At 38.2% G+C, this 44,358-nt stretch carries 39 protein-coding genes and 5 tRNA genes (1 of these 44 cut by a window edge); 22 read left to right on the top strand and 22 right to left on the bottom strand.

What is annotated here, in order from left to right; all coding sequences use genetic code 11:
* The 7 genes from J3U37_RS11545 to tcdA all read right to left on the bottom strand — a co-directional run.
* Nucleotides 1-85 (bottom strand): GTP-binding protein (locus tag J3U37_RS11545; RefSeq protein WP_010312103.1); only part of this gene is annotated, 85 nt, incomplete at its 3' end.
* A 183-nt stretch (nucleotides 86-268) separates the two neighbouring features.
* A tRNA-Thr gene (locus J3U37_RS11540) sits at nucleotides 269-344 on the bottom strand.
* A gap of 3 nt (nucleotides 345-347) precedes the next feature.
* Nucleotides 348-422, bottom strand: a tRNA-Gly gene (locus J3U37_RS11535).
* A gap of 55 nt (nucleotides 423-477) precedes the next feature.
* Nucleotides 478-562 (bottom strand) — tRNA-Tyr (locus tag J3U37_RS11530).
* A 34-nt stretch (nucleotides 563-596) separates the two neighbouring features.
* A tRNA-Thr gene (locus tag J3U37_RS11525) sits at nucleotides 597-672 on the bottom strand.
* A gap of 153 nt (nucleotides 673-825) precedes the next feature.
* Nucleotides 826-3,522 (bottom strand): bifunctional acetaldehyde-CoA/alcohol dehydrogenase, encoded by a 2,697-nt coding sequence (adhE, locus tag J3U37_RS11520; protein WP_267375009.1) that lies wholly within the window; start codon nucleotides 3,520-3,522, stop codon nucleotides 826-828.
* A gap of 315 nt (nucleotides 3,523-3,837) precedes the next feature.
* Nucleotides 3,838-4,641 (bottom strand): tRNA cyclic N6-threonylcarbamoyladenosine(37) synthase TcdA, encoded by an 804-nt coding sequence (tcdA, locus tag J3U37_RS11515; protein ID WP_267375007.1) that lies wholly within the window; start codon nucleotides 4,639-4,641, stop codon nucleotides 3,838-3,840.
* A gap of 285 nt (nucleotides 4,642-4,926) precedes the next feature.
* On the opposite strand from tcdA, the gene J3U37_RS11510 reads away from it, so the two are divergent.
* Both J3U37_RS11510 and dhaL read left to right on the top strand, forming a co-directional pair.
* The gene (locus J3U37_RS11510; RefSeq protein WP_267375005.1) at nucleotides 4,927-5,931 is read left to right on the top strand and encodes a dihydroxyacetone kinase subunit DhaK; all 1,005 of its coding nucleotides are present in this window, start codon (nucleotides 4,927-4,929) and stop codon (nucleotides 5,929-5,931) included.
* Nucleotide 5,932: 1 nt separating this feature from the next.
* Nucleotides 5,933-6,562 (top strand): dihydroxyacetone kinase subunit DhaL, encoded by a 630-nt coding sequence (gene dhaL, locus J3U37_RS11505; protein ID WP_267375003.1) that lies wholly within the window; start codon nucleotides 5,933-5,935, stop codon nucleotides 6,560-6,562.
* A 95-nt stretch (nucleotides 6,563-6,657) separates the two neighbouring features.
* Here the strand turns inward: dhaL and J3U37_RS11500 are convergent, their stop codons facing one another.
* The 7 genes from J3U37_RS11500 to J3U37_RS11470 all read right to left on the bottom strand — a co-directional run bounded on the left by J3U37_RS11500 (nucleotide 6,658) and on the right by J3U37_RS11470 (nucleotide 13,692).
* The gene (locus J3U37_RS11500; protein ID WP_267375001.1) at nucleotides 6,658-7,320 is read right to left on the bottom strand and encodes a class II aldolase/adducin family protein; all 663 of its coding nucleotides are present in this window, start codon (nucleotides 7,318-7,320) and stop codon (nucleotides 6,658-6,660) included.
* A 27-nt stretch (nucleotides 7,321-7,347) separates the two neighbouring features.
* Nucleotides 7,348-9,411, bottom strand: a complete 2,064-nt coding sequence (locus J3U37_RS11495; RefSeq protein WP_267374999.1) for a BglG family transcription antiterminator — start codon at nucleotides 9,409-9,411, stop codon at nucleotides 7,348-7,350.
* An 87-nt stretch (nucleotides 9,412-9,498) separates the two neighbouring features.
* The gene (locus tag J3U37_RS11490) at nucleotides 9,499-10,887 is read right to left on the bottom strand and encodes a PTS galactitol transporter subunit IIC (protein WP_220218835.1); all 1,389 of its coding nucleotides are present in this window, start codon (nucleotides 10,885-10,887) and stop codon (nucleotides 9,499-9,501) included.
* Nucleotides 10,888-10,897: 10 nt separating this feature from the next.
* Nucleotides 10,898-11,176: a PTS sugar transporter subunit IIB gene (locus tag J3U37_RS11485; protein ID WP_220218834.1), complete on the bottom strand. Its 279-nt coding sequence runs from the start codon at nucleotides 11,174-11,176 to the stop codon at nucleotides 10,898-10,900.
* A 9-nt stretch (nucleotides 11,177-11,185) separates the two neighbouring features.
* Nucleotides 11,186-11,662, bottom strand: a complete 477-nt coding sequence (locus J3U37_RS11480; protein ID WP_065562052.1) for a PTS sugar transporter subunit IIA — start codon at nucleotides 11,660-11,662, stop codon at nucleotides 11,186-11,188.
* Between the two features lie 362 nt (nucleotides 11,663-12,024).
* Nucleotides 12,025-13,380: a PFL family protein gene (locus J3U37_RS11475; RefSeq protein WP_065735065.1), complete on the bottom strand. Its 1,356-nt coding sequence runs from the start codon at nucleotides 13,378-13,380 to the stop codon at nucleotides 12,025-12,027.
* A 42-nt stretch (nucleotides 13,381-13,422) separates the two neighbouring features.
* Nucleotides 13,423-13,692 carry an ACT domain-containing protein gene (locus J3U37_RS11470; protein ID WP_065562050.1) on the bottom strand — a complete coding sequence of 90 codons (270 nt, stop codon included), beginning with the start codon at nucleotides 13,690-13,692 and terminating at the stop codon, nucleotides 13,423-13,425.
* A 146-nt stretch (nucleotides 13,693-13,838) separates the two neighbouring features.
* Between J3U37_RS11470 and J3U37_RS11465 the strand changes: the two genes are divergently transcribed.
* Entirely contained in the window at nucleotides 13,839-15,053 is a 1,215-nt protein-coding gene (locus J3U37_RS11465; RefSeq protein ID WP_220218832.1) for a pyridoxal phosphate-dependent aminotransferase, read from the top strand.
* A 135-nt stretch (nucleotides 15,054-15,188) separates the two neighbouring features.
* On the opposite strand, the gene J3U37_RS11460 is transcribed toward J3U37_RS11465, so the two are convergent.
* Nucleotides 15,189-15,947, bottom strand: a complete 759-nt coding sequence (locus J3U37_RS11460) for a M48 family metallopeptidase (protein WP_267328984.1) — start codon at nucleotides 15,945-15,947, stop codon at nucleotides 15,189-15,191.
* A 154-nt stretch (nucleotides 15,948-16,101) separates the two neighbouring features.
* Between J3U37_RS11460 and queA the strand changes: the two genes are divergently transcribed.
* A complete protein-coding gene (queA, locus tag J3U37_RS11455; protein WP_220218830.1) occupies nucleotides 16,102-17,142 on the top strand; it encodes a tRNA preQ1(34) S-adenosylmethionine ribosyltransferase-isomerase QueA in 1,041 nt (346 codons plus the stop codon).
* Between the two features lie 78 nt (nucleotides 17,143-17,220).
* On the opposite strand, the gene J3U37_RS11450 is transcribed toward queA, so the two are convergent.
* A complete protein-coding gene (locus J3U37_RS11450; protein WP_267374996.1) occupies nucleotides 17,221-17,901 on the bottom strand; it encodes a M48 family metalloprotease in 681 nt (226 codons plus the stop codon).
* A 138-nt stretch (nucleotides 17,902-18,039) separates the two neighbouring features.
* Between J3U37_RS11450 and tgt the strand changes: the two genes are divergently transcribed.
* Both tgt and J3U37_RS11440 read left to right on the top strand, forming a co-directional pair.
* Entirely contained in the window at nucleotides 18,040-19,176 is a 1,137-nt protein-coding gene (tgt, locus tag J3U37_RS11445; RefSeq protein ID WP_267335663.1) for a tRNA guanosine(34) transglycosylase Tgt, read from the top strand.
* Between the two features lie 72 nt (nucleotides 19,177-19,248).
* A tRNA-Pro gene (locus J3U37_RS11440) sits at nucleotides 19,249-19,325 on the top strand.
* A gap of 739 nt (nucleotides 19,326-20,064) precedes the next feature.
* Here the strand turns inward: J3U37_RS11440 and J3U37_RS11435 are convergent.
* A complete protein-coding gene (locus J3U37_RS11435; protein WP_267329295.1) occupies nucleotides 20,065-21,093 on the bottom strand; it encodes a LacI family DNA-binding transcriptional regulator in 1,029 nt (342 codons plus the stop codon).
* Between the two features lie 334 nt (nucleotides 21,094-21,427).
* Between J3U37_RS11435 and J3U37_RS11430 the strand changes: the two genes are divergently transcribed.
* From J3U37_RS11430 to rimL, 4 genes are all read left to right on the top strand, one after another.
* Nucleotides 21,428-21,871 (top strand): PTS sugar transporter subunit IIA, encoded by a 444-nt coding sequence (locus J3U37_RS11430; RefSeq protein WP_267329296.1) that lies wholly within the window; start codon nucleotides 21,428-21,430, stop codon nucleotides 21,869-21,871.
* A 31-nt stretch (nucleotides 21,872-21,902) separates the two neighbouring features.
* Nucleotides 21,903-22,175, top strand: coding sequence for a PTS sugar transporter subunit IIB (locus J3U37_RS11425; protein WP_220218824.1), 273 nt, complete (start codon nucleotides 21,903-21,905; stop codon nucleotides 22,173-22,175).
* Between the two features lie 20 nt (nucleotides 22,176-22,195).
* On the top strand, nucleotides 22,196-23,563 hold the full coding sequence (locus tag J3U37_RS11420) for a PTS ascorbate transporter subunit IIC (RefSeq protein ID WP_267374994.1): 1,368 nt from the start codon (nucleotides 22,196-22,198) through the stop codon (nucleotides 23,561-23,563).
* A 218-nt stretch (nucleotides 23,564-23,781) separates the two neighbouring features.
* Complete coding sequence (gene rimL / locus J3U37_RS11415; protein WP_267374992.1) at nucleotides 23,782-24,333, top strand: 50S ribosomal protein L7/L12-serine acetyltransferase; 552 nt, start codon at nucleotides 23,782-23,784, stop codon at nucleotides 24,331-24,333.
* A gap of 139 nt (nucleotides 24,334-24,472) precedes the next feature.
* Here the strand turns inward: rimL and J3U37_RS11410 are convergent, their stop codons facing one another.
* A complete protein-coding gene (locus J3U37_RS11410) occupies nucleotides 24,473-25,921 on the bottom strand; it encodes an APC family permease (protein ID WP_220218821.1) in 1,449 nt (482 codons plus the stop codon).
* A 200-nt stretch (nucleotides 25,922-26,121) separates the two neighbouring features.
* The gene (adhP, locus tag J3U37_RS11405; protein ID WP_220218820.1) at nucleotides 26,122-27,156 is read right to left on the bottom strand and encodes an alcohol dehydrogenase AdhP; all 1,035 of its coding nucleotides are present in this window, start codon (nucleotides 27,154-27,156) and stop codon (nucleotides 26,122-26,124) included.
* 335 nt (nucleotides 27,157-27,491) lie between these two features.
* Between adhP and J3U37_RS11400 the strand changes: the two genes are divergently transcribed.
* From J3U37_RS11400 to J3U37_RS11375, 6 genes are read left to right on the top strand one after another with little or no spacing between them, the layout of a single operon-like run.
* Nucleotides 27,492-29,087 (top strand): ABC transporter substrate-binding protein, encoded by a 1,596-nt coding sequence (locus J3U37_RS11400; protein ID WP_267374989.1) that lies wholly within the window; start codon nucleotides 27,492-27,494, stop codon nucleotides 29,085-29,087.
* Between the two features lie 14 nt (nucleotides 29,088-29,101).
* Nucleotides 29,102-30,079 carry an ABC transporter permease gene (locus J3U37_RS11395; protein ID WP_267374986.1) on the top strand — a complete coding sequence of 326 codons (978 nt, stop codon included), beginning with the start codon at nucleotides 29,102-29,104 and terminating at the stop codon, nucleotides 30,077-30,079.
* Between the two features lie 2 nt (nucleotides 30,080-30,081).
* Nucleotides 30,082-30,912, top strand: coding sequence for an ABC transporter permease (locus J3U37_RS11390; RefSeq protein WP_267374984.1), 831 nt, complete (start codon nucleotides 30,082-30,084; stop codon nucleotides 30,910-30,912).
* Nucleotides 30,909-32,549, top strand: a complete 1,641-nt coding sequence (locus J3U37_RS11385) for an ABC transporter ATP-binding protein (RefSeq protein WP_267374981.1) — start codon at nucleotides 30,909-30,911, stop codon at nucleotides 32,547-32,549. The genes J3U37_RS11390 and J3U37_RS11385 overlap by 4 nt, the downstream gene beginning before the upstream one ends.
* A 12-nt stretch (nucleotides 32,550-32,561) precedes the next feature.
* A complete protein-coding gene (locus tag J3U37_RS11380; RefSeq protein ID WP_267374979.1) occupies nucleotides 32,562-33,413 on the top strand; it encodes a VOC family protein in 852 nt (283 codons plus the stop codon).
* 15 nt (nucleotides 33,414-33,428) lie between these two features.
* On the top strand, nucleotides 33,429-34,232 hold the full coding sequence (locus J3U37_RS11375; protein ID WP_267374977.1) for a pyrroline-5-carboxylate reductase family protein: 804 nt from the start codon (nucleotides 33,429-33,431) through the stop codon (nucleotides 34,230-34,232).
* 62 nt (nucleotides 34,233-34,294) lie between these two features.
* Here the strand turns inward: J3U37_RS11375 and J3U37_RS11370 are convergent, their stop codons facing one another.
* Nucleotides 34,295-35,614, bottom strand: coding sequence for an MFS transporter (locus J3U37_RS11370; protein ID WP_267335686.1), 1,320 nt, complete (start codon nucleotides 35,612-35,614; stop codon nucleotides 34,295-34,297).
* Between the two features lie 255 nt (nucleotides 35,615-35,869).
* Here J3U37_RS11370 and J3U37_RS11365 point away from each other — a divergent pair, with 255 nt between their 5' ends.
* Nucleotides 35,870-36,904, top strand: a complete 1,035-nt coding sequence (locus J3U37_RS11365; RefSeq protein ID WP_416380012.1) for a tagatose 1,6-diphosphate aldolase — start codon at nucleotides 35,870-35,872, stop codon at nucleotides 36,902-36,904.
* Nucleotides 36,905-37,017: 113 nt separating this feature from the next.
* Here J3U37_RS11365 and grxB read toward each other — a convergent pair whose 3' ends face one another.
* Entirely contained in the window at nucleotides 37,018-37,665 is a 648-nt protein-coding gene (grxB, locus tag J3U37_RS11360; protein WP_267374973.1) for a glutaredoxin 2, read from the bottom strand.
* Complete coding sequence (locus J3U37_RS11355; protein WP_220218810.1) at nucleotides 37,662-38,294, bottom strand: Pr6Pr family membrane protein; 633 nt, start codon at nucleotides 38,292-38,294, stop codon at nucleotides 37,662-37,664. Before J3U37_RS11355 ends, grxB begins: the two co-directional genes overlap by 4 nt.
* A 275-nt stretch (nucleotides 38,295-38,569) precedes the next feature.
* Between J3U37_RS11355 and xerD the strand changes: the two genes are divergently transcribed.
* The 5 genes from xerD to J3U37_RS11330 all read left to right on the top strand — a co-directional run.
* Nucleotides 38,570-39,469 carry a site-specific tyrosine recombinase XerD gene (gene xerD, locus J3U37_RS11350; RefSeq protein ID WP_416380011.1) on the top strand — a complete coding sequence of 300 codons (900 nt, stop codon included), beginning with the start codon at nucleotides 38,570-38,572 and terminating at the stop codon, nucleotides 39,467-39,469.
* Nucleotides 39,470-39,494: 25 nt separating this feature from the next.
* Nucleotides 39,495-40,190: a bifunctional protein-disulfide isomerase/oxidoreductase DsbC gene (gene dsbC / locus J3U37_RS11345; RefSeq protein WP_267329308.1), complete on the top strand. Its 696-nt coding sequence runs from the start codon at nucleotides 39,495-39,497 to the stop codon at nucleotides 40,188-40,190.
* Between the two features lie 73 nt (nucleotides 40,191-40,263).
* The gene (gene recJ, locus J3U37_RS11340; protein ID WP_267374969.1) at nucleotides 40,264-42,000 is read left to right on the top strand and encodes a single-stranded-DNA-specific exonuclease RecJ; all 1,737 of its coding nucleotides are present in this window, start codon (nucleotides 40,264-40,266) and stop codon (nucleotides 41,998-42,000) included.
* 111 nt (nucleotides 42,001-42,111) lie between these two features.
* The gene (mpl, locus tag J3U37_RS11335) at nucleotides 42,112-43,509 is read left to right on the top strand and encodes a UDP-N-acetylmuramate:L-alanyl-gamma-D-glutamyl-meso-diaminopimelate ligase (RefSeq protein ID WP_220218806.1); all 1,398 of its coding nucleotides are present in this window, start codon (nucleotides 42,112-42,114) and stop codon (nucleotides 43,507-43,509) included.
* 64 nt (nucleotides 43,510-43,573) lie between these two features.
* Nucleotides 43,574-44,358 carry the 5' portion of an NAD(P)H-hydrate dehydratase gene (locus J3U37_RS11330; RefSeq protein WP_267374967.1) on the top strand. Its footprint extends 700 nt past the window's final position, so only the first 785 of its 1,485 coding nucleotides appear in the window; its start codon is at nucleotides 43,574-43,576; the stop codon falls past the right edge of the window.

The following is a 44,358-nucleotide window of genomic DNA, read 5'->3' as shown; positions in this document are numbered from 1 at the left end:
TTAAAGTTGTTTTACCGTGGTCAACGTGGCCGATTGTACCAACGTTAACGTGGGGTTTTGTACGTTCAAATTTTTCTTTAGACATTGATAGTCCCTCAAATGTAATACAAATCGGTGGCAATTCACCACATTAACCAAGTATTATATTTAATATCAATATAATACTAACTTAAAATTAGCTCTGAATGATAACAGATAAAGCTATCGAGTGACAAGCTTTAAAGCAGCCAAATTCGATATTTTTAGAAGTTTAGGAGATTAACAAGAATGGTGCTGATAGGCAGATTTGAACTGCCGACCTCACCCTTACCAAGGGTGCGCTCTACCAACTGAGCTATATCAGCAATTGGAGCGGGCAGCGGGAATCGAACCCGCATCATCAGCTTGGAAGGCTGAGGTAATAGCCATTATACGATGCCCGCATGTTCAAACTCGGCTACCTAAATGCTTCAATTAGCAATTGCTAATGTTAGATGATGGTGGTGGGGGAAGGATTCGAACCTTCGAAGTGTGACACGGCAGATTTACAGTCTGCTCCCTTTGGCCGCTCGGGAACCCCACCCCGAATCTTTTTTAAATTTGTCTACTTAGGAAAATGGTGCCGGCTGCCGGAATCGAACTGGCGACCTACTGATTACAAGTCAGTTGCTCTACCTACTGAGCTAAGCCGGCCTAAGTGCTGCGCATTATGTACTAGAACATTTAAGCTTGCAAGCAAAAAAAACAAATTTTATTTTGTTTGATTAAAAAAAAATCAAAAATATAAAAAAAACCTGAAATATAGACTATTTCAGGTTTTTATTTAATCACATTAATAATTTTAGATTATTTGTTCTTAGTGGCTTTTTTCTTCGGTGCCGCTACACCTTTAGCCGCAGTGTGAATAGCAACATCTTCACTGATATCACCATGGTCTTTATAAGCACGGCCATAATAAGTATCGAGAAGAATTTGTTTTAACTCTGCAATTAATGGATAACGAGGATTTGCCCCAGTACATTGGTCATCGAAAGCATCAACTGCAAGTTGGTCTACTTGTGCTAAGAAAGCTTTCTCATCAATACCAAACTCTTTAATAGAGAATGGAATTTCAAGATCTTTTCTAAGTTGATCTAACCAACCAATTAATTTTTCAACTTTCTTCTCGTCGTTATCCGTTGCGGCAGTTAAACATAGATGATCAGCAATTTCGGCATAACGTCTAACCGCTTGTGGGTAACCATATTGGCTGAAGGTACCCTGTTTAGTCGGTTTATCTGTTGCATTAAAGCGAACAACGTTACTAATTAACATTGCATTAGCCACACCATGCGGAATATGGAAAGCCGCACCAATTTTATGCGCCATTGAGTGACATACACCTAAGAATGATTGAGCAAATGCTACACCCGCTAATGTTGCTGCACTATGGACTTTTTCACGAGCGAGAGGGTTTTTAGCGCCATCTCGATAGCTCGCCGGTAAATAGGCTTTTAATAAGCTTAATGCTTGTAACGCTTGACCGTCAGAAAACTCGCTTGCCATGATTGATACATAAGCTTCTAATGCATGGGTAACAGCGTCATAACCACCTGCTGCACAAAGCGATTTTGGCATATTCATCACTAAATTAGCATCTACAATTGCCATATTAGGCGTAATAGCATAATCAGCTAATGGATATTTTTGACCAGTTGCATCGTCGGTTACCACCGCAAATGGTGTTACTTCAGAGCCGGTACCGGATGTCGTTGTCACACAGATTAATTTAGCTTTTTTACCCATGTTAGGGAAGTGACAAGTACGTTTACGAATATCCATAAAACGCAATGCTAATTCATCAAATTTAGTTTCCGGATGCTCATAAAGTACCCACATAATTTTAGCTGCATCCATTGGCGAACCACCACCTAAAGCGATAACCGTATCCGGTTGGAAAGCAGTCATTGATTCGGTACCTTTACGCACAACACTTAACGTTGGGTCTGCTTCAACATCAAAGAATGTTTCACAAATTACACCATGTTCTTCAAGTTGGTCGGTAATTTGTTTAGAGTAACCATTGTTAAATAAGAATTTATCAGTGACTAAAAAGACGCGTTTAGCACCTTGCTCAATCACTTCATTTAAAGCAACTGGAAGTGATCCACGTTTAAAATAGATAGAACTTGGTAATTTATGCCATAACATGTTTTCTGCTCTCTTAGCGATTGTTTTCTTGTTGATTAAGTGTTTCGGACCGACATTCTCAGATACCGAGTTACCTCCCCAAGAACCACATCCTAGCGTTAAAGATGGCGCTAAATCAAAGTTATATAAATCACCAATACCACCATGAGCCGCAGGTTGATTGATCAAAATACGACATGTTTTCATTTTGCTGCCGAAGTAAGCAACACGATCACGATTGCTGTCTTGGTCAGTATAAAGCACAGAGGTGTGACCCATACCACCCATTTCAACTAATTTTTCGGCCTTTTCAACCGCTTCAGTAAAGTCTTTTGCTCTAAACATTGCTAACGTTGGCGATAGTTTTTCATGCGCAAATGGTTCAGATAGATCAACTTTACTCACTTCACCAACCAGTACTTTGGAGCCAGCAGGAACTTTGATTCCAGCCATTTCAGCAATTTTTGTTGCTGGCTGACCAACGATATTGGCATTTAATGCACCTTTATCATTTAAGATAATACCTTGTACCGCTTTTGTTTCTTTAGCATTTAAAACATAAGCACCATACTGAGTTAATAAATCACGGACTTGATCATATACTGAATCAACAACAACGATTGCTTGTTCAGAAGCACAAATCATACCGTTATCAAATGTTTTAGACATTAATACAGACGCTACCGCACGTTTTAAATCAGCAGTTTCATCAATAATTACTGGTGTATTACCGGCACCCACACCTAAAGCAGGTTTTCCTGAACTGTAAGCAGCTTTAACCATACCCGGGCCACCTGTGGCCAAAATAGCTGCAACATCGTCATGATGCATAAGCGCATTAGATAATTCGATAGAAGGCTCATCAATCCAACCGATAATATCTTTTGGCGCACCAGCTTTAATTGCTGCATTTAATACAATTCGAGCTGCTTCAATGGTTGATTTTTTTGCGCGAGGGTGAGGGGAAAAGACAATTGCATTACGGGTTTTTAAACTAATTAATGATTTAAAAATTGCCGTTGAAGTTGGGTTAGTCGTTGGTACAATACCACAAATTATCCCTAAAGGTTCGGCTAAAGTGATTGTTCCATACGGTTCATTTTCAGCCACAACACCACAAGTCTTGTCATGTCGATATTTATTTAGAATGTACTCAGCAGCAAATAAGTTTTTGATGACTTTATCTTCTACAATCCCCATGCCTGATTCTTCAACTGCTTGTTGGGCTAAAGGGATTCGAGCTGCGGCTGCGGCTGTCGCTGCGGCGACGAAGATTTTGTCCACTTGCTCTTGAGTATAAGTTGAATAAGTTTCTTGTGCTTTTTTCACACGTACCATTAACTCATTTAACTCATTCATGTTGGTTACTGCCATAGATTTCTCCTTGAAATTAAAAAAATAAATCTGGATCGTTTGGCGTCTTCCTTGAATTTAATGCCTAAGCATAACAACAAAACGAAATTGACGTTATCGTAAATCAGTTTATTACTTTATACAATAAGATAATGCACAAAAAACGAATGTTTTTAGCCGAAAAATCATAGCTATTATTAAGTAACCATATCGAGAAAATAAACCGACACTTTATACCGACGATATTCAAATACTAATTATATTAATCATGGACTTATCGTTTTCACGCAACACCGGCTAACCACTATCAAAAAAACGCCACTCACATTATGCAAACTAAGATGACTTAGGCTTGCTTAACTTATCTAATACATAACTTACTGCCACAAAACCAAAAGTCGCTGTCACGGTAGTAATAGCGCCAAATCCGGACTGACAATCCATTTTTTTGCTACCTTCAGCTTGGCTTTTAGTGGAACAAACCTGACCATTTTGAGCTGGATAAGTTAACTGCTCAGTCGAAAAGACGCACGCAATGGCATACTTACCTTTGCTATCTTTATTGAGTTTATAATCATTTTTTAAGCGCTCACGCAATTTAGCCGCTAACGGGTCTTGAACAGTTTTGGCTAAATCAGCAATTTTAATTTTGGTCGGATCTTTTTGCCCGCCAGCGCCACCAATGGTGATAACTTTTAATTTATTTCGCTTGCAGTGTGCTAAAAGCGCAGCTTTATCACGCACGCTATCAATGGCATCAATAATAAAGTTGAAGCGAGGGTTTTGTTTCGACCCTAAATAGTTTGCAACATTATCCGGACTGATAAAATCATCGATGACATTGACGATGCATTGTGGATTGATCTGTAAAATTCGTTCAGCCATAACAACAGTTTTAGCTTTACCAATATTGGTATTTAACGCATGAATTTGCCGATTAGTATTGGTGATACACACATCATCCATATCAATTAAGGTAATTTGCCCAATACCACTACGCGCAAGGGATTCGGCCACCCATGACCCAACACCACCAATACCAATGACACAAATATGAGCTTGTGAAAATTGCGTTAATGCCGCTTCACCATAAAGTCTTGCAATACCGCTAAAACGTTGAAAGTAGGATTCTGATTTCATAATTGATTATCGAAGGTGCTTATCGTTAAACACCCAACACTCCAAAAACTTGTTTACCAATAATAAAGATAATTTGCTTTGCTAACTAATTTATACATAAATAATGTCGATATATTCGTTTTCAAGGACTCAAGTTGCAATATATGCTTTGCAAGGCACTTTAAATGTACATCCCGATGATGCGCAATCAGTGGGATATTATTTGTCATTAATTGTATTCGTTTCAATTATTTGTTTTTCCTAAAATATCGCTGGTTAATTATGCTTAAAAAAGAGGAAAAGCAAATGCGCAAACCTAAAAAATTACTCAACGATCCTAACAATGTCAGGCAAGAAGTGATGCAAGGCTTAGTATATGGATATAATGGCAAACTCACTGCAATTCCAAACTACTTTGCCGTTTATGGCAATCACATCACAGATGATCAAGTTGTGGTTATTTCCGGTGGCGGTAGCGGTCACGAGCCAACTTTTGCCGGCTTTATCGGTGAAGGTAGCATTGACGGCTGTGCACTTGGCGAAGTGTTTACCTCACCCTCACCTGATCAAATAATCGAAGTGACCAAAGCCACACATCAAGGTCATGGCGCACTATTTTTATATGGTAACTATTCCGGGGACGGGATGAATTTTGATATTGCTGCCGAAATTTTAGCCGAAGAAAATGTTACCACCAAAACCATTCGCGCAACCGATGATATTGCTTCTGCTCCGCTTTCTAAAATCTCAGATCGTCGGGGCGTTGCCGGTATTATGTTTCTTTATAAAATAGCCGGCGCAGCAGCGCAATTGGAAAAATATGATCTTGACCAGCTTTATCAAGTCGTAGCAAAAGCCAATAATAACGTACGCACTATCGGTGTAGCGCTCAATGGTTGCGCTTTGCCTCAGTCGAATAACTTTAACTTTGAACTGGCAGATAACGAAATTGAAATTGGTATCGGTATTCATGGTGAAGCCGGTTTACGCCGTCAAACAATGACCTCCACCGACGATGTGGTTAAAGAGATGATAGATAGATTGTGTGACGATCTACCTTTTGTGCGTGCCGATCGGGTATGCGTACTGATTAATAACTTAGGTGCGATGAGTAATACCGAACTTTTAATCATTGCCAGAAAAGTCGGTATTGAACTCGATTCACGAGGCATAATCAGCCATGATATTGCCATTGGCCATTTTTGTACCTCATTGGAAATGTCCGGCTTTTCGATCACCTTAATGAAATTAGATCAGCAGTTACAACACCTTTATGACCTACCTTGCCAAACCTTAGGATGGAGAAAATAGAATGAACTTGTCACAACTACGTAAAATGATGTTATTTGTCGCCGAAAAAATGGTGGAAAGTGAACCAACATTAACCGCTTTAGATCAAATTGTTGGCGACGGCGATCATGGTATTGGTATGAAGCGAGGATTTGCGACATTAATAGTACTGTTACAAGATGATCAGTTTAAGCCAAACGATATTGGTGATTTTTTCAATCAAGTTGGTACAAAATTGATGACCAGTATGGGCGGGGCTTCCGGCGCAATATTTGGCACTTTATTTAGAGCTGGCGGTAAAAGTATTACTGGTGAGGCAGAATTTAATACCAGCACATTAGCAATACTACTTAATCAAGGTTGGCAAGCTGTCTATCAACGAGGCAATGCTAAACCGGGTGATAAGACCATGGTTGATGCTTTAGCAGCTGCGGCAACCAGCGCAAATGAATTATGCCAATTACCCTTGAAAGAGGCGTTACCTAAAATTGCCCAATCAGCAATGGAAGGCGCAGAGCAAACCAAACAGATGATAGCGGTATTTGGTCGAGCTAAAAACTTAGGTGAACGTGCTATTGGTCATATGGATCCGGGCGCTGTTTCAATGGCTTATATTTTAAAATATATGAATGAATATATTCAGATGTCTTAAAAAAATAAATCCGCTAACAGTGTTGGCGGATTTATTAACTTGTTTGTTTCTGTCATTTAAGCGTGACTTTTCCTCTCTTTCATTATCCACCTACCCTATTGTTTAAATTTTATTTGGGAAGGATATGCCCAACTTTGTAACTCTTGTGGCGGGAATCCACCCGGATCTTTACCACCATTAATCAACAATGCGTGATAATAAATCTCTGCCATTTCTTCAATGTAAGCCGCTTTTAATACCGCTTCATAGGGATCTTTATCCACCGCAATGGCGCCATGTTTTTCCATTAAAATGGCATCGGCTCGCTTAATTGGCTCAATGACACTAGTTGACAGTTCCGGCGTACCAGGGCGACCATATGGCGCAACCGGAATCACGCCGTCTTTTAAATTCAAAATAGCACACTCATAAACAACTGCCGGAATGGGCTTTGCTAATACCGCAAATGACGTTGCAAAAATTGAGTGGGTGTGTGAAACGGCAAACACATCCGGACGAGCCTTATAAATTTCCAAATGCATCAAACATTCACTAGTCGGTCTTAATCCGGATTGCGCTTCAATCACATTAGCATCTAGATCCATAACCACAATATCACGTGCGGTTAATAGTTGTTTATCAATGGTTGTTGGGGTAACTAGCACATAGCCGGTCTGTTTGTCCCGAACACTTGAATTACCTGCTTTATGTTTACAAAGTCCCCATTCACTGGATTTCTTAGCCATATCGACAACATATTGTTTTTGAATCTCTAACATTTTAACACTCCTTTTTAGGCAAAATATTCATTGATAGCGGGCAAATAATTCCCAAATTTCTTGATTATTTTTGGCTTGGCGTAAATGGGTTGAACCGTCATGAAGTTCTAATAGCTCATTTAATTGCGCCAATGCTTTAAGATGTTTTTGTGGATTGTTGGTCGCTAGCACTACAATTAAATCGGCTTGCATATAGCCACCAATATCGATTTTGTCGGGTAACCTAAGTAGCGACATGGCAACTTGATTGACACCATCATCAATACCGGCATGCGCAATAATTAACCCTTCAACCAGCATAATGTAGGGCTGTTCAAATTGGATTTTATTGATCATTCGTTCCAGATAATAACGTTCAACAAATTGCCCGTTTAATAGTGGTTTAGCCGCTAATTCCAGTGCCTGTTGCCATGAAATATCGGCTGTTTGGGCAAGGTAGATATGCTCTTTTTGCATTAAATCCGCCAACGAAGGGATCTCTTGTTGGTTGATTCGTAGCGGATTGTCATTGAGTTCATCATTATACAGGTAGGCGGTAAGCTCTTTTTGTAGCGCCTTTCTGTCTTTTATATGGGTGAACTTTTCAACAATTAACATCAGTTCTTCAACTTGGATAATGCTTGGGTCAATCCCTTGTAATGTGCCAATAACTTGGTTACGTAATGCATTTTTATGCAAATTATTCAACGAAGGGTTAACAATAAAGAGCAGTTTATCGGTGGATAAATGTGAGGTTGAAAAAACAATGTCATAATAGTGTTTATACTTTTCAAACTCTCGTTTAGACATGGCATCAGAAAAGTGAAGTTCCGGAAGCAACACCTGTAAAGTCAAATATAAGTAAGTAGAGACTGTGGCGCTATTTTCACAAACAACTATGGCAATTTTCTTTGTTTTAATTTGGTTAATTAGCCCTTCTCGTGTTAACCAGCCGCCTAATAAAACGGTAATAAACGCCACTTCCTCATCCGGCATATTACAATGCAGTATCTTTTCAAACGGCGCTATGGCTTTACGTACCATTTCATGTAAATGCCCGAACTCTTGCAAAACAATATCGTAAACACTGTTGATGTTGGTAATATGGTAACGGATGCGATAATAGGCCGGTTTCCAGTGTTGATAAATACGTTCAATTAATTCACTTTTGTCCTGAAAGGTAATACAGCTGATCTGTTCAAAATTATCGATAACTTCAACTGCACTCTCTAATAACACGGCATCGAGATGAAAATATTTGTCTGATAATGTTTGGATATTGGAACTTTGTACCAATACCGTTAAAAAAATCTGCTCATTCAGATCGGTAATGCCAAAGCGTTCAATTAATTTTTTCATTAATTGAAAATCACGACTGTTTGCTACATCGGTATAGTTTTCCGGCAATAACTCTATTTTTTTGTTGGTTTCAATTCGGTGTAGCATAAAACCAATAAAATAGGTTAATTCTTGCAGTTGTTCATCGGTAAAAACAATTTTTAATTTTCGTTCAATTTCACTAAACACTTGTCCGACTTGTTCTAATCGGCCTTGAGTAATAATCTTATTGTGCCGAAAAATTTTATCGGCTATTGGCATATTAATGATGCGATGAATTAACTTTAATAATAAATAGCGCTTATTAATTTCTGTGCCAACAATGCGATAACCATTTTCACGATCATAAGTTACCTGCATATGATATTGATCGAGCAGGGTTTGCACTTTTTTAATGTCATTAATCACCGTATTTTGGCTAACGGTCAGCGCTGAGGAGAGATGAATTAATGACAAGCGCTCAGTTCTGGTTAATAAAAAAAATAGCAGTAGATGCACTCTTTCATCTTCTGAATAGATATATCGACCAATAGAAAGCGAGACGGGTTCGTCTCTAAAGGTTTCAATCACGACTTTAGGAATGCTAAATTTTCCGGTTTTAAATCGTTTAATTAATTCAAGATTTGATGATTCAAGAAAATCATTAATCTTTTTTAAGGTATAACTAAGCTGTTTACGGGTTAACCCAAATTTATTTTGCAGCTCTACGCCACTGACACTTGGATTTTGAATTAATGCATTTAAAACAGCATGAATTCTTTTATCAACAACCATATAATTATTAGCCTCTTGCTCGTTATCTGATGATAACGAGCATTACCATCAGTTTGTACTAATTACCTGTTTACAAATAGTCCAGTTTTACTCATCTATTTTCAGATCAACACTATCTTGTTGTGCCTCTTTTTTCAGTTCACGTGCATAAAAGAAATAGCCAGTGCACCAATAAATAGCCAATATCAATGGAACAAAATAGCCTTGTAAACATTGCCATATAAATGAAAATGCATAAGTAAAGACAGGTGCATCAATAGAGCTGTTAGAAATAAGTTGGTTGTTTGGAATATCAATCGCCTTAGTGGCTAAGCCTAAATCGGTAATAATTGGCGCAAATTGCGTTCCGACAAACAGAAAAAATGGCACACCGATGATAGCTAAAATCACCATTCTTAATGTATTGCCTTTGGTTAAAATATAAGCTGGCACAACCAGTGCGATATTAATAATGCCGGCAAATGGTAAGATTTTATTGCCGGGTAAAATTACTGCCCAAATTAAGGTGATAGGAATGGCGACAATTAAAGTAAACCAGATTTCACTTGCTCCACCCATAAACGGCCAATCAAGACCAACAAACAGTTTACGACCGGCAAAGCGTTTATTCATATAATCGCTGATCGCTTCGGATATCGGGGATAGCGCCTGCATAAATAATTTTGAGATCATCGGGAACAGCATTAAAGCGGTCGCCGCTTGTACTCCTAGCATTAAAATGGCCGCCACATCATAACCAGCAATAATCCCAAAAATGACACCTAATAAAAATCCGATTACGTGATTTTCAGCAAATACCCCTAGTTTAGAACGCAAGGTTGCTGCATCCATTGGCTTATTCAAAGCGGGGATTTTGCGTAGTAGAAGATCAAAAGGATAATAAATAGCACTGAAAAATAGCATTCGGTGCGTACAAGTTACGCCCGGAATACCGGTTAACTTTTCGATTCGATGCTGATTAATATCACCGGAATTGAGTTCTAAAATAATTTGCAACGTTGCAACAACAAAAGCCAATATCAGCGCAATTATTCCGCCCACAAGTGGCGTTGCTACGGCAACAACAATAAAGGCAGTAAAAATTTTACCCCATACATTCCATAAATCAGCATTAAACGTATCGGTCTTTTTCAATACCAGCATTAAGATATTGACGCCTACTTGCAGTGGAAACATTAAAAAAGCATATGGCCAAGCCCACGAAACATTTGCCATTGTTGTCCAACCACCGTCAACAATACTAAGCTCAATACCGGTTCGCTCCATCATGGTTTGTGCAGCAGCGCCTATTGCGCCAACCATAAAACCAATCAGCATACTCATTCCAACAAACGCAACACCTAGCGTAATGGCAGCCGATGCCCCGTCTCGAAATTTCATACGTACAATTAAGCCCGCAATGAGCATTATGATAGGCACAAATACCGGTGCACCTAAATTCAAAATATAATTTATAACTGTTCCAAGAAAGTCCATAATTACACTCCTATTTGCAGGCATCGATAATTTTTTGTAGTTCTGCATCCATATTTATTCCGGTTAAAAAAGCAATGCCATTAATAACCGGGATAGGATATGTTTTCTCAATTTTGGTAATGGCAATGTATGCCGCACTGTTTTTAATGTGAGAATCTACCGACTTAAGATCGACAACTTCCACTTTAATATCATTAAGATTTCTCTCTTTTAATAAGCGTGTCACCTTACTTGCAACCGTTTGTGATGTGGCCACTCCACTCCCACATGCAACAATAACCTTTTTCATAATGCCTCCTTATAACTGGATATTTGACGTCAATAAGTTAAAAACTTCATGTTCTGTTTTTGCCTGATATAGCGCCTCTAAAAAACATGAATTTACCAAGCAGGACATCAATTTTTGTAATAAATCAATATGTCCATCTTTTTGGTTAAATCCCAATAGAAAGATAAAATTAGCATCTAAAACATGATCATTATTTGCCATTTCACACCAAGGGATTGTTCCTTTCACTCGAGTAAAGAAAATGAATGGTCTAATAACATGTTCGATATCAGTATGTGGCATTGCCACCACATAAGGTTTGGTCGGTAAAGCGGTCGGAAATAAAGACTCTCGGTGTTTAATCGCTTCTAAGAATGTTGGATTAACATAACCACCACGTTGTAGAATTGAAAAAGTAAAATCAAAAAATTGATTTGAATTTTGGAAGTCTCTATCTAACACAATCAGATCGTTACAAAACAGCTGGTTATTAGATTCATTTTCCATTTCATCCTCCATCATTATGTCGTTAGTCATTTTTAAATCGGGCTGATTTTGATGACTAACTCATACAGTAATTATTTGATGTCATTGATTTTAGGAAATTAAAACAGCGCAGACTATTGGATTTGATACCAAAAAATATCCATAAAATTGCACATCATAGGGATAAAAGTTATCGCTAAAAAAATGCGAGAAATATCTGAGAATAGTTATACCAAGTTAGATAGTTAGATAGTTAGATAGTTAGATAGTTAGATAGTTAGATAGTTAGATAGTTAGATAGTTAGATAGTTAGATAGTTAGACAATTGTGATTCTGCTATTAGCAATTTAATAGACAGAATCACAATAAGTATTGAAGGTTATTTAATTTTTGAAAGAGTGAATTGGTGCCGGAATTCGTCCGCCACGATGAATGAAATCAAATGAACTGAATTTACTCACCGGCATCACAGGAGCATGACCGAGTAATCCACCAAACTCAATATTATCACCCACCTTTAATCCCGCAGCCGGAATAATCCGCACGGCAGTGGTTTTGTGGTTAATGACACCGATTGCCGCTTCATCAGCAATAATAGCAGAAATCGTTTCAGCGGAGGTATCACCCGGTATAGCTATCATATCAAGACCAACTGAACACACACAGGTCATGGCTTCGAGTTTTTCCAGATTAAGTGCCCCGCAATTAACCGCATCAATCATGCCGGCATCTTCTGAAACGGGTATAAAGGCGCCACTTAAACCACCGACATGACCACACGCCATTACGCCGCCTTTTTTAACGGCATCATTTAACATCGCCAAAGCTGCCGTTGTGCCATGTGTGCCGACAACTTCCAGTCCCATTTCTTCTAAAATATGCGCAACCGAATCACCAATCGCCGGCGTCGGTGCGAGCGATAAATCTACGATACCAAATTTCACACCTAAGCGCTCTGATGCTTCTTTTCCAACTAATTGCCCCATACGGGTAATTTTAAAAGCAGTTTTTTTAATCGTTTCGGCAACCACATCAAAAGGTTGACCTTTTACTTTCTCAAGCGCACGTTTAACAACGCCCGGTCCACTAACGCCGACATTGATCACACAATCGGCTTCACCAACACCATGAAATGCGCCAGCCATAAAAGGGTTGTCTTCAACGGCATTGGCAAATACAACTAATTTTGCACATGCCATACTGCTATTATCAGCGGTTAATTCCGCCGCTTGTTTGATAATTTGCCCCATTTGCTTAACCGCATCCATATTGATACCGGTTTGAGTTGAGCCAACATTGACCGATGCACACACCCGCTCAGTTTGAGCCAGCGCTTGCGGAATGGATTTAATTAAAATCTCATCCCCTTTGTGATAGCCCTTTTGTACTAAGGCAGAAAACCCACCAATAAAATTAACGCCAACGGCTTTAGCTGCACTATCAAGGGTTTTAGCAAAGGCAACATAATCTTTATCATCACTGGCGCCGGCAATTAATGACATTGGCGTGACGGAAATACGTTTATTGATAATAGGGATGCCAAATTCGGAAGTGATTTGATCCCCAACTTTGACAAGATCTTTAGCTAATGTCGTTATTTTGTCATAAATTTTTTGGCGAGCTTTCTCACCATTACTATCGATACAATCAAGGAGAGAAATACCCATGGTTATTGTGCGGATATCAAGTTTTTCTTCCTCAATCATTTTAATTGTTTCGAGGATCTGTTTTGTTTCCATTAGTCCTATCCTTAAGTAAGAAATGTAGAATTAGAATTGAAATTACAAACGATGCATAGCATCGAAAATCTCTTCTCGCTGAATATTTACTTTTACCTTGAGTCTGTCGCCTGTTTGCGTTAACGAAGTTTTAACTTCATCAAACGAGACTTTTATTTTGGATAAATCAAGCAACATAATCATGGTAAAATATTCATCCATAATCGTTTGGCTCACATCTAAGATATTGATATCTAATTCAAACAGTTTTTGACTAATTCCCGCAATTATTCCGGTTTGGTCTTTTCCAATGACAGTTAAAATCGTTTTCATCACATACTCCGCACAAAATTCACACAATTAAAAGATATTTATCGAGTTGGTTATAATAACATCTTCAAAAATTATCGAAATAGGAGTAGATTGTTTTTTTCAACAAAAATAAAAATATCATTAGAATAAACTGAAAGGGCGAAGTTATGATAAATTTCCAAAAATCCAATAAATTGGATCATGTCTGTTACGACATTCGTGGACCTATCTTAGATCATGCAAAACGACTTGAAGAAGAAGGTCAAACTATCCTTAAACTCAATATTGGAAATCCCGCCCCTTTTGGTTTTGCCGCCCCTGATGAATTATTGGTTGATGTCATTCGTAATTTACCTTCTGCGCAAGGATATTGCGATTCAAAAGGGCTTTACTCAGCGCGTAAAGCCATTATGCAACACTATCAAGCCAGAGGAATTACCAATTTAGATATTGAAGATATCTATATCGGCAATGGTGTGTCGGAACTGATTGTGCAATCAATGCAAGCACTACTTAATAGCGGAGATGAAGTTTTAGTGCCTATGCCTGATTACCCATTATGGACAGCGGCAATTAGTTTATCCGGTGGCAATGCCGTTCACTATTTATGTGACGAAGAGGCCAACTGGTCACCGGATTTAGAGGATATAAAACGAAAAATCACCCCCAAAACCAAAGGGATTGTGATCATTAATCCTAATAATCCAACCGGCGCAGTTTATAGCAAAGAAGTGTTACTTGAGATTGCCGAAATTGCTCGCCAACATAATTTGCTTATTTTTGCAGACGAGATTTACGATAAGATTTTATACGATGATGCCGTTCATCATTCGATTGCGGCCCTTGCTCCTGACTTATTTGTTGTTACCATGAGCGGCTTATCAAAAACCTATCGAGTAGCAGGCTTCAGACAAGGTTGGATGGCACTTTGTGGACCTAAACAGCATGTAAAAGGCTATATTGAAGGGTTAAATATGCTCGCCTCGATGCGTTTATGCGCCAATGTGCCATTACAGCATGCTATTCAAGGTGCACTGGGTGGGTATCAAAGTATAAATGAATTTATCGTGCCGGGTGGCCGTTTATATGATCAATGTATGTTAGCTTGGCGGTTGTTAAATGAGATTCCGGGCGTTTCATGCACCAGACCACAAGGCGCGTTATACCTGTTTCCAAAGCTGGATCAACAAAAGTTTAATATTCACAATGACCAAAAATTAGTATTAGACTTTTTATTACAAGAAAAAGTATTGTTAGTGCAAGGCAGTGGCTTTAATTGGCACAAACCCGATCATGTAAGAATTGTTGCACTGCCACATACCGGTGATCTTGAAGATGCCATTAACCGCTTTGGTAACTTTTTATCTCGCTATAAACAATAAAAAGGTTGCTATGAGTTCCCCCCGCCTAATGCTGGGGATATTTACTTGACTAAATTATAATTTATAAAACGATATCTGTATCTTCTTTACAAAAAAGCGCCAAATATGGCGCTTTTATACATTCCTAAAAAAGAATTATTTTTTCGATTTAGCAATTCTATTACGGATGTTATCAATACGATCTTGATTAGACGGATGGGTACTTAAAATCGAAGCGTTACCACCACCTAATTTTTCAAACGCAGTTGCTAGACCAATTGGGTTAATTTTTCTTTCAGTTAAATAATCAAATGAAAAATTATCAGCATCTTTCTCTTGTTTTTGTGAGAATTGTGAATTAACTACAGCTGCAGCTAAAGCACCAATTTCTGATTGAGAGATTGCTGCTACAGTTGAATTTCCTGAAGATGATGCTGCTTCAAGAGCAATTTCTGTTGCATAAGCAACTTGTAATGCTTTTTTACTATGACCTAAAGCAACGTGACCTAATTCGTGACCTAATACGCCTTGAATTTCGTTATCAGTCATTTTATCCATTAAACCACTGTATACACGCACACAACCGTTAGCCATTGCCCATGCATTTACATCTTTAGTGATATAAACTTTATAGTTGATTGGCGTACCGTTTACGTTGTTACCTAGTGCTTTAACAATTTTATTTAAACGTTTGGTATAAGCGCTTTTAGCTGGTGCGATTTTAGCTTTCGCATCCATTTGGGCGCAACCTTTTTGGCTCAATGTTCTGACATCATCATCACTAAGTGTTGCTGCGCTTAAACCTTTCATGCCGAGACTAGCGATACTGTCAGCACTCATAGACTTACAGCCAACTAGTGACATTGCTGCTACTAAAGGAAGTGCTACAAGCAATGTTTTTTGATGTGTTTTCATAACCTTATCCTTATATTGTTGTAAATTACATTTGTCTAACTTTAAGTTAGATTTGCAGAATTTTAACGTAATTGTCATAATAATCAACAAATAATTACTTGAATAGTCACAATTTGAGATTTAGACTAATGCCTCTTTTTTTGAGGTACCGACAATGCAACTATCCGATTTTGATTTCACCCTGCCCAAAGAGCTGATTGCCAAGCACCCTGCAACAACCAGAAGTGCGTGTCGCCTTTTATCGCTTGATAGTTATACTGGTCAAATTGAAGATAAGGTATTTACGGATATCACGGATATGATTAATGCCGGTGATTTACTTATTTTTAATAACACAAAAGTGATTCCTGCACGCATATATGGCAAAAAGGCATCTGGCGGAAAAATCGAAATATTGATAGAAAGAATTTTAGATGATAACCGTGCGCTCGCCCATGTTAAAGCATCAAAATCGCCTAAAGCGGGAGCACAATTAATCCTAGGGGAAGATGAATCTGTCAGCGTCACCATGCTTGCAAGACATGATGCTCTATTTGAATTGCAATTTCCTGATGATGTTCTATCAATTTTAAACAAAATTGGACATATTCCATTACCGCCGTATATTGATCGTCCTGATGAAGAACAAGATCGCACAGTTTATCAAACGGTTTACAACAAAGTGCCCGGAGCCGTTGCAGCACCAACCGCTGGACTGCACTTTGATGAGCCATTGCTTGAAAAGTTAAAGCAAAAAGGCGTAGAGATGCAATTTGTCACTTTACATGTCGGTGCCGGCACCTTCCAACCGGTAAGAGTTGAAAATATTGAAACTCATGTTATGCATTCAGAGTATGCCGAAGTGCCTGAATCGGTTGTTAATGCGGTATTGGCTTGTAAAGCAAGAGGCAATAAAGTGATTGCAGTCGGTACAACATCTGTTCGAGCCTTAGAAAGCGCAGCGCTAAAAACCGGTCAAATCGCCCCATTTTTTGCTGACACCCAAATCTTTATTTATCCGGGCTATAAGTTTAATGTCATCGATTCACTTATTACTAACTTTCATCTACCCGAATCGACTTTAATTATGCTTGTTTCAGCATTTGCCGGATACCAAAATACCATGCACGCCTATCAACACGCCGTTGACCAGCAGTACCGTTTCTTTAGTTATGGCGATGCTATGTTCATCCATGCAAGCAACAATAAATCGTAATGCGCAGCACTAAATAAATAGCCAATAGTCTCAATTCGAATAAGACACGTTGGCTATTTAGATAACTTTTCTATCAGCTTATTTAGCGTTTAACTTATTGACAATATTACTTATCCGTTTTGATCTTGAAGGATGAGTCGTTGATCCGGTTACTGAATGAAACGGGATCTTTAAAAGCATATTCACTAAACCTTGCGGATCTATATTTTCATTTATTAATAGCTGTAAAGCATAATTATCCGCTTCGATCTCGTGCTGTTGAGCCGTCTCTTCTTTTGTGAGAATGACCAGCTCATTGGCTTTATGAGTAAACTCAATATAGGGCGCCTGACGAATTAAACTAATGGTATGCTTAAGGGCAACATGCGCTTGTTCATGCGCCAAAACAGCCTGCAACTCGTTATCATCTAACAATTTCATTAAACCGCTGTTCACCCGGATGCAACCATTAGCCGTTGACCATGCATTGGGCTGAGTGTCGATATAAACCTTGTAATTTAATGCAATATTGTTGGCTTTTTGCGGTAAGGTCTTAGCCACAGCGTTTAATCGTTTAGTTAACTTGTGATTATCTGCCGCTATAATAGCGCGGTCATCTATCTCAATACACGCGAGTGTAGTTATCGCAAACATATCATTTTCAGATAATGCCTTAATTTGTTCGGCAGTAATAATCTTAGGCAATTTAGTTTGATCAGTTTGGCACCCAAACAGAAAAAACGTCAATAAAGATAAAAATAGTAAAATTATTGGTTTCAAAAGTGTCTAATTCCTTTCAAATATTGTTTATTCAACCTAAGCACGATAAACTACGCACCGCAAAATAATACGATAACGTATTATATCAATAATTAGCGCCAAACTGTTTATTTGGTCGCAAGAGGTTAACACAAAAAAATGAAATTTGAACTCGATAATACTGACGGCTTAGCTCGCCGTGGACGAATGAAGTTCGATCGCCGTGGCGTCGAATATACTGTTGAAACACCCGCATTTATGCCTGTTGGTACCTATGGCACCGTTAAAGGGATGACGCCTGAAGAAGTTGCTGCAACCGGCGCACAAATCCTACTGGGTAATACTTTCCATTTATGGCTAAGACCCGGACAAGAGATTATGCGTAAACATGGTGACTTGCATGATTTTATGCAGTGGCATGGTCCAATTTTAACCGATTCGGGCGGATTCCAAGTGTTTAGCCTTGGTGATATTCGCAAAATTAAAGAAGAAGGGGTCTATTTCCGCAACCCAATTAATGGTGATTCAATCTTCTTATCGCCTGAAATTTCAATGGAAATTCAATATGATCTTGGTTCTGATATCGTCATGATTTTTGATGAATGTGCGCCGTTTCCTGCCGAGTGGGACTATGTTAAAAAATCAATGGAAATGTCTCTACGCTGGGCAAAACGTAGTCGCCAACGTTTTGATGAATTAGGCAATAAAAATGCCCTATTTGGTATAGTACAAGGCGGTATACATCAAGAATTACGTGATATCTCGATTAAAGGATTAACCGAAATTGGTTTTGACGGCTATGCCGTTGGTGGATTAGCAGTTGGCGAACCGAAAGCCGATATGCATCGTATCTTAGAAGGCACCTGTCCACAGTTACCTGCTGATAAACCACGTTATTTAATGGGTGTAGGCAAGCCCGAAGATTTAGTTGAAGGCGTTCGTCGTGGTATTGATATGTTTGATTGCGTGATGCCAACTCGTAATGCACGTAACGGGCATCTGTTTGTCACTAATGGGGTCATTAAAATTCGTAATGCCAAATATAAAGATGACACAACCCCGCTCGATCCTGAGTGTGATTGTTACACCTGTAAAAATTACACGAAATCGTATCTTCATCATTTAGATAAATGTGGAGAAATATTAGGGGCACGGCTCAATACCATTCATAATTTACGTTATTATCAACGCTTAATGGCTGAAATTCGTGAAGCGGTTGCTAATCAACGTTACGAAGAATTTGTTGCTGAGTTTTACCAAAGAATCGGCAAAACCCCCGCCCCTTTCACAAAATAAAAAATTATCATCATAATTTTTAGGGGTAACTATTGACACATCGAGGTTAGCGCAGTATTATGCGCATCCTAACGGCGAGTAGCGCAGCTTGGTAGCGCAACTGGTTTGGGACCAGTGGGTCGGAGGTTCGAATCCTCTCTCGCCGACCAATTTTAATAAAAAAGCCTACTCATTGAGTAGGCTTTTTTATTTCTGGGGTTTGATAATAAAATTTACCCCCATTAATTCTCTTTTTTTATTTAACATATATCTTAAATAGCGATAAACTTCACTCTAGCTTGAATCATCAGCTCTAATTGGAGTAATGTAGGTTCGATCAAATCCGTTTTGTTATTTAATTTATGTAATATTAAAGCCGCCATATATCCTCCAATTTGTTTGAAAATAATGTGACAGTCGTTAATGGCGGAAAGCCTACTTCACGAAATTCATTATTATTTCCATTTTTTCTTTTTTAAATACTCTTTTGGGCTTTCTAACCAGGATATTGAAAAAAAATTATAAATAATTAGAAATATACATGCTGACACAAAAAGAGGACGATAATCATGATTATAAGGAACGATACGTTCAAGTTCACATGCAATTATAATTTGGATAACCAGAGCAATATAATGTAAAACCAACATAATGCGCCTTTGCCATTTCAACTTTTTATTATAGTGATAATCACTTATTGTATATTTTCTAAAGCGATAAGAAATCATAATAGGCATAATTGAGAAAAAGTAATACGTAATGTAAATCAATATAATCATGTGTGTTATTCCTTTTACTTAATAGATCCGTCTTGAATATGGACATCAAAATATTGCTGATAATTTATCTTTATATAAAAAAAGCCTGCTCATTGAGTAGGCTTTTTATTATCTCTTTTATTATTTTTTATTACAAACTAGCTCGTGATTTTATAATCGGTAAAAACTCCGTGCTTTCTGATTTAATTGGCTCCCCATTTTTTAATTTATTTAGCAATAACGCCGCTGTGTATTCGCCAATTTGTTTAGACGGTAACGCAACAGTGGTTAACGGCGGAAAGCAGACTTCACTAAACTCATTATCACCAAAACCGCTGACTGCCAATTGATAAGGAACTCGAATATGTCGCCGTTGACACTCATATAGCACACCGCAAGCTAATTCATCGGTGGTACAAATTAACGCATCAACCTCAGACCAGTTTAACAAAATATCGGCAAGCAACTGTGCGCCGGTACTAAAGTTCGCTGGTTTGGCGGCATGAATGATACGATGAGTCGGCAAGTGATAATTAAGCATCGCTTTATGCCAACCATGTAAACGCTGTTGAAATAGATGATATTGCTGATTTGCACAAAGTAAGGCAATATTTCGATACCCTTTATTAATCACATGCTCTGTTAATTTATACATCGCTAAACTATCATCATAGCCAACATCGACATCGATTGATTCATCATATTTTTTACCGATATTCATTACGGTGATTGTTTTATTTTGAACAATTTTTTTTATCAGATCATCATTTTCAACATAAAACAGCAAGACAGCTTCAAGATTATGGCTATAAAGCGTCTCTAATAATTGGGACTCTTGTTTATGATAATGATAAGATTCAATGATAAGCGTGGTATACCCCTCTTTAGCTAACTGTGTCTGTAGCGAATCAAGCAATATTCTTACGGAATAATCATAAATTCGAGTGGTAATAACGGCAATCACTCGATTGGCGCTGGCTGATGCTAATAAACTGGCGGCGACATTCGGCTTGTAGCCCAATGTCTCAACAGCTAATTGAATTTTATGTCGAAGCTTATCTGATACCCTTTCCGGCGTGCGTAAAGCCCGAGAGACCGTCATTGTTCCCACGCCAGCATATTTAGCAACATCAAATAAAGTAATCTGCCCTGTATTTCGACGTTTTTTAGTATCCTGCATCTTTCATCCCGATTGAATTTGATTTATATATTCATTTACGCATACAATTTTTGCTGTAAAGATAGTAAAAAACAGAAGATTACTCAATAATCATCTACAATGCATCAAGCAGTTTATAGCTAAATTATGACTTTTTTTCTAATTCTAGTATGTCAAAGCGGAATAGTTTAGAATTAATACATTAAAAATGTTATCTATGTCACACAATCGAAAAAAAATTTTCTAACTTTGATAGCGCTATCACATTTCTGACAATTTTTGATTTCTATTATTACTTAATATGATAATTTTCTAACCGATTATCAAAATGATTAACGGTCTTAATGGAGGTAAAATGTTAGGTACATGGTTAACTAATGAAACAGTCAATGTTGTTGATTCAGTCGAAGATTGGCAAGAAGCGATAACACTTTGTGCTGAGCCATTATTAAAGAATAAAACAATTACATCAGATTATATTAAGGCTATTTTTGAACTACACAAATCAATAGGACCTTATTATGTTTTGGCACCCGGAATTGCAATGCCTCATGCAAGGCCAGAACAAGGCGTAAACCAATTAAGCCTATCGATGTTATTGGTTAAACAAGGCGTTAAATTTAATTCAGAAGAAAACGATCCAGTCTATTTAATCACTCTATTAGCCGCTAACGATAGTACCAGCCATATCGAAATGTTAACTCAATTGGCGGCACTGTTTGGCGAATCTGACGATATCCAGAAAATTTTCAATGCACAAAATCGTGATGAAATTTTGGCGGTTATCAAACAATATTAATTTCCAACGTATAAGTAAAAGGATAAACAATATGAAAATTATGGCAGTTTGTGGCTCAGGCCTTGGTAGTAGTTTTATGGTTGAAATGAATATCAAAAAAGTCCTCAAAAAACTTAATATTGATGCAGAAGTGACCCATGCAGATCTTGCTTCGGCAACGCCAGATCAAGCAGACCTGTTTGTGATGACAAAAGATCTTGCCGCCAGCTCCGGTATTCCAGCCGATAAATTAGTTGTACTAAATAATATTATTGATATCAACGATTTGGAAGCAAAACTCGTTGAACATTTCGCTAAGCAATGATCAAATCATGAGGTGTTGCTATGATTCAAGAAATAATAAAATTTATCGTCGATATTTTAAAAGTGCCCGCAGTATTGGTGGGGCTGATTGCTATGGTGGGGCTGCTTGCTCAACGCAAATCATTTGCCGATACGGTTAAAGGAACGATTAAAACTATTTTAGGTTTTTTGGTTTTAGGTGGCGGTGCAACGGTACTTATCAGCGCAATTACGCCATTAGGCATCATGTTCGAACAAGCGTTTAAATTACAAGGGATCGTTCCAAATAATGAAGCCATTGTTTCTATGGCATTAAATGAGTATGGTACAGCAACAGCCCTAATTATGGCGTTTGGCATGATTGCAAACATTATTGTGGCACGCTTTACTCGCTTAAAATTCATCTTTCTAACCGGTCACCATACTTTTTATATGGCTTGTATGATCAGTATCATTTTAACTGTTTCAGGGTTTAAAGGGTGGCAATTAGTCTTGACAGGGGCATTAGTGTTAGGATTGATTATGGCGTTTTTCCCCGCTTTAGCGCAACCGCAAATGCGTAAAATTACCGGAAATGATGATGTCGCATTTGGTCACTTTGGTACATTAGGTTATGTTTTAGCTGGCTGGCTTGGCATGGCGGTAGGAAAAGGGTCACGTTCAACCGAAGAGATGAACTTACCGAAAAACTTAAGTTTCCTACGAGACAGTTCCATTTCAATTTCATTAACGATGATGATTATCTACCTTATTTTGGCAGTATTTGCCGGTTCGGACTATATTGAAGCCAATCTAAGTAATGGTGATAATTATTTAGTTTATGCCATTATTGAGGCAATTACGTTTGCCGCAGGCGTCTTTATTATATTGCAAGGTGTGCGCTTAATACTTGCTGAAATTGTCCCGGCATTTACAGGGTTTTCTGAAAAGTTAGTCCCAAATGCAAAACCAGCTTTAGATTGTCCTGTCGTCTTCCCTTATGCCCCTAATGCCGTATTAATTGGCTTTTTATTCAGCTTTTTAGGTGGATTAGTCGGATTATTTGTTCTAGGTCAACTTAACGCTGTGCTCATTTTACCGGGCGTGGTTCCACATTTCTTCTGTGGTGCAACTGCTGGCGTATTTGGTAATGCAATGGGTGGGCGTCGAGGCGCAATGCTTGGCGCATTTGCCAATGGTTTATTAGTGACATTTTTACCGGTGGTATTATTACCGGTATTAGGATCACTTGGTTTTGCCAATACCACGTTTTCTGATGTCGATTTTTGTGGCGTCGGCATTATTTTAGGTAATATGGCAAAATGGTTTAATAAAGATGTCATTATGTGGATTATTATTGCTATCTTTGCTTTGTTAGTCGTTTACAACTACACTGTCAAAACTAAGACAGATGAGAATGAAAACCAATAATAGTCAATTACCCTAAACCCAATAAAATGCCGGACAAAGATGTCTGGCATTTTATTATTGACTAAACTGTAATGAATAATCGATGATAACCGCTTAGCGTGATAGTATACTGACTTTAACGCTCATTTATCGCAATTTTTTCCCTAAAATTAGCCGAAGTGCAATAAACAAATATAGTTACGCTATGGGTAGCCCGAACGCATTTAATGGAATAAATCATGACAACCCCAAACACCGATACTATCTATGTCAATCAAAATGTATATTTAACAGCGCCAAATACAATTTATGCAACAGCGGTATACTCAGTCATCGATGCCAATCGTGATAATTTTAGCCAATTTTTGGCCTGGCCTAAGCGGGTAAAAAATCGTTCTGACACTGAAAAATTTTTGAGCGACAGTTTAATTACGCATCAACAAGATATCAGTAAAACCTACATTATTCTATTTGAAGATAAGCCGGTAGGTATCATTGCTTTTAACCAAATTGATAAAGCAAACAAAACGGCTTATATTGGCTATTGGCTTGATAATCAAGCACAAGGTAAAGGGATTATCACGCAATCAACGCTGGCATTAACCGAATATTACGCTGTGAATAAAATGATTAAACGTTTTGTTATCAAATGTTCAGTAGCCAATGATAAAAGTAATCGGGTAGCTAAACGTTGTGGCTTTGAGCACGAGGGAATACTTAAGCAAGCAGAATATTTAAATGGTACTTTTTATGACCAAAATCTGTATGCACTAATTTCATCTTATCTCTAAAATTTGGCACAAAAAACCGACAGACTGAAGTGACTCCATAAAGTTGGACTCTTTTGTTAAGCGGCTTGTAAGGCCTGATTTCGATATTCTACCGGAGTCAGGCCTTTTAATCATCGTTTTGTCAGATTATTGCGGTTCATCAATGACTAAACAGGCAGCCATAAAAGACTAAACCGGCAATAATACACATCAACATGACAACAATCATATATTTGGTTTTCGCTTGATAGTTTTTCATTTCACCGAGTGAAAGATCTTTATCTTTATTTTTTCGGTGATAATAGTAGTACAACGGTAAGCCAATTAACGTCAAAATAATTGAAGCAATGCCGTTTGTTGTTTGATAAACCAACATACCATAAATCACATAACCGGCACCTAAAATTGCAATAATCGGAATAATTGGATAGCCGATAACTTTATAACTTCTTGGTACATCAGGATATTTTTTGCGAGCAATAATCACTCCGACAAATGTTAATAGATAAAATACCCATATTGAAAACATCGAAATTTCCGATAAGCGATCGGCATCGAGCAAGGTGGAATATAAGAAAGAGAAGATTACCAGCACAATAATAGCATTAATTGGCGAGCGACTATTTTCATCAAGGGTACTTAAATAACGCGCACCGACGATCGTTCCGCGCTCTGCCATACTAAAAATAGTGCGGGATAATGTCATAATATAACCATTAATACCACCTAAAATTGAGATCATAATTCCCACAGCAACTAAGTTTCCACCTAAATGCCCGAACATACGTTGCGATGCCACCGCAGATGCATCATGACCGAGCGAAACCATCTCTTGCACCGGGAAAATTTTAAATAAAGCAATATTGATACAGGCATAAACCACCACCAAAAAGATAATGCCTAAAATAATCGCCTTAGGTAACACTTTTGCAGGATTATGAATCTCACCGGCAACCGATGCCACTTGCGCCCAACCGTCATAAGCAAACAAGGTCGCTAAAATCGCCACCGCAAACGGTGCATAGGTTTCGATACCTTGTCCGCTGGCACTAAATAATGCAACTTGACCATTACCTTTCAGTAAACCAAATACAGCTAACAATAATATCGGAATAAGTTTGCAAACGGTGGCAATAGTTTGCAGATAGCCTGCTTGTTTAACACCAATTGAATTGATTATAGCAATAAAGCCTAACACACCGGCACTTACAGCCATTCGGTAGGCATCATTAATACTGAATAAAAGGCAAAAAACCGAGCTGAAATAGCCGACTAATGCCCCCACTAATGACGGTGCAAATAATACGGTTATCATCCAACCATAAAGGTGGGAAACTTTATCGCCGTAAATTTTTTCTAAGTAAACCAGCATGCCACCGGTTTTCGGAAACATGACACCCAATTCACAAAGGGTTAATCCGCCACAAATTGAAAAAACGCCACCAATGATCCACGCCAATAGCGCAAGGTTATAATCGCCCGCAACTTCCAACACCGCAGGAGGTTTCATAAATGCACCGGCACCTAAAACCATACCGACAACCAGTGATAACGCAGAGACTAACCCCAGATCTTTGCGCAATTTATTTTCTAAATTGTGTTCAGACATAACTATCCCCTAAACAGATAAATATACTAGCAAAATTCGCCTATAATAGGGCTTTATAGATAAAATACAAGAAAGATTGATGATATTTGACAAAATAAGGTGACAATGCAAGCAAAATAAAGGTTGAATTGTTTAAAAGCAACAAAGCCAGCAATAAGCTAGCTTTGTTTTATTTTGGCTGAAAGTAAAAGATTATTGCCCTATTTTTGCTTTTTCATCTTCATATCAATAACCATACGACCCCGAATTTTACCGGCTTTCATCTCTTCAATCATTTCGTTGATATCTTCTAATGGGCGTTTTTCAACAATAGGCACCACTTTTCCTTCGGCGCTAAATCGGAATGCTTCAGCCAGATCTTCACGTGTACCCACCAGTGAACCTAAAACTTGAATACCGTCTAACACCGTTTTCGGGATACTTAAGTCCATGGTTTCTGAAGGCAAGCCTAACGCCACCACACGCCCTAACGGACGCACAGACTCAATTGCCTGATTGAATGCAGTTTTAGTAACTGAGGTTACAACGGCACCATGTACGCCACCGCCAGTATGCTCTTTAATATAAGCACCCACATCCGGTACTTTTTTCGGATTGACAACTAAATCAGCGCCCAGCTTTTTGCACAGCTCTAATTGACTGTCACTATTACTGATCGCAACAACTTTATTATTGAAAACATTCTTACCATATTCAATAGCCAGCGTACCAAGCCCACCAATACCAAAAACGGCAAGCCATTGGCCCGGTTTGGTGTCCGCCACTTTAATGCCTTTATAAGTTGTCACACCAGCACAAGTAACGCTGGTTGCTTGCGCCGGATCTAAATTATCCGGGACTTTCACAGCATAATCCGCTTTCACAATGCACTGCTCTGCCATTCCACCGTCAACGCTGTATCCTGAATTTAAGGCGCTACGACAAAATGTTTCATTACCTGATATACAATACTCGCAAGTCCCACAGCCGGCATGGAACCAAGCGATACTGACCCGATCTCCAACTTTTAAGCTTTTTACATCTGGCGCTATTTTGGTCACAATCCCTACACCTTCATGACCAATCACCCGACCAGGTTTTTTACCAAAATCGCCGGATGCGACATGGATGTCTGTATGACAAAGACCACAATATTCAACCTCAACTAAAGCTTCACCCGCTTCTAAAGGACGAACCGGAATATCTTTAATCTCAACTTGACCATCGCACTCTTGTCTAATTACAGCTGCTTTCATTTCTTTCTCCTAAATATTTAAAAATTCAAAACCAAATTGGTTGTATTTTAGACTATTTATTAAAAAAAAATATGCGCTATTTCACAAATATTAATAAAAATAAGAATTATTTTTAACGTTATACCGATAAGCGATATTTACATTAAACATCTAAAAATAATGATGATAATAAAAATTCTACAAGTTAGCCTCGCGGGTAAATATATAACTAAAAGTAATATAAATATGCGATATCGGCATTTCTCAACGTTACTAAAAATTTTTATAGTGAAATCCTAAAAATTTCATAGTGATAAATACCGAAAATATGGTGACAACAATTGTAAGGAGCATACATGAAATTATTCAATATCAAACAAACATTTATTATAGGACTACTCTCAATTTTGTTACCATTTTATTCAATGGCGGATGAAAAAACACCGCAACGAGGTGGAACACTAGTTGTCCATTATTCTGGAGAACAAAGAGTTCTCAACCCAGCTTTACGCGCGTCAACGGGGGTATATGAAGTATCAGGAAAAGTAGTTGAATCATTAGTCGATCTCGATGCAGATGGTCAAATTGTTCCTGTTCTTGCTACATCATGGACTTCCTCACCGGATGGAAAAACAATAACATTTAAATTACGCGAAGGCGTCAAATGGCACGACGGTAAACCCTTTACATCACAAGATGTGAAATATAATGCACTAGAGTTTTGGAAAAAAAGATTAAATTTCTCAACTACATTACAACTTAATTTAACCTCTGTCGATACACCTGATGACCATACAGTGGTATTCAATTATTCTCGTCCAATGCCATTAGATTTACTAGTAAGAGCTTTAGTTGATCTTGGCTATGTTGTTCCCAAACATTTGTACGAAGGCACCGATGTATTAAATAATCCTTATAACACAGCACCTGTAGGGACTGGGCCATTCAAGTTCGTTGAATATCAACGAGGACAACATATTATTGTTGAACGCAATGCTGATTATTGGCGAAAAGGATATCCTTATTTAGATAAAATAATCTGGCGCATTATTAACGATAACTCTTCAGCATCAGCTGCACTTGAAAGTGGACAAATTGATTTAAGTGCCTACTCAAAATTAAGCCTTGCTGATATTAATCGATTCAAACAAAACTCAAAATTTGAGGTTTTAACAAAAGGTTCTCAAGCAAATATTTTCAATAATACTTTAGAATTTAACTTCCGCAATCCGATCATTGCTAACCTAAACGTTCGCAAAGCAATTGTTCAATCACTCGATATTCCTTTCTTCATCGATGACTTTTTATACGGATTTGGTAAGCCTGCAACAGGTATTATTCCATCATCAAACGTTTTTTACCCTAAAGACAGTAAAATTGTTTACCCTTTTGATAGAGAAAAAGCTGAACAATTATTAGATGAAGCAGGTTATCCACGAAAAGCTGACGGCACTCGTTTTACCTTAAAATTAGTCCATATTAATAATGGTGAAGATGTTCCACTTTTTGCAACATTTATCCAACAATCTTTAGCTGAAGTCGGCATTAATGTGGTTATCGTTAATCTCGACACTGCTGGCGCTTTAAATGCCGTTTATAAACTCCACGATTTTGATATTGCAACAGGGTGGCACCAATATAGAGGCGATCCAGCAGTATCGACAACTGTTTGGTTACGTTCTGGCAGTCCTGAAGGAGCACCTTGGACAAATCAATATGGCTGGAAATCAGATGCTGTCGACCAATTAATCGATAGTGCCGCAACTGAAATAGATCCAGTCAAACGTAAAGCACTTTATGGTCAACTAGTTGATGTCGTGAATACTGAACTACCACTCTGGTTCGCAACAGAACGTGAATTCATCTCAGTGATTAATAACAAAGTACACAATCATCATAATACAGCACGTTGGCCATCAAGTAGTTGGTTTGATGTATGGATAGAACACTAAGTTAAGGTGAAATGATGACGCATATACTGACTTTAGCACTTAGACGATTATTAACCACGATTCCAGCACTGGTTATCATACTAATTGCGCTATTTTTATTATTACAATTGGCGCCTGGCGATACAGTGGATGCTTTACTTGCCCAAATTGGTGGTGCCGAGTCAAGCGTTATTGATGAAATGCGTCATCATTATGAACTTGACCAATCAACAAGTTCAAGATTAATCAATTATTTATGGCGATTAGTACATCTCGATTTAGGACAATCAGCGATATATAACAAACCTGTCAGTCATATCATTCTGGAACGTTTACCGGCTACATTATTGTTAATGGTTTGTGCAATGCTATTAGCATTTACTTTCGGAACAATTCTCGGCATTTTATCTGCTCAAAAAGTGAATCGTTGGCCAGATACACTCATTTCAGTACTGGGACTAATTTTTTATTCAACACCTTCATTTTGGTTAGCTCTCATGGGAATTGTCTTCTTCTCAATTTATTTGAATTGGTTACCACCTAGTGGGTTTGGTAGTATCGGCGAATCATTAACGGGTATTTCAGCATTTATTGATATTGCATGGTATTTAATCTTGCCAACTACCACCCTAGCTTTAGTTTATCTAGCAATCTATTTACGCATTATGCGCGCTTCATTACTTGAAGTATCGACCTTAGACTTTGTAAAAACAGCTAAAGCGAAAGGATTAAGTAGCCGCCAGATACTGGTTAATCACATACTACGTAACGCCATGTTACCAATGATAACGCTAATCGGTCTACAAGCAGGCACCATGTTAGGCGGTTCGGTGGTTATTGAAACCATTTTTGCTATTCCAGGATTAGGACGACTTGCCTATGATTCTGTAGTACAAAGAGATCTAAACACTTTACTTGGCGTAGTATTTGTTTCAGCAATACTCGTTATCATTATTAATTTTATTGTCGATATGCTTTACGCAAAGCTCGATCCACGCATTACAGGACATTAATGATGGCGATATTAAAAGACTATTTCCGTAGCCCAATTGCTAGAATTGGTACAATTTTACTGTTATTAATTATCATAATTGCATTAAGCGCAGATTGGTTTTTTCCTGGCAATCCACTTCGCTTAGCTGGCCGCCCCTTACAATGGCCTTTTACAAATCCTAAATTTATTCTTGGAACAGATCAGGCAGGAAGAAATATCGCTGCCCAGCTTTTTCATGGTGCAAAAGTATCACTGATTATCGGACTGATCTCAACATTTATAGCAATTATTATTGGTGTGGTTATTGGTGCTATTTCAGGATTCTACGGAAAATGGGTTGACGACATACTGATGCGCCTTACAGAAGCATTCCAGATTTTACCTAACTTTTTACTATTACTCGTTGCTGTTGCGGTATTTGGTTCAACAATCAATATTGTGGTGATTGCAATTGGTGTTGTTTCTTGGCCACCCGTTGCAAGGTTAACTCGAGCAGAATTTTTATCATTACGCAATCGTGAATTTGTTCAGGCGGGAAAAACCATAGGCATGAGCTCAACTAGACTCATGTTTAAAGAGATTTTACCAAACGCATTACCGCCAGTAATTATGTATGCCAGTGTTATTTTATCAACCGCGATATTAATGGAAAGTGCCCTAGCTTTTTTGAGCCTTTCCGATCCCAATATTTCATCATGGGGGAATCTGGTCGGTAATGGGCGACTAGTATTACGTCAACAATGGTATGTTTCAGCTATTCCTGGCATTGCAATATTGCTAACCGTTTTATCTGCATCATTAGTTGGACAAGGAATAAATGATGCACTCAATCCAAGGTTAAAAAAACGATGAATCAAAAAAGACTAACTATTAAAAATTTAACCCTAGATTTGCCTCATGGTTCGGATCGAAAATATGCGGTTAATGATGTGTCACTCGATCTTTATGCTAACGAAATCCTATGTATTGTTGGTGAAAGTGGTTCGGGTAAATCTTTATTATCCAATGCAATCATGGGATTATTACCTGACGGTATTATTGCTTCTCAAGGTGAGATTGATTTCGACGGAAACAACTTACTCACTTACCATGATGAACAAATGCGTAAAATTCGTGGTGCGCATATTGGTATGGTTTTCCAAGACCCGATGACTGCGCTAAATCCATTAAAAACCATCGCTAATCAAATTAGTGAAATGTTCACTATCCACACTAAGTTAACTAAACAAGAGATTAATCAAAAAGTTATCCAATTATTAACGGATGTGCAAATGCCCAATCCACAGTCTGTTGCTAAAGCTTATCCACATCAACTTTCTGGTGGCCAGCGTCAACGAGCCATGATTGCTATGGCATTAGCATTAGAACCCGCTATTTTGATTGCTGATGAACCAACAACAGCTTTAGATGTCACAACTCAAGCATGCATATTGAAATTGATACGTGAACTACAATCACGTAAAGGTACCGCTGTATTATTCATTACTCATGATTTTGGTGTAGTTGCTGATATTGCAACTCGTATTGCGGTTATGCAGAAAGGAAAACTTGTTGAGCAAGGCTTAGCGAGTGACGTGTTAAATTCACCAACACATCCTTATACACAAGCGTTAATAGCCGCTGTCCCTCCCCTTACTCCTGGAGATGTTCAACGTATTAATAAAGAGATTATTCTTGAAGTGAACAACCTATCAAAAACGTATCACAACCATAGCTTTTTTAAGCAAAACCGACGTACAACCTATGCGGTTAATAATGTTAGCTTTAAGTTACATAAAGGGAGTACTTTAGGCGTTGTGGGAGAAAGCGGCTCAGGTAAATCAACGTTAGCCAGATGCATTATTAAATTATTAGAAATAGACAGCGGTCAAATCAACTTTGAAGATGTAGATATTGCCAATTTAAAAGGGAAAAAACTTAAACAATATTCACGCCATATTCAGATGGTCTTTCAAGATCCCTATGCCTCATTAAATCCACGTCGAAAAGTCGGCGATCAAGTTACGATTGGACCAATACTTCACGGAACAAACAAACACGAAGCAATCAAAAGAGCAAAAGAGTTATTCAACATGGTGGGATTGGAAAGCGAGGCATTAAACCGTTATCCTCATGAATTTTCAGGAGGACAAAGGCAACGAATAGGCCTTGCTCGAGCATTAGCATTAGAGCCGAAAATATTGATTGCTGATGAACCGGTATCGGCGCTTGATGTTTCAGTTCAGGCACAAGTTCTTGAACTATTAACGCAATTACAAAAAAAGCTGGATTTAACGGTTCTATTTATCACCCATGACCTGCGAGTTGCTGCACAAATTTGTGATCATATTATTGTAATGAAATCAGGAAACATCGTCGAGCAGGGTATCGCATCACAAGTCTTTCTAAATCCGACAGCATCTTATACCAAAGATCTACTTGATGCGGTTCCTGGTAAAGAATGGAATCCACATCGATTAATTGATATGTCTCCCGCTATTCATATTTAAGGAGTGAATATAATGACAATACTTAGTCCACAAATTGATCATGTTGTAATCACCGTATCAGATCAGCTCGATCAAGCAAATTCTCAATATCAAAAACTGGGATTCACAACAACCCCAAGGGGCCACCATTCACTAGGAACAAGTAACAATTTAGCGATATTTACGACCACATATCTTGAGCTTTTAGGTTTTGAACCTCAAAATGCGGGTAAAGTAGATAAAAGTTGGTGTTTTGCTGACGGGCTAACTGGATTAGTTTTCAAAACCAAAGATGCCAACAAACTTTATCAACAACTTGTTAGCCAAAGTATAAAAGTTGAGGGTGACGGCCCTAAATCCTTTTTTAGACCTGTCGAATTAAATGATGGCACTAAACCTGAGGCGCGTTTTAAAACCGTCAGATTAGACCCTTCCTATACTCCAAATGGACAGATCTTTTTTTGCGACCAACTGACCCCGGAACTCGTTTGGCGTAAAGAGTGGCAAACGCACCCAAATGGTGTAATAAATATTAATCAAGTCATTATTGAAGCTCAAAAACCCCGCTCCTCAATTAAATTGCTTGAAAAAACTTTCCCTTTAGCAAACATTATCGAAATTGACGGAGGCGTACGTCTAAAAGCTGAAGATAAATTTATTGATTACCTTACACCAAATGCAATACAGCATCTTTTTGGCTCGTCAGTAAGTAAAGCGAATAACGACCAAGATCGTAAAGTTGCTTTAGGCTTCACAACAAAATCATTAGCGCAAACCCAACAAGCACTAGAAAAAGGAAAAATTAAATACAATTTACAAAATGATACGATTATCGTACCTGCCAGTGAAACATATGGTGTAGTTATGATTTTTAGCCAATTATAAATAGGAACGATAAGTATGAGTACAATTTTATTTATAGGTAGTGGCCATATGTCTGAAGCGATTATTAGCGCTTTAATAAATAATAAAACATATGAGCCCCAAAATATATTAGTGAACGATATTGTTAAATCTCGCTTAGACTATTTACATTCAACTTATGGCGTTACCCCAACTGTTAAAATCGTCAATGCAGATATTATTGTATTGGGGGTTCGACCTCAAGATGCATGGCGTAACATTGTTCAACAATTGGATATTAAAGAGACTATTATCATTTCAATCATTGCTGGAATAACAATTGCCCAAATAAAACAATCCTTAAAAGTTGATCTTCCTGTTATTAGAACAATTCCAAATACACTTACCGATACAGGTTTTGGTTATTCAGGTATTGCTACCGACGAGAATGATCAGGCTGTTGCGAAACAAAAATCCGTCACCCAATTCTTCAAAAGTTTTGGTAAACTTGAATATATTGACGAATCACTGCTTGATATTTTTACTGGCTATGCCGTTGCAGGACCGAATTATATTTATTATTTTTATGAATCGTTAGTTGATGCTGGAGTTTTAGTTGGATTGCCCCGAGATATGGCAAAACGCATTGCAATTGAAAATTTACACGGCGCAGCCTCAATGCTTCAATTAAGTCAAAAACATCCAAGGCAATTGCTTGATATTAATAACTCGCCAGCCGGAGTTGGAATGCATAGTTTGTATGAACTAAATAATAGTGATTTTGCCGCAGGGTTACAACGAAGCGTGAAAGCTGGAGTCATTCGAACTATTGAGCTGGGAAAAAGCAGTAAAATTGAGTAAAAGCAATAGTTGAGGAACGTAAAAAAACCTCGTTCCTCAAACTTTTTATTGCCTATTGAGTTTTATGAGATGTCTTTTGCTATATATTTTTGAGTATTATTATTAATTAATAAAAATAGCCCAACTAATGTACCCAGTAAAAATAGTCCTACAACATAAATTGCCGGCGCCATTTTACTCACAAAATCACTAAAAAATGAGATTAGTAATGGCGTTAAACCACCCGCAATGGCATACGCCATATTAAAGGAAAACGACACACCGCTATAACGCACCGAAGTTGGAAAGACTTTCACCATAAAATAAGCAAACGATCCAACAATACCGACGCTAAAGCCCGCTAGCGGATAGGTAATAAATAGTAGCTGAGCGTTATCTAATGAGCCAAAAAAGATCGCTATCATCACAGCGGCAATAATACAACCAATTAAAAGCACTTTTGCCAGCGCAAATTTGTCCATCATCATGCCATAAAAAGTACAACTAATAATCAACCCGATAATGGCTAATATATTACCTTGTAACGCTTCTATAGCCGAATAGCCAAACTGTTTTTGTAATAAAATTGGGGTCATGAGCATTATCACCATAATGCCTGCTGATAACACCCAAGTAAGTAACATTGATAGTATGGTTTGCGGCAGATATTGGGTTAAGACTGTTACTACCGGTAATTTTTGGGATTGTTCTTGCTGTTTACGTTTTTGGATCTCAAGAAAAATTGGGGTCTCTTTCAACCAACGACGTAAATACATCGCAATTAAGCCAAAAATACCGCCGATAATAAAGGGTATACGCCACCCCCAATCAACCATTTGTGCTGGAGATAAGCTTTTATTCATGACGGTTGAAACTAACGATCCAAGTAAAATACCTAAACTTAATCCGCTGGTTAAAATGCCACAGGCTAAACCGATTTTATTTCTGGGAACATGCTCAGCCACAAATGTCCATGCGCCTGGCACTTCGCCGCCAACGGCTAAACCCTGACAAAGCCGCATGAGTAGGAGTAATATCGGCGCAAAAATACCAATACTGGCATAAGTGGGTAAACAACCAATAAACAAGGTGGGTAGTGCCATAAGCAAAATACTGAGTGTAAACATTCGTTTGCGACCAAACAGATCACCAAAATGCGCCATAACAATGCCACCAAACGGGCGAATCAGATAGCCAGCGGCAAAAATACCAAAGGTTTGTACTTGACTTAGCCATTGCGGCATATCTTGCGGAAAAAACAGATGACTAATGGTGATAGAAAAAAAGACAAAAATGATAAAATCATAAAATTCTAAAGCCCCACCCAGAGCAGAAAGCGCAAGCGTTTTATAGTCTTGATTATTGAGTTTGCGCAATGGAGCGTGTGAAACAAAGTCTGACATAGTAATCCTTGCAAATTATTGTTTACAAACAGTCGGTTATGCTGCCTTACTATACCCGAACGTCTTTTTATTGTGAAGAAATTATCATTTGAAACCTGTTTTATTAATGACATAATAGTGACATCAGTTATCATATCAACTAATTAAATCAATTAAATGTAGAATTGGATTGAAACTAGCACAAATGATTAATAAACGGTCATTCATCCAATCTATAATAATTTCTCATTATTAAATGGAGAGTTGAAAATGGCTATAAAACGTATTTCTCGCGGCAAATTTAACCGTATGCAACAATTATCAAACCAAGATGGTGTGATTGCCGCTTTAGCTATCGACCAACGCGGCTCAATGGTCAAAATGATGGAAGCCGCAGTCGGTAAAGATCGTTATCACGTTGATATGGTCTATGAATTTAAGGAGCTGGTTTCTCAAGAATTGACAAAATATGTCAGTGCAATTTTACTTGATGAGCAATACGGTTATAAAGGCATGGCAGCAAAAAATGAGAATGCCGGATTAATCATGTCGTATGAAAAAACAGGCTATGATGCCAATACGCCGGGACGTTTACCCGATATTTTGCCCGAAGACTCACTCCAACGCCTTATCAAAAAAGGTGCCGATGCTGCAAAAGTATTGGTTTACTACAATCCCGATGATCCACAAGATATTTTAGATAAAAAGCATGCATTTTTAGAACGCTTAGGCAACGAAGCAAGAGCTGCTGATATTCCTGTTTTTGTTGAGCCAATTGTCTATGACGATCAAATCACCGATGATAAGAGCCCCGAATTTGCCAAAATTAAACCACAAAAAGTGATTAAAACTATTGAAGAATTTACTAAAGATCACTATTACATCGATGTGTTAAAAGTTGAAGTACCGGTACTTTTCAAAAATGTCGAAGGCTTTAATGATAATAACGTTGTGGTTTATTCCCAAAAAGAAGCAGCAGACTATTTTAAACAAGCAAGCGATGCCGCTACTCGTCCTTTCATCTATTTAAGTGCCGGCGTACCGACGAAGACTTTCCATGAAGAACTAATTTTTGCCGGTGAACACGGCGCAAAATATAGTGGTATTTTAGGTGGTCGAGCTACATGGTTTGAAGGTGTTGCCGCTTATGCTAAAGGTGGTAAAGATGAGCTAAAACGTTGGTTAGATAAAACCGGACGTGAAAATGTTGAACACCTCAATAAAATTTTAAAACAATATGCTACCCCTTGGTATGATATCTACGGTGGTAAAGATAATATCGAAGTAATCGATATTAAATTGGGTAATTAAGGACGTTAGATTTTATTATTAATGGATTAAAAAAAAGAGTACAAGTTTTCTTCCTATTTTGCTTGTACTCTTTCCCCAGCAGGAATCGAATGCAATCTGCAATAACGACAATCTTAAATAGCTCTATCAAAAAATAGATCCACGCCGCTATCTGCCGCCATAGATAAAAGATAGGCTTTTATTTTCGGTGGAAAAGTTAACCCTTTCACGCAGGTTAAATTACGTAGCACCGGAAATAAGCAAATATCATCTAACGATAGTTCGCCATTACACGCATTTTGCGAAACAATAACAGCGTCAAACTGGTTTAAAATTTCACTCACCGCTAAAATTAATTTTTCACTTTGAGCTAAACACTCGTCGATAGAACCAATTTTTGCCAATTTACTGTTAATAAAATAATCAATCGCACTTTGGGTGGCAAATTCCGCTAACCCTAGCTTGATATAACGAGGGATTTCAAGCTTATAATCATATTGCTGTAGCTGTTTAATCAAGTCGGCTATTTGGGGAGATTTAGCGCCGGTTAAAATAGGCTTACCATAGTTATTATCAATATATTCGACGATATCTAAACTTTCCGGCATATAACTACCATCCGCTTTTTGCAAAATCGGCGCCATTTTTTTGCCAATCATCTTTTCGGGCGTTTTAAAATCATCACTCAGCAAAACATGTTGCTCAACGGGTATATGTTTTAAACCAAATATCATTCTTGCTCTTACACAAAATGGACAGTGCTCATAGATATACAGTTTCATTTTCGTCTCCTTAAGGCATCTATACCCCAAAACAATAAAGCTAAGGCTACAAACATGAGGAAAACGATACCGGCAGCAAGCAAAGCTTTGGGATAACCAATGCGAGTAACATTGATAAATGGATAGGGGTATCGATTAGTATAATAACCACGCACAAAAATATAAACCCCATAAGCCAACAACGAAAGCGCTGAACCCATTACGACCTTAAAATTGATACGCCTAAATGGTCCCCAAATCAGCCAAGTCAATACAGCCAGAGCAGGCGCAATAACATGTAAACTTTCATTGGCAAACCGGGCGATGCTGTTTGGAGGTATATGAATCTTTCTTAAAACTAAATTATAAACAATAGCCGTAATGACTACACCAATTAAGCCATTTAGCCGAATCACCTTAAAACCATATCGATCACATTGAGGATTTAAGCTTAAAAATATGCAACTTACCGCTAACAGAATATTTGAAAGCACAGTAAAAAAACTGAAATAATATTCAAGGCGCCCTAATGGTGATTTTGGTTGCCAAGGGCGAAGTTGGATATGCCAATAGGTATAGGTCTCAATACCAATTACAAAAAAAATATATAACGCAATAAGACAATAGATATTTCGTTTCAACATGATCATAAAGTGAACAGCCCAAATTTTGGCAGGAAGTATATATCAGAAAATAAAAAAAATACAAAACAATGTATAAATTAAAATCCTTTTAGCAACGTTTGACAAGAAGTTTCAGAAATACCCTATGTTTAAGTATAAAAATGGGTAAATTTATAGCAATATAAACTCAATTGAATAAGCTTCGTCTAATCTTTTCGCCGAAACTGCAACTTGACTCTTGTTGGTATATAATAGTTGCAATACGTGTCATAAAGAGCAGGCTTTTTATGTCTGAAAAAGATATACCACCACAAAATAAAATGTTAATTGAACAATTTTTAGATTCAATTTGGTTAGAACGCAATTTAGCCGAAAATACGGTTGAATCTTACCGGCACGATCTATATGCATTAAGCCAATCGCTACAACAGCAACAAGTTAATTTTGTCAACGCACAAACGCATAACTTGCAAGAATTTTTGATGTCGAGAGTCAATGCCGGTTACCAAGCCAGTAGTTCAGCCCGGTTACTGAGCGCAACTAAACGCTTTTTCCAGTACTTATATCAAGAAAATTATCGCACTGACGATCCGTCAGCGGTTTTATCCGCGCCCAAACTACCGAAAAAGCTCCCGAAAGATCTCACTGAATCACAAGTTGATGCTTTACTCCAATCGCCTAGTATAGACGATCCAATCGAATTACGTGATAAAGCCATGTTAGAAGTGCTTTATGCAACAGGTTTGCGGGTTTCTGAATTAGTTAATTTAGAAATCAGTGATATTAGCCTTCGGCAAGGAGTGATAAGAGTTATCGGTAAAGGCAATAAAGAACGGCTAGTCCCGTTAGGGGAAGAAGCAGTCTACTGGCTTGAATACTACTTTAAATATGCCCGTAATGATCTGTTAAAAACCGGGCCAATTGATATCCTGTTTCCCAGTCGATTGGGCAAAAAAATGACACGACAGACGTTCTGGCATCGGATAAAATATTATGCCATACTAACCGGGATTAATATTGACTCGCTATCTCCCCATGTACTACGGCATGCGTTTGCAACACATTTGCTTAATCATGGCGCCGATTTGCGTGTTGTACAAATGTTACTTGGACATAGTAGTTTATCCACCACGCAAATTTATACACACGTGGCAACAGAGAGATTAAAACAGTTACACACTAAACATCATCCTCGAGCATAAAAGTTCAAAAAATAAGGGTAATTGAATGAAAAAATTAGTTTTAGCTTTAGCATTAATTTCAACCTCTGCGCTTGCAAGCAATAGTGATATTTTAAAAAGCTTCGAAAAACTGGGGTACAATTCCAATACAATAAAAATTAATAATTCGCCGATAAAAGGCTTAAAAGCGGTTACCACAGATGACGGAATATTTTATGTTACTGCTGATGGGAAATATCTAACACAAGGTCCTTTTTATAACGTTGAAGGTGATGAACCGGAAAATATTGCCAATAAAGATAATTTAAATGCAATTAAAAAAATTGAAAAAGATGCAATCGTTTATCAAGCTAAAAATGAAAAGTATGTCATTTGGGTTTTCACTGATTATACATGCCATTACTGTAAATTACTCCACGAAAATATTGATCAATATTTAGATGCGGGTATTTCTGTTCACTACTTTGCCTTCCCACGAAGCGGTGTTAATAGTGAAGCAGGAAAAAATATGCAGTCAATTTGGAGCGTAGCTGATCGTAAAGCAGCCTTTGACGATGCTTACAAAGGCAAAAAAATCTCACCAGCAACAAGCATGGTACCTTACGTCACCCAACAATTTGATGTGGGTAGAAGTTTAGGTATTTCTGGTACGCCAGCCATTGTTTTGCCTGACGGACAACTTGTTTCGGGTTATGTACCGGCCGATAAGTTAATTGAAATTTTAGATAAAAAAAATCCTTAAAACATTTTGATTAATTAATAATTTAGCACCAATTTAATATCCATGTTAGCGCCAATGCGCTAACATTTACATTATGAGAAAAAATAGATTATTACATCGTCCGTTACCGCAATCGCTTCCGGAATTACCGAAAGATATTCCGCAACTATTGCAGCGAATTTATGCACTACGAGGCGTAAAATCAATAAAAGAACTTGACTATACCACACGCAATTTAACCGGTTATGATAATTTAGATGGCATCAATGATGCTGTCGAATTGCTTTATCAAGCAATGAAAAATAATCAACGTGTTATGATTGTCGGTGATTTTGATACCGACGGCGCAACCAGCACCGCTTTAACAGTCAGAGCCCTAAAAAAAATGGGGTGCCAATTTGTTGATTATATTATACCTGATCGTTTTCAAGACGGTTATGGCTTAAGCACCAGTGTGGTTGAGAAAGCCATAGCTCAAAAAGCCGATCTTATTGTGACTGTCGATAATGGGATATCTTCATTCGATGCGGTTGAATTTGCCAAACAATCGAATATTGCGGTTATCATCACCGATCATCACTTATGTCCGGAGCAGTTACCTAATGCTGATGCCATAGTCAATCCGAATTTGCCTGATTGCGCTTTCCCTTCTAAACATTTAGCCGGCGTAGGTGTGGCGTTTTATTTAATGCTGGCTTTACGGGCTAAATTGCGCAAGGAAAACTGGTTTGCTAGCAATAACTTAGAAGAATATAACATTGCCAGCTTACTGGACTTAGTGGCTTTAGGAACGATTGCTGATGTGGTGCAATTAGATCATAACAATCGTATATTAGTACATCAAGGAGTCAATCGGATTCGTTCCGGTTATTGTTGTGCTGGTATCAAAGCATTATTGCAAGTTGCGAAAAAAGAGGCGGCTTGTTTTACCTCTATCGATCTTGCTTACTATATTGCGCCGCGCTTAAATGCCGCAGGAAGAATGGATAATATGTCATTGGGAGTGGAATTATTACTCTGTGATGATTTTGACACTGCCATTAAACAAGCAACCGAACTTGATGCGTTAAATAACGATCGCAAATTAATCGAACAAACAATGCATAAAGAAGCGTTATCGCTTATTGAAAAGATAGAAACACAAAAAGCGGCAATTCCTAGTGCATTAGTTGTTCATCATCCACAATGGCATCAAGGGATTATTGGGATATTATCGGCTCGGTTGAAAGAGAAATACTATCGACCAGTGATTTCATTTGCTTCAACACAAGACGGTCTATTAAAAGGCTCCGGCCGATCGATTGCTGGTTTACATTTGCGTGATCTGATTGAACAGTTAGATCAGCTTCATCCTGATCTTTTAGTCAGCTTTGGTGGACACGCTATGGCGGTGGGTTTGTCTATTCGAGAACAAGATTTAGCCCATTTTACCGACAGTTTTGAAGCACTGGTTGATCAAGTATTAAATGATGAACTGCTTGAACAAGTGATTGAAACCGACGGTGAGATAGCCGGTCAAGATTTCAATTATGCTATAGCCAAACAGCTAAAAGATTCCGGCCCATGGGGAGAAGGCTTTTCCGAACCAATTTTTGACGGTGAGTTTATCGTTCACAGACAGCAGTTATTTGCCGAAAAACATCTTAGATTAGTACTGGAGCCCAAACAAGGCGGACCCATTATTGAAGGGATATATTTCAATGCTGATACAACTAAATGGCCTGATCAGTCAATCAAAAATGTAACAATCGTTTATCACTTAGGTGTCGATGAGTTTCGAGGCAATCAAGCTGCAAAATTAATGATAAGGCATTTATGGCCTATCGCATAAGCCATAAAAATCGACTATAATTAACGAAACTACTTCAAAAAACCTATTTAACCAAACTGGTAACAAAACCATTATTTTTTACTACAATTTATACAAAGTTAAGGACTAAAAATGCATATTCATATTCTTGGTATCTGTGGCACATTTATGGGAGGAATTGCATTAATAGCCCGCTCACTAGGTCACAAAGTCACCGGTTCAGACAAAAATGTTTACCCGCCGATGAGCACCTTATTACAACGAGAAAATGTCGAAATCATTGAAGGCGACGATCCAGCGCAATTAAATCCTACACCGGATTTAGTTATTATTGGTAACGCATTATCACGGGGTAATCCTTGTGTGGAATACATTTTAGATAATAACATTCCTTATATCTCAGCACCGCAATGGTTGCATGACAATGTATTAAAAGATCGCTGGGTGATTGCGGTTGCTGGTACTCATGGTAAAACCACTACCGCCAGCATGGTAAACTGGATCTTAGAACAACAAGGCTTTAAGCAAGGCTTTGTTATTGGTGGCGTACCTGGAAACTTTGACATATCAGCCAGATTAGGCGAAGGAAATTTCTTTGTTATTGAAGCTGACGAGTATGACTGTTCGTTCTTTGATAAACGCTCCAAATTCATGCACTATTGCCCGAAAACGCTAATAATGAACAATTTAGAATTTGACCACGCTGACATATTTGATGATCTCAGCTCAATTCAAAAACAGTTTCATCACTTAGTGCGCTTAGTGCCAAGTAAAGGTCTGATTATTGCACCTCAAGAAGATGTCAATTTAAAACAGGTGTTAGCCAAAGGTTGTTGGAGCGATCAAATCTTTACTGAATCGGAAACAGGTTGGTTAGCCCAACGAATGAATAACGATGCCAGCCACTTTGCGGTCTACTTTAATGGTAATAAAGTAGGCGAAGTTCGATACTCTTTAGTTGGTGAACATAATATGCACAATGCCATAATGGCTATTGCTGCTGCCAACAATGTCGGGGTTAAAGCTGAAGATGCTTGTCAGGCATTAGGCTCATTTATCAATGCCAAACGACGTTTAGAGTTATATGGTCAAGTGAATAATATTGAAATTTATGACGACTTTGCGCATCATCCAACCGCAATTTTAGCGACGTTAGAAGCATTACGCAGTAAAATTGGTGCTAATCGCCGAATTTTAGCCGTACTCGAACCACGTTCCAACACCATGAAACTCGGTATATCTAAAGATGAGCTTGCACCGTCGCTTGGGCGGGCTGACGAAGTTTACATGTTCCAACCGGAACAGTTACCTTGGTTGGTTGTTGATGTTGTTGATGCCTGTATTCAACCGGCTTATTGGTCGGGCGATATCGATCTTTTAGTTGAAATGATCACAAAATCCGCAAAACCGACCGACGCCATATTGATTATGAGTAATGGTGGTTTTAATGGTATTCATAAAAAGATTTTAGATAGTCTGGAAAAACAACAAATTAAAAATCAGCAAGACAAACCCTTGTTAATCAAATAGTCGTTTTCACCCCTTCAAAGATATGCCACAGCGTGTGGCATATCGTTACCAACAAGGAGACTGCATGCAATACTTAGTTACCTCGTCTGAAATGCAGCACTATGATGCTCATACTTCGCAAACAATCGGCTTGCCTTCACTAGTGTTAATGGAACGAGCGGCATTAGCGGTCGCCAATCAACTTCAAACTGAAGATTTTAACCTAAGCAGAGTTGCGCTCATATGTGGTTATGGTAACAATGGTGGAGACGGCATTGCCGTTGCGCGTTTACTCAAATTACACCATATCGATGTGACAGTCTATTTAGTTGGCTTACCTAATAGTGCATCGGCTCAAACATTACAGCAAATTAAAATCGCTCAGCACTATCAAATCCCTGTCATGACATCGTTACCCGATTCACTTTCGTCCTATACAACGGTTGTCGATGCTATTTTCGGTATCGGTCTTAATCGCAATGTTAGCGGTGAATTTTTGCGGGCAATTGAGCTGATTAATCAAAGTCATGCCGATGTGCTAGCGATTGATATCCCTTCCGGCGTGTGTGCCGACACCGGAAAAATATTAGGTGCGGCGGTAAAAGCGAAACAGACAGTAACCTTTGCCTATTCTAAGCTCGGATTATCCTTCTATCCCGGCCTTGAGTTAGCCGGCAAAGTAACGATTGCCGATATTGGGATTTATGCTGACAAACCGGCTTCGCATTATACTTTCGAGCAAGATGATCTCGATAAATTATTACCGGTGCGAGCAAATGACTCCCATAAAGGCTCTTATGGTAAAGTATTGACAATCGCCGGTTCGCAAAACATGTCCGGTGCCGCTTACTTATCGGCTAAAGCCGCCTA

The organism is Gilliamella sp. B3172 (assembly GCF_026536465.1).
Lineage (GTDB): Bacteria > Pseudomonadota > Gammaproteobacteria > Enterobacterales > Orbaceae > Gilliamella.
This window is presented reverse-complemented; position numbering and strand designations above follow the sequence as displayed.

Excerpts from the sequence above, each read along its gene's own strand:
- adhE (WP_267375009.1), bottom strand. The coding sequence starts at position 3,522 with ATGGCAGTAACCAACATGAATGAGTTAAATGAGTTAATGGTACGTGTG.
- tcdA (WP_267375007.1), bottom strand. The coding sequence starts at position 4,641 with ATGAAATCAGAATCCTACTTTCAACGTTTTAGCGGTATTGCAAGACTT.
- J3U37_RS11510 (WP_267375005.1), top strand. The coding sequence starts at position 4,927 with ATGCGCAAACCTAAAAAATTACTCAACGATCCTAACAATGTCAGGCAA.
- dhaL (WP_267375003.1), top strand. The coding sequence starts at position 5,933 with ATGAACTTGTCACAACTACGTAAAATGATGTTATTTGTCGCCGAAAAA.
- J3U37_RS11500 (WP_267375001.1), bottom strand. The coding sequence starts at position 7,320 with ATGTTAGAGATTCAAAAACAATATGTTGTCGATATGGCTAAGAAATCC.
- J3U37_RS11495 (WP_267374999.1), bottom strand. The coding sequence starts at position 9,411 with ATGGTTGTTGATAAAAGAATTCATGCTGTTTTAAATGCATTAATTCAA.
- J3U37_RS11490 (WP_220218835.1), bottom strand. The coding sequence starts at position 10,887 with ATGGACTTTCTTGGAACAGTTATAAATTATATTTTGAATTTAGGTGCA.
- J3U37_RS11485 (WP_220218834.1), bottom strand. The coding sequence starts at position 11,176 with ATGAAAAAGGTTATTGTTGCATGTGGGAGTGGAGTGGCCACATCACAA.
- J3U37_RS11480 (WP_065562052.1), bottom strand. The coding sequence starts at position 11,662 with ATGGAAAATGAATCTAATAACCAGCTGTTTTGTAACGATCTGATTGTG.
- J3U37_RS11475 (WP_065735065.1), bottom strand. The coding sequence starts at position 13,380 with ATGGAAACAAAACAGATCCTCGAAACAATTAAAATGATTGAGGAAGAA.
- J3U37_RS11470 (WP_065562050.1), bottom strand. The coding sequence starts at position 13,692 with ATGAAAACGATTTTAACTGTCATTGGAAAAGACCAAACCGGAATAATT.
- J3U37_RS11465 (WP_220218832.1), top strand. The coding sequence starts at position 13,839 with ATGATAAATTTCCAAAAATCCAATAAATTGGATCATGTCTGTTACGAC.
- J3U37_RS11460 (WP_267328984.1), bottom strand. The coding sequence starts at position 15,947 with ATGAAAACACATCAAAAAACATTGCTTGTAGCACTTCCTTTAGTAGCA.
- queA (WP_220218830.1), top strand. The coding sequence starts at position 16,102 with ATGCAACTATCCGATTTTGATTTCACCCTGCCCAAAGAGCTGATTGCC.
- tgt (WP_267335663.1), top strand. The coding sequence starts at position 18,040 with ATGAAATTTGAACTCGATAATACTGACGGCTTAGCTCGCCGTGGACGA.
- J3U37_RS11435 (WP_267329295.1), bottom strand. The coding sequence starts at position 21,093 with ATGCAGGATACTAAAAAACGTCGAAATACAGGGCAGATTACTTTATTT.
- J3U37_RS11430 (WP_267329296.1), top strand. The coding sequence starts at position 21,428 with ATGTTAGGTACATGGTTAACTAATGAAACAGTCAATGTTGTTGATTCA.
- J3U37_RS11425 (WP_220218824.1), top strand. The coding sequence starts at position 21,903 with ATGAAAATTATGGCAGTTTGTGGCTCAGGCCTTGGTAGTAGTTTTATG.
- J3U37_RS11420 (WP_267374994.1), top strand. The coding sequence starts at position 22,196 with ATGATTCAAGAAATAATAAAATTTATCGTCGATATTTTAAAAGTGCCC.
- rimL (WP_267374992.1), top strand. The coding sequence starts at position 23,782 with ATGACAACCCCAAACACCGATACTATCTATGTCAATCAAAATGTATAT.
- J3U37_RS11410 (WP_220218821.1), bottom strand. The coding sequence starts at position 25,921 with ATGTCTGAACACAATTTAGAAAATAAATTGCGCAAAGATCTGGGGTTA.
- adhP (WP_220218820.1), bottom strand. The coding sequence starts at position 27,156 with ATGAAAGCAGCTGTAATTAGACAAGAGTGCGATGGTCAAGTTGAGATT.
- J3U37_RS11400 (WP_267374989.1), top strand. The coding sequence starts at position 27,492 with ATGAAATTATTCAATATCAAACAAACATTTATTATAGGACTACTCTCA.
- J3U37_RS11395 (WP_267374986.1), top strand. The coding sequence starts at position 29,102 with ATGACGCATATACTGACTTTAGCACTTAGACGATTATTAACCACGATT.
- J3U37_RS11390 (WP_267374984.1), top strand. The coding sequence starts at position 30,082 with ATGGCGATATTAAAAGACTATTTCCGTAGCCCAATTGCTAGAATTGGT.
- J3U37_RS11385 (WP_267374981.1), top strand. The coding sequence starts at position 30,909 with ATGAATCAAAAAAGACTAACTATTAAAAATTTAACCCTAGATTTGCCT.
- J3U37_RS11380 (WP_267374979.1), top strand. The coding sequence starts at position 32,562 with ATGACAATACTTAGTCCACAAATTGATCATGTTGTAATCACCGTATCA.
- J3U37_RS11375 (WP_267374977.1), top strand. The coding sequence starts at position 33,429 with ATGAGTACAATTTTATTTATAGGTAGTGGCCATATGTCTGAAGCGATT.
- J3U37_RS11370 (WP_267335686.1), bottom strand. The coding sequence starts at position 35,614 with ATGTCAGACTTTGTTTCACACGCTCCATTGCGCAAACTCAATAATCAA.
- grxB (WP_267374973.1), bottom strand. The coding sequence starts at position 37,665 with ATGAAACTGTATATCTATGAGCACTGTCCATTTTGTGTAAGAGCAAGA.
- J3U37_RS11355 (WP_220218810.1), bottom strand. The coding sequence starts at position 38,294 with ATGATCATGTTGAAACGAAATATCTATTGTCTTATTGCGTTATATATT.
- dsbC (WP_267329308.1), top strand. The coding sequence starts at position 39,495 with ATGAAAAAATTAGTTTTAGCTTTAGCATTAATTTCAACCTCTGCGCTT.
- recJ (WP_267374969.1), top strand. The coding sequence starts at position 40,264 with ATGAGAAAAAATAGATTATTACATCGTCCGTTACCGCAATCGCTTCCG.
- mpl (WP_220218806.1), top strand. The coding sequence starts at position 42,112 with ATGCATATTCATATTCTTGGTATCTGTGGCACATTTATGGGAGGAATT.